The sequence below is a fragment of the uncultured Streptococcus sp. genome (genome assembly GCF_963536705.1).
GTDB lineage: Bacteria > Bacillota > Bacilli > Lactobacillales > Streptococcaceae > Streptococcus.
The window spans coordinates 1-57,671 of sequence record NZ_CAUTAP010000016.1; the positions used below are offsets into that span (position 1 = coordinate 1).

General features: G+C 41.8%; 57 protein-coding genes and 1 other annotated feature (1 of these 58 running past the window's edge). Of the genes, 15 read left to right on the forward strand and 42 right to left on the reverse strand.

What is annotated here, in order from left to right:
• Positions 1-88: 88 nt before the first annotated feature.
• The 3 genes from infC to RWX26_RS09095 form a co-directional block, all read right to left on the reverse strand.
• Positions 89-619, reverse strand: coding sequence for a translation initiation factor IF-3 (gene infC / locus RWX26_RS09085; protein WP_002895037.1), 531 nt, complete (start codon positions 617-619; stop codon positions 89-91).
• Between the two features lie 15 nt (positions 620-634).
• Positions 635-764, reverse strand: a sequence feature (ribosomal protein L20 leader region).
• Positions 765-790: 26 nt separating this feature from the next.
• Complete coding sequence (cmk, locus tag RWX26_RS09090; RefSeq protein WP_002909356.1) at positions 791-1,468, reverse strand: (d)CMP kinase; 678 nt, start codon at positions 1,466-1,468, stop codon at positions 791-793.
• Between the two features lie 9 nt (positions 1,469-1,477).
• A complete protein-coding gene (locus tag RWX26_RS09095) occupies positions 1,478-1,915 on the reverse strand; it encodes an SAG1386/EF1546 family surface-associated protein (RefSeq protein ID WP_002897255.1) in 438 nt (145 codons plus the stop codon).
• Positions 1,916-1,960: 45 nt separating this feature from the next.
• Between RWX26_RS09095 and RWX26_RS09100 the strand changes: the two genes are divergently transcribed.
• Positions 1,961-2,158: a ferredoxin gene (locus tag RWX26_RS09100; RefSeq protein WP_295345912.1), complete on the forward strand. Its 198-nt coding sequence runs from the start codon at positions 1,961-1,963 to the stop codon at positions 2,156-2,158.
• On the opposite strand, the gene RWX26_RS09105 is transcribed toward RWX26_RS09100, so the two are convergent.
• The 21 genes from RWX26_RS09105 to ftsW form a co-directional block, all read right to left on the reverse strand.
• Positions 2,155-2,643, reverse strand: a complete 489-nt coding sequence (locus RWX26_RS09105; RefSeq protein WP_002900006.1) for an EbsA family protein — start codon at positions 2,641-2,643, stop codon at positions 2,155-2,157. The genes RWX26_RS09100 and RWX26_RS09105 overlap by 4 nt on opposite strands.
• Positions 2,644-2,721: 78 nt before the next feature.
• On the reverse strand, positions 2,722-5,190 hold the full coding sequence (locus RWX26_RS09110; RefSeq protein ID WP_314581076.1) for an LTA synthase family protein: 2,469 nt from the start codon (positions 5,188-5,190) through the stop codon (positions 2,722-2,724).
• Positions 5,191-5,246: 56 nt separating this feature from the next.
• Complete coding sequence (locus tag RWX26_RS09115; protein ID WP_314581077.1) at positions 5,247-6,917, reverse strand: rhamnan synthesis F family protein; 1,671 nt, start codon at positions 6,915-6,917, stop codon at positions 5,247-5,249.
• A 16-nt stretch (positions 6,918-6,933) separates the two neighbouring features.
• The gene (locus RWX26_RS09120) at positions 6,934-8,139 is read right to left on the reverse strand and encodes an ABC transporter ATP-binding protein (protein WP_002924053.1); all 1,206 of its coding nucleotides are present in this window, start codon (positions 8,137-8,139) and stop codon (positions 6,934-6,936) included.
• Positions 8,139-8,945, reverse strand: coding sequence for an ABC transporter permease (locus RWX26_RS09125; protein WP_149565323.1), 807 nt, complete (start codon positions 8,943-8,945; stop codon positions 8,139-8,141). Before RWX26_RS09125 ends, RWX26_RS09120 begins: the two co-directional genes overlap by 1 nt.
• A gap of 5 nt (positions 8,946-8,950) precedes the next feature.
• A complete protein-coding gene (locus RWX26_RS09130; RefSeq protein WP_314581082.1) occupies positions 8,951-9,886 on the reverse strand; it encodes a glycosyltransferase family 2 protein in 936 nt (311 codons plus the stop codon).
• On the reverse strand, positions 9,883-11,031 hold the full coding sequence (gene cps2T, locus RWX26_RS09135) for a beta 1-4 rhamnosyltransferase Cps2T (RefSeq protein ID WP_314581084.1): 1,149 nt from the start codon (positions 11,029-11,031) through the stop codon (positions 9,883-9,885). Before cps2T ends, RWX26_RS09130 begins: the two co-directional genes overlap by 4 nt.
• Positions 11,032-11,144: 113 nt before the next feature.
• Positions 11,145-12,392, reverse strand: coding sequence for a glycosyltransferase family 4 protein (locus tag RWX26_RS09140; protein WP_314581087.1), 1,248 nt, complete (start codon positions 12,390-12,392; stop codon positions 11,145-11,147).
• Positions 12,393-12,395: 3 nt separating this feature from the next.
• Positions 12,396-13,703, reverse strand: coding sequence for a DUF2142 domain-containing protein (locus tag RWX26_RS09145; protein WP_314581089.1), 1,308 nt, complete (start codon positions 13,701-13,703; stop codon positions 12,396-12,398).
• Positions 13,690-16,671 carry a rhamnan synthesis F family protein gene (locus RWX26_RS09150; RefSeq protein WP_314581090.1) on the reverse strand — a complete coding sequence of 994 codons (2,982 nt, stop codon included), beginning with the start codon at positions 16,669-16,671 and terminating at the stop codon, positions 13,690-13,692. Before RWX26_RS09150 ends, RWX26_RS09145 begins: the two co-directional genes overlap by 14 nt.
• 24 nt (positions 16,672-16,695) lie before the next feature.
• Positions 16,696-17,475 carry a glycosyltransferase family 2 protein gene (locus RWX26_RS09155; protein ID WP_002917001.1) on the reverse strand — a complete coding sequence of 260 codons (780 nt, stop codon included), beginning with the start codon at positions 17,473-17,475 and terminating at the stop codon, positions 16,696-16,698.
• Positions 17,465-17,824, reverse strand: coding sequence for a DUF2304 domain-containing protein (locus RWX26_RS09160; RefSeq protein ID WP_002916999.1), 360 nt, complete (start codon positions 17,822-17,824; stop codon positions 17,465-17,467). The genes RWX26_RS09155 and RWX26_RS09160 overlap by 11 nt, the downstream gene beginning before the upstream one ends.
• Positions 17,824-18,540, reverse strand: coding sequence for a glycosyltransferase family 2 protein (locus RWX26_RS09165; protein WP_002912852.1), 717 nt, complete (start codon positions 18,538-18,540; stop codon positions 17,824-17,826). Before RWX26_RS09165 ends, RWX26_RS09160 begins: the two co-directional genes overlap by 1 nt.
• Positions 18,537-19,508, reverse strand: coding sequence for a glycosyltransferase (locus RWX26_RS09170; RefSeq protein ID WP_314581094.1), 972 nt, complete (start codon positions 19,506-19,508; stop codon positions 18,537-18,539). Before RWX26_RS09170 ends, RWX26_RS09165 begins: the two co-directional genes overlap by 4 nt.
• 26 nt (positions 19,509-19,534) lie before the next feature.
• Positions 19,535-20,482, reverse strand: a complete 948-nt coding sequence (locus tag RWX26_RS09175; protein ID WP_011837192.1) for a glycosyltransferase family 2 protein — start codon at positions 20,480-20,482, stop codon at positions 19,535-19,537.
• Between the two features lie 7 nt (positions 20,483-20,489).
• A complete protein-coding gene (locus tag RWX26_RS09180) occupies positions 20,490-21,764 on the reverse strand; it encodes a lipopolysaccharide biosynthesis protein (RefSeq protein WP_314581165.1) in 1,275 nt (424 codons plus the stop codon).
• A gap of 292 nt (positions 21,765-22,056) precedes the next feature.
• Complete coding sequence (tuf, locus tag RWX26_RS09185) at positions 22,057-23,253, reverse strand: elongation factor Tu (protein ID WP_314581098.1); 1,197 nt, start codon at positions 23,251-23,253, stop codon at positions 22,057-22,059.
• Between the two features lie 122 nt (positions 23,254-23,375).
• A complete protein-coding gene (locus RWX26_RS09190; protein WP_002904934.1) occupies positions 23,376-24,374 on the reverse strand; it encodes an anti sigma factor C-terminal domain-containing protein in 999 nt (332 codons plus the stop codon).
• Entirely contained in the window at positions 24,361-24,831 is a 471-nt protein-coding gene (locus RWX26_RS09195; RefSeq protein ID WP_002897240.1) for an RNA polymerase sigma factor, read from the reverse strand. Before RWX26_RS09195 ends, RWX26_RS09190 begins: the two co-directional genes overlap by 14 nt.
• Before the next feature lie 121 nt (positions 24,832-24,952).
• On the reverse strand, positions 24,953-27,799 hold the full coding sequence (gene ppc / locus RWX26_RS09200; protein WP_314581103.1) for a phosphoenolpyruvate carboxylase: 2,847 nt from the start codon (positions 27,797-27,799) through the stop codon (positions 24,953-24,955).
• 46 nt (positions 27,800-27,845) lie between these two features.
• Positions 27,846-29,078: a cell division peptidoglycan polymerase FtsW gene (gene ftsW / locus RWX26_RS09205; RefSeq protein ID WP_314581104.1), complete on the reverse strand. Its 1,233-nt coding sequence runs from the start codon at positions 29,076-29,078 to the stop codon at positions 27,846-27,848.
• Between the two features lie 154 nt (positions 29,079-29,232).
• On the opposite strand from ftsW, the gene RWX26_RS09210 reads away from it, so the two are divergent.
• The 6 genes from RWX26_RS09210 to lysS all read left to right on the forward strand — a co-directional run bounded on the left by RWX26_RS09210 (position 29,233) and on the right by lysS (position 34,528).
• On the forward strand, positions 29,233-29,709 hold the full coding sequence (locus tag RWX26_RS09210; protein ID WP_314581108.1) for a glutathione peroxidase: 477 nt from the start codon (positions 29,233-29,235) through the stop codon (positions 29,707-29,709).
• 203 nt (positions 29,710-29,912) lie between these two features.
• Positions 29,913-30,770 (forward strand): glycoside hydrolase family 25 protein, encoded by an 858-nt coding sequence (locus tag RWX26_RS09215; RefSeq protein WP_002894996.1) that lies wholly within the window; start codon positions 29,913-29,915, stop codon positions 30,768-30,770.
• Between the two features lie 142 nt (positions 30,771-30,912).
• Positions 30,913-31,761 carry a DUF368 domain-containing protein gene (locus RWX26_RS09220; RefSeq protein WP_314581111.1) on the forward strand — a complete coding sequence of 283 codons (849 nt, stop codon included), beginning with the start codon at positions 30,913-30,915 and terminating at the stop codon, positions 31,759-31,761.
• The gene (locus RWX26_RS09225) at positions 31,754-32,239 is read left to right on the forward strand and encodes an aminoacyl-tRNA deacylase (protein ID WP_314581113.1); all 486 of its coding nucleotides are present in this window, start codon (positions 31,754-31,756) and stop codon (positions 32,237-32,239) included. Before RWX26_RS09220 ends, RWX26_RS09225 begins: the two co-directional genes overlap by 8 nt.
• A 62-nt stretch (positions 32,240-32,301) precedes the next feature.
• On the forward strand, positions 32,302-32,937 hold the full coding sequence (locus RWX26_RS09230; RefSeq protein ID WP_314581115.1) for a histidine phosphatase family protein: 636 nt from the start codon (positions 32,302-32,304) through the stop codon (positions 32,935-32,937).
• A gap of 100 nt (positions 32,938-33,037) precedes the next feature.
• Entirely contained in the window at positions 33,038-34,528 is a 1,491-nt protein-coding gene (gene lysS, locus RWX26_RS09235; RefSeq protein WP_002914784.1) for a lysine--tRNA ligase, read from the forward strand.
• A gap of 98 nt (positions 34,529-34,626) precedes the next feature.
• Here lysS and RWX26_RS09240 read toward each other — a convergent pair whose 3' ends face one another.
• Genes RWX26_RS09240 through RWX26_RS09250 form a run of 3 tightly spaced genes read right to left on the reverse strand, consistent with a single transcriptional unit; the run spans position 34,627 to position 37,740 of the window.
• Positions 34,627-35,895 carry an ABC transporter permease gene (locus RWX26_RS09240; protein WP_314581117.1) on the reverse strand — a complete coding sequence of 423 codons (1,269 nt, stop codon included), beginning with the start codon at positions 35,893-35,895 and terminating at the stop codon, positions 34,627-34,629.
• On the reverse strand, positions 35,895-36,593 hold the full coding sequence (locus RWX26_RS09245) for an ABC transporter ATP-binding protein (protein ID WP_002906126.1): 699 nt from the start codon (positions 36,591-36,593) through the stop codon (positions 35,895-35,897). Before RWX26_RS09245 ends, RWX26_RS09240 begins: the two co-directional genes overlap by 1 nt.
• Positions 36,577-37,740, reverse strand: a complete 1,164-nt coding sequence (locus RWX26_RS09250; RefSeq protein ID WP_314581118.1) for an efflux RND transporter periplasmic adaptor subunit — start codon at positions 37,738-37,740, stop codon at positions 36,577-36,579. Before RWX26_RS09250 ends, RWX26_RS09245 begins: the two co-directional genes overlap by 17 nt.
• 209 nt (positions 37,741-37,949) lie before the next feature.
• Between RWX26_RS09250 and gorA the strand changes: the two genes are divergently transcribed.
• Positions 37,950-39,299 carry a glutathione-disulfide reductase gene (gene gorA, locus RWX26_RS09255; protein WP_314581120.1) on the forward strand — a complete coding sequence of 450 codons (1,350 nt, stop codon included), beginning with the start codon at positions 37,950-37,952 and terminating at the stop codon, positions 39,297-39,299.
• Between the two features lie 273 nt (positions 39,300-39,572).
• Here gorA and RWX26_RS09260 read toward each other — a convergent pair whose 3' ends face one another.
• On the reverse strand, positions 39,573-40,304 hold the full coding sequence (locus RWX26_RS09260; protein WP_032913620.1) for a cyclase family protein: 732 nt from the start codon (positions 40,302-40,304) through the stop codon (positions 39,573-39,575).
• 471 nt (positions 40,305-40,775) lie between these two features.
• Between RWX26_RS09260 and RWX26_RS09265 the strand changes: the two genes are divergently transcribed.
• A complete protein-coding gene (locus RWX26_RS09265; RefSeq protein ID WP_002904945.1) occupies positions 40,776-41,321 on the forward strand; it encodes a biotin transporter BioY in 546 nt (181 codons plus the stop codon).
• Positions 41,322-41,345: 24 nt separating this feature from the next.
• Here the strand turns inward: RWX26_RS09265 and RWX26_RS09270 are convergent, their stop codons facing one another.
• Positions 41,346-41,558 (reverse strand): YdbC family protein, encoded by a 213-nt coding sequence (locus RWX26_RS09270; RefSeq protein WP_002897227.1) that lies wholly within the window; start codon positions 41,556-41,558, stop codon positions 41,346-41,348.
• Positions 41,559-41,648: 90 nt separating this feature from the next.
• Here RWX26_RS09270 and RWX26_RS09275 point away from each other — a divergent pair, with 90 nt between their 5' ends.
• On the forward strand, positions 41,649-42,005 hold the full coding sequence (locus RWX26_RS09275) for a hypothetical protein (RefSeq protein WP_002897226.1): 357 nt from the start codon (positions 41,649-41,651) through the stop codon (positions 42,003-42,005).
• Between the two features lie 26 nt (positions 42,006-42,031).
• Here RWX26_RS09275 and RWX26_RS09280 read toward each other — a convergent pair whose 3' ends face one another.
• The 3 genes from RWX26_RS09280 to RWX26_RS09290 all read right to left on the reverse strand — a co-directional run bounded on the left by RWX26_RS09280 (position 42,032) and on the right by RWX26_RS09290 (position 44,870).
• Positions 42,032-42,355 (reverse strand): CHY zinc finger protein, encoded by a 324-nt coding sequence (locus RWX26_RS09280; protein WP_173308306.1) that lies wholly within the window; start codon positions 42,353-42,355, stop codon positions 42,032-42,034.
• Between the two features lie 72 nt (positions 42,356-42,427).
• A complete protein-coding gene (locus RWX26_RS09285; protein WP_314581130.1) occupies positions 42,428-43,714 on the reverse strand; it encodes a U32 family peptidase in 1,287 nt (428 codons plus the stop codon).
• A 226-nt stretch (positions 43,715-43,940) separates the two neighbouring features.
• Positions 43,941-44,870 (reverse strand): peptidase U32 family protein, encoded by a 930-nt coding sequence (locus RWX26_RS09290; protein WP_314581132.1) that lies wholly within the window; start codon positions 44,868-44,870, stop codon positions 43,941-43,943.
• 130 nt (positions 44,871-45,000) lie between these two features.
• On the opposite strand from RWX26_RS09290, the gene RWX26_RS09295 reads away from it, so the two are divergent.
• A complete protein-coding gene (locus RWX26_RS09295) occupies positions 45,001-45,303 on the forward strand; it encodes a DUF3270 family protein (RefSeq protein WP_002894977.1) in 303 nt (100 codons plus the stop codon).
• A gap of 122 nt (positions 45,304-45,425) precedes the next feature.
• Here RWX26_RS09295 and RWX26_RS09300 read toward each other — a convergent pair whose 3' ends face one another.
• The 8 genes from RWX26_RS09300 to RWX26_RS09335 all read right to left on the reverse strand — a co-directional run bounded on the left by RWX26_RS09300 (position 45,426) and on the right by RWX26_RS09335 (position 51,896).
• A complete protein-coding gene (locus RWX26_RS09300; RefSeq protein ID WP_314581135.1) occupies positions 45,426-45,908 on the reverse strand; it encodes a YtxH domain-containing protein in 483 nt (160 codons plus the stop codon).
• A 15-nt stretch (positions 45,909-45,923) separates the two neighbouring features.
• Positions 45,924-46,322: a DUF948 domain-containing protein gene (locus RWX26_RS09305; protein WP_002894975.1), complete on the reverse strand. Its 399-nt coding sequence runs from the start codon at positions 46,320-46,322 to the stop codon at positions 45,924-45,926.
• 56 nt (positions 46,323-46,378) lie between these two features.
• Positions 46,379-47,164 (reverse strand): prolipoprotein diacylglyceryl transferase, encoded by a 786-nt coding sequence (gene lgt, locus RWX26_RS09310; RefSeq protein WP_002920747.1) that lies wholly within the window; start codon positions 47,162-47,164, stop codon positions 46,379-46,381.
• On the reverse strand, positions 47,157-48,092 hold the full coding sequence (hprK, locus tag RWX26_RS09315) for an HPr(Ser) kinase/phosphatase (protein WP_002894971.1): 936 nt from the start codon (positions 48,090-48,092) through the stop codon (positions 47,157-47,159). Before hprK ends, lgt begins: the two co-directional genes overlap by 8 nt.
• Positions 48,093-48,229: 137 nt before the next feature.
• Positions 48,230-48,721 carry an NUDIX domain-containing protein gene (locus RWX26_RS09320; protein ID WP_314581141.1) on the reverse strand — a complete coding sequence of 164 codons (492 nt, stop codon included), beginning with the start codon at positions 48,719-48,721 and terminating at the stop codon, positions 48,230-48,232.
• Positions 48,722-48,926: 205 nt separating this feature from the next.
• Positions 48,927-49,202, reverse strand: a complete 276-nt coding sequence (locus RWX26_RS09325) for a PspC domain-containing protein (protein WP_032907817.1) — start codon at positions 49,200-49,202, stop codon at positions 48,927-48,929.
• A 137-nt stretch (positions 49,203-49,339) separates the two neighbouring features.
• Positions 49,340-49,777, reverse strand: coding sequence for a SprT family protein (locus RWX26_RS09330; RefSeq protein WP_314581144.1), 438 nt, complete (start codon positions 49,775-49,777; stop codon positions 49,340-49,342).
• Positions 49,764-51,896, reverse strand: coding sequence for a Tex family protein (locus RWX26_RS09335; protein WP_314581147.1), 2,133 nt, complete (start codon positions 51,894-51,896; stop codon positions 49,764-49,766). The genes RWX26_RS09330 and RWX26_RS09335 overlap by 14 nt, the downstream gene beginning before the upstream one ends.
• Positions 51,897-52,074: 178 nt before the next feature.
• On the opposite strand from RWX26_RS09335, the gene RWX26_RS09340 reads away from it, so the two are divergent.
• The 4 genes from RWX26_RS09340 (at position 52,075) to zwf (ending at position 55,564) form a co-directional block, all read left to right on the forward strand.
• Positions 52,075-52,212, forward strand: coding sequence for an SPJ_0845 family protein (locus RWX26_RS09340; protein ID WP_002894961.1), 138 nt, complete (start codon positions 52,075-52,077; stop codon positions 52,210-52,212).
• Positions 52,209-53,114 carry a permease gene (locus RWX26_RS09345; protein WP_314581150.1) on the forward strand — a complete coding sequence of 302 codons (906 nt, stop codon included), beginning with the start codon at positions 52,209-52,211 and terminating at the stop codon, positions 53,112-53,114. The genes RWX26_RS09340 and RWX26_RS09345 overlap by 4 nt, the downstream gene beginning before the upstream one ends.
• A complete protein-coding gene (locus tag RWX26_RS09350; RefSeq protein WP_314581152.1) occupies positions 53,111-53,929 on the forward strand; it encodes a TIGR03943 family putative permease subunit in 819 nt (272 codons plus the stop codon). The genes RWX26_RS09345 and RWX26_RS09350 overlap by 4 nt, the downstream gene beginning before the upstream one ends.
• 174 nt (positions 53,930-54,103) lie before the next feature.
• Positions 54,104-55,564: a glucose-6-phosphate dehydrogenase gene (zwf, locus tag RWX26_RS09355; protein ID WP_314581154.1), complete on the forward strand. Its 1,461-nt coding sequence runs from the start codon at positions 54,104-54,106 to the stop codon at positions 55,562-55,564.
• 50 nt (positions 55,565-55,614) lie between these two features.
• On the opposite strand, the gene ftsY is transcribed toward zwf, so the two are convergent.
• Complete coding sequence (gene ftsY / locus RWX26_RS09360) at positions 55,615-57,114, reverse strand: signal recognition particle-docking protein FtsY (protein ID WP_314581158.1); 1,500 nt, start codon at positions 57,112-57,114, stop codon at positions 55,615-55,617.
• A 3-nt stretch (positions 57,115-57,117) separates the two neighbouring features.
• On the reverse strand, positions 57,118-57,671 hold the 3' portion of the coding sequence (locus tag RWX26_RS09365) for a Cof-type HAD-IIB family hydrolase (RefSeq protein WP_314581161.1). It continues 265 nt past the right edge of the window; the window shows 554 of its 819 coding nt (coding positions 266-819); the start codon falls outside the window, past its right edge; it ends in the stop codon at positions 57,118-57,120.

Sequence of the window (57,671 nt, forward strand, 5' to 3'; positions counted from 1 at the left end):
AACCTGTACGTTTGAAACGTTTAGCTGATGCGCGGTGTGTTTTTTGTTTTGGCATAATGTTTTCTCCTTTTTCTATCTTTCTGACAATCTATTTTTTGTCAGGAATTGGCGCCATCTGCATGAACATCTGACGTCCATCCATCTTAGGCTTTTGCTCAATAATAGCAACATCTTGAGTCGCTTCAGCAAAATCTGCTAAAACTTTAGCCCCGATTTCTTTGTGGGTAATCATCCGGCCTTTGAAGCGGATAGATACCTTTATTTTATTTCCTTTTTCAAGGAATTTGCGTGCGTTGCGAAGTTTAGTGTCAAAGTCTCCCTTGTCAATAGTTGGGCTGAGACGAACTTCTTTCACAGTAACAACACTTTGTTTCTTGCGTTGTTCTTTTTGTTTTTTCTGGTACTCAAATTTGAACTTACCGTAGTCCATAATTTTTGCAACAGGTGGTTTAGCTTGTGGCTGAATCAGGACCAAATCGACATTTGCTTCATCCGCAAGAGACTGCGCTTCGCTCAGTGGTTTAATACCTAATTGTTCGCCGTCAAGACCGATCAAGCGAACTTCACGCACACGAATTTCATCATTGATGAATAAGTCTTGTTTTGCTATGGTTTTCACCTCTTTTTTATTTTTAGAGAAAAACAAGAGCGGACTTGCTAACGCAAGACCGCACTACATGATAGTATTTCATTTCTGAAACTTAATCCGTAGAGCCAGACAACGTTAGTCGCAAGGCGAGAAGCTCTCACTTCTGCTTTTCTCAACTCTACTATCATACCAAGTTTCATTTTATTTGTCAATGATTTTTTTCGCTTTTTCTTCGATAAATGCAACAACTTCAGAAATGCCAACACCCGTGGTATCAAAATGAATGGCATCGTCTGCCGGTCTCAATGGCGAAACCTCACGGTGACTATCCTTATAATCCCGCTCTGCAATTTCTTCTTTCAGTTTCTCCAAATCAGCTGGAATTCCTTTTGATAGATTTTCCTTATATCGGCGCTCAGCTCTTTCATCAACCGAGGCTACCAGATAAATCTTGAGCTCAGCCTGAGGCAAGACAACCGTTCCAATATCACGGCCATCCATGACAATCCCTCCCTGAGCTGCAATTTGCTGCTGCAAGGCCACCAGTTTCTCACGGACTTGAGGAATGGCAGATACCCAGGAAACATTATTGGTAACTTCATTTTCCCGAATCGGGTGAGTCACATCCACGTCGCCAACAAAGACTAGCTGCTCGCCATCTTCCGCTCGACCAAAACTGACCGAATGATTATTGAGCAAGTCTACAATTTCAGTGGCATCTGCTTCTGTCAGATGATGCCGCAGAGCCAGATAGGTTGCAGCCCGGTACATGGCTCCTGTATCTAAATAAGTATAGCCAAAATCCTTAGCAATAATCTTGGCAACGGTCGATTTTCCACTGGAAGCAGGACCGTCAATCGCAATTTGAATCTGTTTCATAGCTGGCTCCTACTCAATCTTCACAACGTCACCTGGATTGGCATACCAAGAACCAGTAGACATATGAGAAGGGTTAAGCTGTTCCAGCTTGGCAATAGAAATACCTGCACGCGCTGCAATAGCTGCCTCTCCTTCGCCAGGCTGGACAGTCAGAGTTCCTTCAGAGGATTCTGTAGTATTTGCCGCTGGCTGCTCCGCTGTAGAAGACGCTTCACTGCTGGAACTTGCTGCTGAAGTGCCGTAGAAACCTTCCATTTGAGTTTGTCTATTACTTCCTCCAGTAGACAGATAGGTCAGGAAGCACACCACCGCAACCACTAAAATACAGAAAATAATGGTTAAAATGGTCAACAAGCGGTCTGCATTCAAGGCGCTAAATTTCTTAGTTCGTTTCAACTTATCTTCTCCGTTATCGTATACATCTTCTTCCCATGGTTCTTTTTCCATGACTTCCTCCTTGAGTTTTTCTTAAAATCTTATTACAATATGGGTATGAAAGTAACACTCATTCCCGAACGGTGCATTGCCTGTGGGCTTTGTCAAACCTACTCAGATCTTTTTGACTATCATGACAATGGCATCGTCAAATTTTACCAGGACGACCAGCTCCTAGAAAAGGAAATCGCTGAGGATCCCGATGTCGTGGAAGCCATCAAAAACTGCCCAACCCGAGCTCTTTTGAAAGACTAGGATTTTTTGGACTGACTGCCATAGTAAGCTTCAAAATAGTCAATATGGGTAAAATTATCTACTAATTCTACCTCACCCTTAAAATGCTCATTAAGGGCCAGGGCATTGACAAAATATTTCTTAGGCCACTTGCGCATACAAAAACTCCGGCTGCGGTTCTGCCCTTTAAAATATAAGGTAATTGACGTCTTAGTCACTTCGACTTTTTCAATATCTGAAATCTTGACCTTTATCGGAGTAAAGGGATTGGCTGTGATAATTCGCAAGGTTCCATCATCATAAATGGTAAAATAACGATGAACTCCCATTCCCAGCAAAACCATGAATAAGAAGAAAGAAAACAGAACAAGAGTTGGCACTCGTGAGCTTTCATACATCAAAGCCAGGCCAACAAAAATCGGAATGACCGATAAAGACCAATATATTATCAGGATAGCTACATCTGGCTGCCAGTGATAGCGAACCTTACCGAAAATCTTTATCATGCTCACACCCCCATACTACTAGTTTAGCATAAATTAAGAAAAAATAGAACAGGTAGACTTGCCTATTCTATTTTTTATTTATGATTTTGCTGTCTTAAAGAAGCTATCAGACAAGTAGCCCTTGCCTCTGACCATATCATACTCAATCAGTTTCAAATCATCTGCTATTTCTTGAGCTTCTTCGTCCAATTCCTTTTTATCTACACTGGCTTTATGCAATACTTCTGTTAATAAAGCATAGTAAGGTGATACTTTGGAATTTGTCTGCTCCAGTAAGAGAGCGGAGAAATCGCTAGAATTGACTCTTGGATAATCGAGTTTAGGAGTTTCATAATTACTCCAAACGAAATAATCTGTCAGATATTGGCTTTCTGGAACTTCTTTAAAGGCTGACTGAGGATAGAGACCAGGCAGATGATCGCCATAAAAGACGACCGTTACCTTTTTATCTACCTTTGAAAGCTTCTCCAAAAACTCCTTGGTCGCCTGATCCGTATGGTAAAGCATTCTGACATAGCTGGAAAGAGATTCGTTCCCTTCCTTGCTAAAATCAGGATAGCTGGCAGACATGTAGACAGGATTGGGCTCACTCCAAGGCATGTGGTTCTGCATGGTCATGACAGAGAAAAACTGTCCCTGCTTGCCATTCAAATGCTCCAAGACTTGATTATAAGTCGTTTTATCGCTGTAATTACCACCTATATTATCCCCCTTCAGGCCTTTGGTACCATAGTGAATAAAGGTATCAAATCCCAAATCCTGGTAAATGACATTTCTGGCATAATTGCTAGGGGAGGCCAGATGGATTACTGTCCGATTCTTAGATGAATAAGCATCGCTAATGGAAGGAAATCTATTCATCCTCGGGACAATTTCAGTATAGAGAACCGAAATAGACGGAGACAGATTATAAAAAGGCAAACCAGTCAGGGTCTGAAATTCCATGTTGGCCGTTCCTCCACCATAGCCGTCTGACTTCATCAGTCCACTGGTGGTGCGAGTTTTAACTTCCTGAATATAAGGAATTGGATTCTCAGACATAGTAACGCCATCAACCCGAGCAGGGTCAGAAAAACTTTCACTCAGGAGATAAATTACCGTTTGATCTTCGATTTTATTCTGGCGTTCTTTGTTAATAGCTTCCGCAAGATTCTTATACTTTTTTTCTATCTCTTGAATCTTTTCCTTAGAATAGCCACGCGGCTCAATCATGGTTGTATCCGACATCTGTGAAAACCAGACAAAAGAAAGGGAGCGGAGCTGTGAATTGACAGTATTTCCCATCCAAGTCAGGTCATGGAAATTATTTAAGACCGAAATAACTGGGATATTCTCTACTATTTTGCCATTCTTTTTGGTAGCAAATATATCCATGACTCCCAAGAAAAAGACTAGGGGTAGGACTAGCAAGAGAAGTTGGTATTTAAGAACGGTAATGAGCTTGCCTGGCAAGATTTTCTTACGCAAATACCAGTAGAGAGTACCTAAAGCAACTAGTCCCAAGATAGCATAAAATCCGTAATTGCCTCCGAGAAAGTCAAAGAGAGTCTTGGGATTTCTCAGCCAGACCATATCACTAGGCAAAATTGGCTCTTGGCGATACTGAAATTTCAGACTACTGGCTATGGTAGCAACCACTACTAGCGCTGTTATCAGCATGGTTGGCAGGAGAAAATGATTGAAAATCAGGTAAAGAGCCATAAAAATCATGAAAAAAACGATGATTTGAAAGAGACTGGCTCCAGTGAAAAGATACTGATCCAAAACAATCACATCTCCTCGGATACTATTTTGGATTGTATAGTTAAAGACAAGGGCAAACACTGCACTCAACACAAAAGCAACAGAAACACTGGCTTTATTCTGAGCGAGATCGCGCAATCCCTTAACAGCTAGAAAGCTGGGGAGAGAAAGCAGGATAAAGATAAGTGCGATAAGGCAGAGGAGAGTTAGCATAAAATTCTGCGTTATATCCAACTTGCCTTCCTCAAGGAAATTCACTAAATAGCTTTGGTGATGCAGCAATTCCGGCATCTTATCGTCCATCAAAGCAAGAAATAGGAAGAGCTGGGATAGAAAAAGATTTTCCAGTACCTCTCTATTTTTCTTATTAACCTGCAAGAACTTATCTGGGAAGCGTTTTTTAAGCTTTGGAAAATGGATAAAAATATACGCAAATAAGAAAATCAAAAGCAAGCCAGGCAGGGAGTTAAACTGCCAAAAATGATTGCTGAAAACCCGTTCTGCTTTGAACTCAAAATCATTGACGTGCTGCGTTACTGTCAGTAAGTAAGAAAATCCTGTATAGAGAGCGTAAATAATAGCTGACCATAGGAAGAATCTTTTGCTGAAGAGCTGAGACAAAAGCTTACCCAAGCCAAACAAAAGAGGGAGCAACATCAGAAAGGCCAACCACAAGGCTGGATAATTCCGCAAATCTTCGCCTTCCTCCAATAGTAAAACTGTTGTAACAGCGACGGTATCTAGAAGTAAAAAACTAATTAGCAGGTATGAGAACTGCTTATAGTGGTTGAGTAAAAATTTCATTTTTCTTTCTGGTAAATAGTTAAATTCTCTAGCGAGATTTTTGTGAATTAAGAATCTCACTTTTTCTTTAAAAGATTGGACAAACGATTTCTAATCTTTTGAGATAAATTTTTCTGACTTAATTTTTCTTTTTGCTCGGTCAACTCTGCTTTTTTCCTCTGCCAGTCCAGTAAAGAGGGTAGAGAAGATAAGGGCATAATCTTGAAATCATAATGATTGTCCCAAGCTAGATAAACCAATAAATGCTCTAAAATATCAGACAATTCCTGCTCAGAGGATAGCAAACTTTCTAAGCTCTTCATCTGGAACAAACTAGCCAAAGCAGAGTATTTAAACCATACAAAGCCACCATAGACTCTCGTTAGAGAAGGGGGAGTCATAAAGTCAAAAGACTTATGCAAACCAGCTTCCTGCCAGACGGCAGCCAGCCTTGGACGCGGCGGTTCTGTCTCAAACAAGCCGTCTCTGACTAGGCGCGGCAAATCTGGAATAACCAGTCCTACAGCAAAATCCTGCTCCAACGCTTCTATGCTTGCATCTGCATAATCAACCATCATATTTATCAAATCAGAGCGCATGGTCTGGTCAAAAACTGCCTGATTCTCCACCAATCGATGAGTAGATAGATGGCCGATATAAGCATAGTCTTGCAGAATTTCCTTCTGGTCTAGCATGGCAAGCCAGGCATGCGATGCCTGACTTAGGACAAGCTGAACTTTATCGCCCAGATGTGCCAGCGCTGTCTGCAGCTGTTTCAGCATTTCTGGCTGCGCTACAGTCACTAAATACTGATACTGAGATGACAGAGAGAATAGCTTGTCCTGATAGTGCTGAAAAATAGGAAAATCCGTTACATGAATATGCAGGAGGACAGGCTGATCAGCCCGATAGTTCGAAGTTGCCTGAGACAAATACTTGTCCTGTAGCAAACAAGGAAGGTCAGGACCAAAATGATAGAAAAGGTGTTCCCTAATAAGCGAAGTTGGATAGGATGAGTTGTTTTCAAGTTCTTCCAGCAAATACCTAGCTAAAAAAGGATTACCCACGAGAGCCTTCACCTTTAGAAAAGGAACCTTTGCTTCCAAAATCCTAAGTGGCTTATAGTATGAAAAGTCTGGATGAACCAATTCTCCTGCTTCTTCCTGACGGGTATCAAGGAGAGATTGATATCTGAATCCTGCCTCTACAAAACGTTTGGTAAACTGGGTCTCGTAATGGTCTATCACATCTTGAATGTCAGTAAAATCTTCTACCTGCGACCAAAATTCTCGGAAAGCCTTGTCTTTAAGAACTGACTGCTTAAAGGTAATAAAGTAGCTCTGCAGGTGTTCTTCAAAGTACCTGGTCTTGCGAAAATTAGTCATTCCCCAAAAATCGACTTGCGGATCCTCTTCAAAGCGCTGATAAATCGGCGCTAAATCCCATAGAGGACCAAAGCAAGTGTCGTTCATGAGAGTCAGAGAGTCTGAGTTCTGCAAAGTGTCAAAACCCAGCCAGTTCATGCCATCACGCCAAGCTGCAAAATCGAAGCCTCGATTAGCCCGCTCAAGCAAGTCAGAAATTCCCAAGTCTTCTCTCAGCCGGCATTTGTCCTCATTGCTCAAAGGACTATTTGAAATAAAAATAATCTTAGAAAAAAGCGGCTTTAGCTGCTCCAATTGATAGAAGACATGACCGCTTATATGATTGCATTTATTGAAATGAACATAGAGTAATATTCGTTCCATGAAACTACCTTATTCTTTATGATTGAGAAATCTTCCAACTGCCATTACGCTGGATTAAGCCAGTGGCAGAATCCTTAGCAGAGACATCGTCATCCTTAATATCCTGACGATTGACTAAGATAACTGGGTTGTTCTGAGAGTCTGCAAAGGCTAGAATTTGTTCTTCCTGATCCCGCACTGAAACCTGCAGTTTTAACTTAGCGTTATTTATCTGTGTCACATGGCACTTGTAAGTCAAGCGCTTCTGTCCAGCTCCCTCTGTAGGCTGATCCATGGAATTATCATTGTAAAGCCAGATAGTTCGATCGATATCTGTCAGAGAAAAGGAAACATAAGTCGGGAGGTCTTGATTAACCCGATAAGAAATTTCAAATTCAATCTCTTGTTCAGGTGAAATCTGAGGCGAATGCAAGAGCTTAACCTTCAAATCAGAGACTGCTGCATTCTCAACCTGGAATCCTTCGTTCATGGCTTTTGTTTCAGTCGCATTGTCCAGACTGTACTGGTTGGCCACATCATCTGGATTGCCAATAGCCTTGACCAAGCCATTTTCAATCAAGACAGCCTTATTACAATATTTTTTAACAGCTCCCATGTCATGGGTCACCAGAATGGTCGTCTTACCTGATTCCTTACGATCTTTAAAGTAGTCATTACACTTACGCTGAAAGGCTTCGTCCCCGACAGCCAAGACCTCGTCCAAAATCAGAATATCACCCTGAGCCTTGATGGCCACTGAAAAGGCCAGACGCACTTGCATACCGCTGGAATAATTCTTAAGTTTTTGGTTCATAAACTCGCCCAGCTCAGCAAACTCCACGATATCATCGTACATGGCGTCTACTTCTTCTGTTGAGAATCCCAGCATGGCACCGTTCATATAGACATTTTCGCGGCCAGTTAGTTCTGGATTGAAACCAACACCCAGCTCAATAAAGGAAACCAATTTACCATCAATAGTTACCTTGCCCTTCTCCGGAATATAAATCTCAGAGATAATTTTAAGGAGGGTGGACTTACCAGAGCCATTGCGGCCGACAATCCCGTAGAAGTCACCTTTTTCGACCTCAAAGGAAATATCTTTCAAAACATGCTGTTCTTTGTAGCCTTTAATCCCCTTAAAACGATTGACCAGACTGGTTCTCAAACTCTGAGTAGCCTCAGTAGGCAATCGAAAGAATTTACTTACATGGTCGACTTTTACTGCAATATTATTTGACATTATAAAATCTCCGCAAATCTCTTAGCATTTTTATTAAAGAAGAACAAACCTAGAGCCAATATCACAAAAGGAATCATATAAGGAATAAGGGCGATTAGTTTGTTGTTCACAATATCCCAGCCTCTGACATTGACAGGAGAAACGATGAAATGGCGCATATCCTGCAGCATCTGAGCAATCGGATTGAGCATCATAATTTTAGCTACAAAGAATTGCTTCCGCTGCAAAAGAAAGGTCAGAGAGTAGATAATAGGGCTGGCGTACATTCCTGCTTGAAGAGCCACTTCCCAAATCGGTCCAATATCCCGATACTTCACAAACAAGGAAGACAGCATGAGGGCACAGCCCATTGCCAAAACCAATACCTCCAGAAAAAGAGGAATAATCACTAGCGTATGCAAGCCGAATTCCACCTGATTAATCAGGGCGAAAAGGAAAACAACAACTAGATTAATCAGAAAATTGATTGCCGCTCCAAGAACCGATGAAATGACGATGGTATGCTTGGGAAAGTTTAATTTACGAAGCAAATCCCCCCGAGAAACGATGGAAAGCATGCCCATGTTAGTAGCTTCGGTAAAGAAAGACCAGAAAACCATCCCCAGCAAAAGCCCTACTGTATAGTGAGGTGTCCCGTCATCAAAGCGCAAAAAGCGGACAAAGACCAGATACATGATAGTAAACATCATCAATGGCTTCAAAATCGACCAGAGATAGCCGACCAAGGACCCTTGATAACGCAACTTAAAATCCGTCTTGATTAATTCTTTCAAAAGAATTCGATTTTTTTTACTAAAAAAATCCATGAATATTACTCCTTATAAGCAAACTTTGTGAGAATGAGGCTCGTAAAAACAAGGGTATGAAAAGTGCGGTTTTTACGATAGCCATACTGACGAATCCTGCGCCAGCGCTCCTTGAAAGGCACCTCCATAATGGTCACAAAGTTCTCAATTAACTCTCTATTTTCAGCAGTCAGCGGCAGGACTAGCAAATTTCTGGCCTGAGTCTGACTGTCTTTTATCAATTTCCAATATTTGGCAAAAAGAACATGGGGACGAACCCAGTTTTTTACGCGTTTTCTGAGCGTTCGAGCTCCTAGCACATTATTCGAATGCTGGCGATAGAGCTCACCCGGCTTGTCAATATAGACTAGATTGCCAAAGGCCGCAGCCAGCAAGCCCAGATACCAATCGTGCATGAGCAGTTCATGCTCTTCCTTCCCTGTCCAGAGTTGGGCCAAGGCGCGATTTATCATAGAAACTCCACCCGTTACCGTATTCTCCGTCAACTCTTGGACTAGTTCTGTATTAGCGTGATCTGACTGAGTGCGAATCATACTTTCATGAACAACCTGTAGCTCTTGATCTACGACCTTCAAGTCAGTATACACCAGCAAGGGCTGACTGCTATCATACTTGTCTGCCTCAGCCAATTGCATGGCAATCTTGTCTGGCAGCCAAACGTCATCTTGGTCGCTAAAGAGATAGAAATCCGAATCTTGGTATTGAAGCAGGCTATGAAAACTCTGAATGACACCTAGATTTTGTGGATTTTCCCGATTGATAAAGGCAATGCGGTCATCCTTGCAGCAAAAGTCTTCGATGACAGCCCGCGTCCCATCCGTAGAGCCATCATCACGAATCAGCAGCTGCCAGTCCCTATATGTCTGCTCTTGAATACTCTTAATCTGCTCGGCCAGAAACTGCTCCCCATTATAGGTGGACAGAAGAATGGTCACTTTCATGATAAAAATAAATCCTCGTATTCACCCACAATTTTTTCCCAGGTGTAGTTTTCTTTCATATTTTCTTTAGCGGCTTGACCTAGCTCCGTAAAATCTGTTTGAGTATCTACTCGGTCAATCAGCTGGCCCAGCTGGCCAGGTTCTTTTTGCCAGTACAGAGCCGTTTCTTTTGCTACCTTATGGTTAAAGTCCACATCCAGCACCAGATTGGCATCTGTCTGAGCCAGTGCTTCCAAGAGTCCCGGATTAGTCCCGCCAACCTCATGGCCATGTATGTACGCAAAAGCATGGTTACGGATATATTTGAGTAGATTCTGATCATAGACCGTCCCAGCAAATTTAATGCGAGAATCATGGTCAAAGCCTGTTTTCTGCTTGAGTTCTTCAAAATAGGGATTGCCCTCATGATTGCAGATAATCAGCAAGTCACGTTTGGTTCTGGATTTCATGAATTCTTGAATGATGGTTTCATAGTTGTTTTCAGGAACGAAGCGTCCGACAATGAGGTAATAAGCTTTTTCCTTACTGGCCCACTTTTCAAAGAAGACCCTGACCTTGCCTTCGTTTTCCGTCAGATTGGACAGATAAAGGTCGGTTCCATAAGCGATACAGGTCGTTTTAGACCAAGGATAAGCTTTTTGAATATAGCTTTCGATGCCTAGATTGTCCGCGATAACCAAGTCTGCGTGCTTGGTCATAACCTTCTCAGAATACTTGAGATAGGTTTGAACTGGCTTAGACCACTTGGCCCGCTTCCACTCCAACCCGTCAGGATTGATAAAGAATTTACCGCCTGCCCGATGGATACGACGAGCAAAGGGAAAGATAAAAGCACCAATCGTATTTCCAAGAATGTAAAAAATTGGCTGCTCAATCTGCTCTTTCTTAGCAAACTTGAGGGCATAGGAGACAGCCATCATATCATAGGCAATTACTCGGGCTGGGCCAAGCTTAGGTGGATTTACTGTAAAACAGTCTACCCCCTTGTAATCAAAATGATGAAAAGCTTCATCATCTGATAAGCAAGCCACATGATATTGGATTTGAGAAGAGATTTGATGCTCTGTCAATTTCTCGACAAAGGTTTCAAATCCTCCATATTTGGCAGGAAGTCCCCGACTCCCGATGATGAAGACATGTTTCATGATTTCCCTCAATTCAAGATTTTACAATCCATTCTATTATACCACTTTCTAGTGTGTTTGTATAATACAAAAAGGACAGGTAGAGCCGCGGCTGAACTTGTCCTTTTCTTTCTTTAACCTCTTCTACCAGAAAGCAGCTTATTTTTCACTTTGCGTAAGAAAGAGCTGGCTGGTTGAGAGGGTAAATTTGTATCCAATAAGTACTTGACGTGACGCAAGGAATTAGCCTGATACATTTCAGTGTTTTCAATCTTATCCAATAAGGTTTGGTAAACACTCTGAACTGTGTAGCGCTCTTGAATCTTGCCTAGATTGGCCACCGACTGGTCTTTTAATCCCTCAAAGTTTGCCAAAGCAAGGTTTATCTTATCAGCCAACCCCTCGATATTACCAGATGAATACAGCTGGCCTTCTTCAAAGATTTCATAGGCGGATAGATGACCAGGATTGTCCGATAAAATGGTCGGAAGGCCATTCATAATCGCTTCAATATAGACTAAACCAAAGGTTTCCATTGCAGACGGAAATACCGCAAGATCTGCTTCCGTCACCTCTGCCCAAGGATTGTCCTTGTGTCCCAGGAAGCTAATATTTTTTACCTGATGTTCAGAGATATAAGTATCGCATCTTTTTTTGTACTCCTCATCCCAGGCTCCGATCAGAACTAAGGGCGGTTTTGGCTGAGATAACTGGTTATAGGCTTTTATCAATTCTAATTGATTTTTCCGCTCTGTCAAACGTCCGACTGACACAATACGCCTTTCGGCTCCATCCCTTTCTCCTGTATCAGTAGGATGAATTTTCGTAAAAGGGGCAAAAGACAAGACTTTTCTGTCTGGCAGCAGCTCCTGTAACTGTCTCTGCAAGGCACCTCTAACTGCAAATATTTCCTGTGAATAATCACTGATAAAATCTAGCTTTTCCTTATAGTAGCCAAACTCTCCGTCAGGAAATTCATGAATCAGCCAGAAATGCGGAACATCCTCGCAGGCCGCTGCCACTGCACCTTGAAACATATTGACCGTATTGGTAATAACCAAATCAATCTTTCGCTCCGTTAGTATCTTTCTGAGCGCTGAGGTATTATCCTGATATGACCGAGCTCTAGTCTCAGGACTATCTGGCAGGCCACCAGGCGCATCCTCCCACCACCATTTAACTGACGGCAAGGCTATAGTCTCAATAGCCAAGGCAGCCAAGCTGGATATATAGTCCTGCTGAACGGCTACATGATAATCCGGAATCGCATTGATAACCTGATGGCCCGTCTGGACCAAGTACTCCATCAAATTGACAATAGAGATTTCAGCTCCATTATCCAACGTTCCAGTCGGCGAAATGAATAATATCTTTTTTTTCATAGCTTATCCTAATACATTCCAATAAAAAGGCACCATCAAGTAGAGGGAAACCAAGAAGTTAGCTACCAGAGTCCCAACCATCATTCGATTCACTACCCTGTCTTTAATGTCCAAGGTCCCTAGATTAGCAACAGTTGGTAGCAGTAAGATCAAGAAGGGGGTAAAATAACGCCCCTGAGCACCAACTGATATCATAGCACCTTTTCCGAGGACAATGGGCGTCCACTGCAGATACATAATTGATACAACAGCAATCACTTGAACCAGAAACAGATAACGCGACATGACTGTATAGCCCTTGGTCATAAAATCTTTCTGCGACTGCAAAAAGATAAGCGCCAAGACTGCCACATCGATAAAAATCAACCAAAGCGGCAGCTGGATAGTAAAATTTCCCAAAAAGCCAAACATACCGATTGTCAAAATCGTATTCAAGTCGCCATTAACACTTTGCTTAAAGAGCGTATTCAGCAAGACTTGACCATAGTGCAAGAGCCCTCCCTGATTGCGAAAAGCCAAATGCAGGGCAAGAAAGAAAGCTGAAAAGCCAAGTACATAGAAGATAGGGCGATAACGAGCTACAAAAGCTTTGGTTGCAACAAAAGGCTTGTTCAGAACCGCAAGGAATCCTTCAAACTCAAAATCAACAAAAGGCAGCAAGCCTAATAAAAGGACATTATTCGGTTTGGTGACAAAGAGGCCTATAGAAATCACCAAAAGCTCCAGTACATTTCTATCAGTAAATCTCTTATGGTAGGCAATATTGGTCAAAAAGCCAATCGCCAACATAATTTCCAGGTAGTTCATCACATCGTAAGACAGAGAAGCAGCCTGCTGGACCATAATAGGCAAAAGAGATAGGAAAAGTAGAGCTTTTTTGCCATATTTGAAGTATTTAATCAGCAAATAAACCCCGATGATATATGCCAAGGCATTAAAGAGCCGCCCCATCACCACGATGAAGCCTACTGACGGATAAAGCAAGCTTCCCAAGGTCATACCTAGCAGCTGAGGCAGGAAAGAGATAGCCTTGAGATTAAAGCCAAAGCTAAACTCTTCTTGCGCCAGATCTATCTTCTCTGAGAACAGCTGCTTGTACTCTGCCGGCGAAACATTCGGTGTGGAGGGGATTTTGTCCATCCATTTATATGTTCGACTGGTCGATTTATGGAAGATTTCCCATGTCATACGAGCGTGATTGGTCTCATCAGGCACTCGATTAATCGGCTGTGCAATCATAAAAGTCAAGACAAAGATACTTGCCAGCAGCAAGAAAATATTCTCAACTTTTACTTCTTTATTTCTTTTCAAAATAAGTCACCATTTCATCTTTTTTATCTAAACTGCAATTTTCTAATACAAAAGCGTAGGCATTCTCCGCCAGTTCTCTGCGTAAATCCGCAGAAAGAATCAGGCTTTCCAGCTTTTCTTTCCATTCACCATCTTTAGCCAAAAGTCCAGTCTGACCGTCAATCATCATATCAGAAAAAGCACCGATATGACTGGCAATCGTTGGCACCTTGACTAGAGCTGCTTCTATCCACTTGATTTCTGACTTAGCCCGATTAAAGACTGAGTCAACCAGCGGAGCTAGATTAATATCAACCTGACTAATCAGCTGAGGTAAGGCCTTCCAGTCCACATACTCATGGACGATAATACGCTGCGAATATTGTTTCATATCCTGCGGGATATCCAAGTGCCCTACAATATGAAGCTCAACGGTTGGGTAGTTGTCAAGAACTTCTTTGATAGACGGCTTGATGAGCTCAAAATTTTCATTGTGGCTGATAGAGCCAGAGAAATAGCCGATTTTGATTCTGTCGTCTGTACCAAAGTCTTCCTTCAAGAACTGCGAGCTAACCACAATCAATTCGCTGGACGCCAGATTACGATTCAGCAGGACGGAGTCCTTGTATTTGAGCAATTCCTCTTTTAGCTGATTCGTAGAGGTAATCGCCCCATCACAAGCCGCCAGCATTTTCCCGTAATTCTTCACTCCAGCATCGTAATTGCCCTTTTCCTTCTCAGACAAGCCTTGGGTATAGCTCAGCTGATCCGTATAAAGGGTATCAAATACCAAATCATCAATATCAAAATAAACTGGCTTATGCTCCTCCCGAGCCAAATCGCATAAAAGCTGGAGCTGAGCAGACCAAGGAGCGCGGTAGATAATGATGTGGCTGGCATACTGGGCCTGAGCCAGACTAAACTCAGACGCATTGACCACTTTCACAGCAAAACCATTCTTTCTAAGCTGCTCTGCCTTATTGAGCACACGGTAGCGTGTACACTGCGGAATGATGTTCTCTACACCGTCAATGATGAGAACATATTGATCACGAGGCACATCTTTAAATTTCTTAACTATATTTTCAAGAATCTCCACTGGATAATCTGTCTTCTCCCGAACATAGTCCAACAAATCAGGAACTTCCGATTCTCTTTCCAAACCTTGCCATAAAAACTGCTGATCATCATAATTCTTCAAAGAAGTATACTTAATCAGTGGACTGCCCGCCTTTAACATCCTTAATGGATGAATATACATAGCCGAATCCTGATTTTCGTGAACCAAGGCATCGTAACGATAGCCCAAGTCAGCAAAGTACTTGGTAAAAGTCGTTTCATGCTTTCCGATTGCTTCTTCTCGTGAATCCGTGTCAGTCAGCACTTGCCAATAGTCGTAGAATTCTTCGGACTGAAGCAGCAAAGGCTCAATCACCAAAAAATAAGACTGTAGGTGATTGGGAATGTAACCATAGCGGTTAAATCCAGTGATATCTTCCTGAGTCTCACCATAGGAAATTCCCCAAAAGTCAAGTTTTCTACCAGCCATGGTTTGAAAGACTGCTGCTAAATCACTCATAGGACCGATATTAGTGTCATTGACGAGCATCAGCTGAGAGCAATGCTGCAGCGTTTCCTTTCCTAAGGAAAGAATGCCTTCACGAAAAGCTGCCGTATCATAGCCGCTATTATCCCGCACCAAGACTTGGCCATACTGTCCTAAAGTTTCTAAATCTTCTGCAACCAGTCCGCCGTTAACAACGATGAGAGTCTTATCAGCCAAAGCTGCTAACTTTTCTAAAAAGATAAGTTTGTACTTCTGCAAGCGTGGCTCGGATTCAAAAATGACATAGACTAGGACTTTTTCGCCGCTTGAAACTGAAGCTAAAGCTTTTTCTCGTTGAGAGTTCCGCAGCCATTGATAATAATAAACCTTAGGAGACTTAACTTGGCGTTTCAAACGAACCAGCTGTTGCTTAATCCGACTTAAAGCAGCTTTGATACTGCGAGGATTTTTGACTAATCGAGCCAGACGTTTCAATGGAGTAATCACACCATTCCCCAGCCGATAGGAAATAGATCGGCGAATTCGAAACTGCTCCTGAATAGCCTCATCACGCTGTTCCTTTATCGTTCTCAGTCTGGATTTCAAGGAATCTAGATTTTTATGTAACTGCCGCTGATCCTCCTGCAGTTCAAGAACATAGTCGTTCACTCTATCCATATGCTGAATCAGTTCATCCAAACGACCTTCCAGTGTAAATATGTTCTGGCCCAGAGCTTGGTAAATATCATCTGGTATCTGTCTCACATACTTACGCAGGATTTTCAGATACATTTCGTAATGATATCTCGTAGAATCCCGTTTAGAGATTGATTCCTTATCAAAGACCCGGTAATTCAGCTTTGTTTTTGCATCATAAACTGGTTTTGCACCTTGATTGATAATTAAGTTTAAAAGAAAATCATAGTCTTCCAGTTTTTCACGATTCAGATCTTCATCATAATAAATACCATCAGCAACCGAACGACGAATGAGAGAACAGTTGGAAATAAAATTTTCCGTTAAGAAAGCTAGCTTGTCAAATGGCCGTGATTTAAGGTAAACTTCCTTTTTATCAGGATCATACAAATCACCATAGACAATATCTGCCTCCTCTTGCACCATGCTTGTATAGAAGCTCTCAATATAGTCTGAATCCAGAAAATCGTCACTATCCACAAAAATAAAATAAGTGCCTTGAATTTGCTGCAAAGCCTTGTTTCTTGTCTTGACAACCCCCATATTTTCATGGCTTTCAAACCGCGTCGAAAAAGGGGAATCCACCAAGACAGACTCTATGATTTCAGCAGAATGGTCAGAGGAGCCATCATCCAATACCAGTAACTCAATATTTCGATAGGTCTGCTCAAAAATACTGCGCAAACACTGTTCAATGTAATCTTGATGGTTGTAACAAGTTACAACAACAGATATTAAATCTTTCATATACTTTCCTTGTAAATAACTCTATTAGTTTGAGTTAGCATCTTGACTCTTCATGTATGCTTTATTTATCAGATTTGCCACCCACTTTGGCCAGAAAAGCTGATACATGAACAAATCTTCTTTAGTCCGAGTGTTATCTGAAATGGTCTTGGTTGTTTCAGACTCTCCATGAATCCGGTGGCACATAAGCTTCTCAGAAATATAAGCAAAGCGACCCTTATAGGCGCTAATCTTGTACCAAGCATACCAATCCAGACTCACGCGCATTTCCTCATCAAATCGAAAATCCCTTAATGTCTCTAAGTTGTAAGTCACCGCCGGACAGGAAATGGGATTGCCAAAAGCTAGAACCCGATTTCTCCAAAAACGACTGGATGGCATCAGATTTAAAGTTTTAAGCATGAGAGTCTTGATTTTCAGATTGGTATTAGCCGGAATTTTAACTCCATTTTTCTCTTCAAAATAGTCTGTATAGGCAATGAGAATGTCTTTAGACTGCTCTATCTTCTGCATCACTGCTTCTAGATAAGTTGGCTCATAGTAGTCATCCTGATGAGCAATGGTAGCATAAGAAGTCTCAACAAAGGAAAGGGCATTGTTCCAGTCCTTACCGATACCGCCTCCTTCTTTCGTATAAAAAGGAATACCGTACTTCTGGCACAGCTGCTTGATTGAATCCAACGGTGTTGAGCTATAGCAGATAATCTTTGATGGCAAGGTTTGAGCTTGCAAAGACAGGATACAAGCTTCTAAAAATTCACTTTCGCCATAGGCGCAAATCACCCAGGTATGGTTATTTTTCATCTTTTTCACTCTCTAACTTGGACATTCTTTGCTTCATGATAGACAATTCTTGCACCAACTGCTTGATTTGTTCCTTTTGCTTGGAAATGGAAATAGTATGCAAAAAAACAATAATCAGTAGGAAAAAGATGGCCAAGGACATGACAAAGTTTGAGGTCAGCTCAAAGCCCAACAATTTGGCAATCGAAACTGGGATCCAATCAAAAATAGAAATAACAATCAATACAAAGCCAATAATAATCCACATAAAGGCTTGCTCAAACAAAATATTGTTTTGATTGATATTCCGAAAGACAAAATACAGGAATAGAACTGAAGCCACTAGCATAACAATAGACAAAATGGACATTATTCACTCTCTTTCATAAAAGCAGCAATCAAGATCGAAGAGCAAACTTCAATCATATAACGGATGGACTTAATCGGAGTGATCGAAGAGACTCCTCCTGCACGTTCAAACATATTGGCTGGTGCTTCCACCACTTTATATTTCCGCTTCAAGATATGGACGATTGATTCTGGCTCAGGATACTTGATAGGATAGCGTGCAGCGAATTGTCTAATAATGTCTCGATTAGCCAATCGATAGCCCGATGTGGTATCCAGAATCCTTTTGCCTGTTGTTAATTTAATAAAAGCTGAAATAATGGTAATGCCAAAACGCCGCATAAAAGTCGTCTGAAACTCCGAAGACTTGTCACCGATAAAACGAGAACCAACAACCAAATCCGCCTGCTGACGGCGAATAGGCTCCAGCAAAGCATCCAGCGACTCAATATCATGCTGACCATCTCCATCAAACTGTACGGCCACATCATAATTCTTCTCAAGAGCATACTTATAGCCCGTCTGGACAGCCCCGCCAATCCCTAAATTCATAACTAAATGAATAGCATTCAGATGATGGCTGTCCAAAATCTCCTTAGTTCTGTCAACTGACCCATCATTGATAACTACGTAGTCTAAGTCAAAATCAACTTTCTTCCGATATTCTATAATGCTCATAACCGTATTTAAAATACTTTCTTCCTCATTATAAGCAGGAATTATCATTAAAACTTTCAATTATCTTTCTTCCCTTTACAATAAATTTTAGCAAATAATGGAACTAACCTTAACTTCTCCAAGCTCAAAAAAACAATAAGTGAAATTTTAGTCTGAAACCTTTCGCCCTGAACCTTCTTAGACAACGGAGAGATAGTACTGATGAGTTTATTCTCTTTTAACCATTCCTTAATCCTAATATACTGATGAATAAACTCCTGATCTGATGAGGATTTACCAGAAAAAAGCAAATACCAAACATAATATCTTTTCAAATAATATACTACTAGCTCAGATGGCTTACCCAGCTCTAATATTTTTGAAAAAAGAACTAAAATATCAATTTCAGGAGAAAAACCTCTCTGAGAAGTGTTAGAAATACTCTGATTATTATAATACCAATTATATCCTTTATAGTCTAACAACCCTATTTTATCTGTTGTCTTATAGGCAGCTAGGTTAAAAATGATATCTTCTCCTATACCATAGTCAAAAAATTCTAGATTGTTCGTTTTCAAGAACTCCGTGCGGTAAACTTTGGCCCAAGGAGCCATTATAATATACTTGGACCACTCTGACTGCTGTATATCTTGACTAAAGATAATCTGGTTATCCTGATTGACACGTTTGTACCCACCAATAACCAAGTCTAGATTTTTCTCATGTATAGCCAGATAAAAAGTTTCAATGTAATCACTATCAACAAAATCATCATTATCCATGAACATAATATATTCTCCCTCAGCTAGAAGAATCCCCTTATTTCTAGTTACTGCAACTCCTTCATTTTGTTTGTCAATTACTCTTACAAAACTATACTTCAATTCATATTCTTTTAAAATATTTAAAGAGTTATCTTTCGAACCATCGTTCAGAAGAATAATTTCAAAATTCTTAAATGATTGATTCAAAAGAGAATCTACACAGCGTTTAATCCCGTCTTGTGCATTATAAACTGGAATAATAACTGAAATAGCTGGTTTAGACATATTTTTCCTTTCATAACTAATCCACTCTATTTATAAAACTTCAATAAAACAGGAAATAGTTTTATTGAAAATTTCATCCCCAATAAATTGGCTAATAGACCTGTTAATTTAAATGCTCGGTTCTCTATATCTTTTGCATACTTTAGCAAATACTTATACTGATAAAGCAACTCTTTAATTTTAAAATTATCAATGTATTGATTTACATAAGGTAATATAGAGATATAAGAGATTGCAAAATAGATATTTAAGGCTTTTTGAATTTCAACTGAATAGTTTTTCAAGTCAGAAAGTCCCGTCCTGATTCCTTCAAGAGTATCTTGAACATTTTTTTCTTTCACGACATTAGTCAAACTTCCTTTGCGGTTCTGTCGATACATGTATTGAGTACTATTAAGAATTGAAAATTTCTTTGTCATTTTTAAGATCCGAGAACAATATAAACTATCCTCAGATACCATTCCCTCCGGAAATTTCAGGCCGTTTTGAAATAATTTTTTCGATACACACTTATTCCAATTTGGACCATTAAATATTCCAAAGCAAGTAGCTTTTAAAATATTTTCCTCAAACATAGATATAGGGAAATCTAAAATTCTATCATCATAAAAATAACCGTAGCCAAAAATGATAACATCATAAATGCATTCTGTAGTTATTTCGTCAAGTTGATTCAAAAAGTGTTGATCACTCCAAAAGTCATCACCATCTAAAAACAATAAGTACTCTCCCCGGGCAGACTCAATACCTGTATTTCTTGCTTTTGAAGCTCCACCATTTGTTTGATTTAACACCCTAACTTTATTGGTATTCTCCACAGACAATTTATCAGCGACTATTGCAGTAGCGTCAGTTGACCCATCATTTATGATTAAAATTTCATAATCTTTAAATTCTTGAATTAGGACACTCTTAACACATTTTTCTAAATAATCCGCTACATTATAGGCAGGTATAATAATTGAAAATTTCATAAGTTCCTTATTTTTTCCTTCTCAAAAAAGTATATGGATTCGTCATAAAATAAATAATTAGCGAGACACTCAACCAAGCAATCATAGAAATAAGGAAAGACAAAGAGGCTCCAAAAATTCCGTATTGGGATACTAGTGGTTCAGCTGTAAGAATGGATACAAGATACCCAGCTAAGAATGAAATGACTAAATAATGATGTTTTCTAAAAACAGTTAAAATATTATCACATACTGTAGAAAACGTACTAGCAATACCACCTAACAAAAGAATGATGAAACTAATTTGATATTGATCCAACCTTGTCCCATAAACGATATTTAAAATAGGTATGGCAGCAATCGCGCCACCAAGACAAATCAAAACACTTGTTCCCCATAAAATTTTAAACAAGTTATTTTTATACGTAATAAAATAAGAAATTTTATTCTCTTCCTTGAAAATTGCTAGTTGTGTAACCATAGGGCGTAAAAAAACAATCATTAGATTCATTGCAAAAATTGGAGTGAATAAAATACTAAAGTCTCTCTGTACTCCCGCTTCAATCAATCCCCTATTAAAAATATCGTTTAATGCATACTTAGGTTGGTTATAGATTGAAACTAATAAAAAAGCATTTATAAATAAAGGTAAGCAGTCCTTTAAAATACTATAAATATCTTTTAGCTTTACTGTAGAGATATTAATACGATGAAAAAACTTAGATTTTGGAAAATCAAAAAAAAGAACTACTATGAAAGAGGTGAGTGTTTGAAAAACAATAGATAAAAGAAGATTTTTAGAAAATAATAACAGAACAGCGAATGTTATTGTTGAAATTATATTTCTAAAAAATAATGATTGACCAGCTATATCTAATCGTTCTTTTTGCTGAAACAAACCTTGAAATACATCAGACAGCGCTTCACTAACTCTGAAAAAAGATACCCAAAATATAATCCAAAAATTTTCATGAGTAGAAGAATTTAAAATTAAATAACCTAACAAAATTAATATCATTAAAATATTAGTTAGAAATCTAGTAGTCAAATATGCATCAAAAGAATATTTTTCTTTAATATCTGTTGCTTGAAAATCTCGAACTTGAAACCCCGCAACAATAACTAGCAAATTCGCAATTGCATAAGAAAAACTATATAAGTCAGCTGACTCACTAGATAAAGTACGAGTAACTATAAATAATAAAATAACAGATACAGCTGCTGAAGACAGGCTACCAAGAATATTCCAAAAGAAAATCTTTTGTGGCGATACCACTTTCAATATAATCAAACTCTCTTTCACTATAAATAAAACTTTATCCAATTATACCATAAATTCCTTTAAAAAAAGTAACCTTAGGGTACTAGATACTTATTTCTTCCCCAACATAATTAAAAAGGGAAAAACTTCTATCAAGCTTATATCTATACTTCTTCTCTTTCCGTTTCCTAAATCATCTTAAAGGTGGTTCTGCAAAATCAAGCTATCTATTCTGGAGATTACCGACTACCTTTTATTCTTCTGTATACTAAAAAACCCCGTTTTCACGGGGTTTAGTGTCTGACTTTAATTGTTATCTGGGAACGGAATCGAATTAAGCTTCGATTTCTGTAACCATACCTGAACCAACGGTACGTCCACCTTCACGGATAGAGAAAGTAGTACCTTGTTCAACGGCGATTGGGTGGATCAACTCAACGTCGATTGTTACGTTATCACCAGGCATTACCATTTCAGTACCTGCTGGAAGTTCGATTGAACCTGTAACGTCAGTTGTACGGAAGTAGAACTGTGGACGGTAGTTGTTGAAGAATGGAGTGTGACGTCCACCTTCTTCTTTAGTAAGGATGTAAACTTCACCTTTGAATTTAGTGTGTGGGTTGATTGAACCTGGTTTAGCGATAACTTGTCCACGTTCGATTTCATCACGTTGGATACCACGAAGAAGCACACCTACGTTATCCCCTGCAAGACCTTCGTCAAGTTGTTTACGGAACATTTCAACACCAGTAACAACTGCTTTTGAAGTTTCTTCTTTGATACCAACGATTTCGATTTCGTCGTTGACACGAACAGTACCACGGTCGATACGTCCTGAAGCAACTGTACCACGTCCAGTGATTGAGAATACGTCTTCGACTGGAAGAAGCAATGGTTTGTCAGTATCGCGTTCTGGTTCTGGGATGTACTCATCAACAGTGTCCATCAATTCCATGATGATGTCTTCATATTTAGAGTCACCTTCAAGAGCTTTAAGAGCTGAACCTTGGATAACTGGAAGATCATCACCTGGGAAATCGTATTCTGAAAGAAGGTCACGGATTTCCATTTCAACCAATTCAAGCAATTCTTCATCGTCAACCAAGTCAACTTTGTTCATGAAGACGATAAGGTGTTTAACACCAACCTGACGTGAAAGAAGGATGTGCTCACGAGTTTGTGGCATTGGTCCGTCAGTTGAAGCTACTACAAGGATAGCTCCGTCCATTTGAGCGGCACCAGTGATCATGTTTTTAACGTAGTCCGCGTGTCCTGGAGCGTCGATGTGAGCGTAGTGACGTTTTTCAGTTTCGTACTCAACGTGCGCAGTGTTGATAGTGATACCGCGTTCGCGTTCTTCTGGAGCAGCATCGATAGACGCATAGTCTTTAGGTTGGTTAACTGCTGAAGGCAAGCGACGTGCCAAAACAGTTGTGATAGCTGCAGTTAGGGTAGTTTTACCGTGGTCAACGTGTCCGATAGTACCAATGTTAACGTGTGGTTTACTACGATCGTATTTTTCTTTTGCCATTTGAGTAAAAGCCTCCAATAAAATATATTTTATAGATAGACAGTAGGCAATACAGTCTAACTTTCCTTACTATTTTATCAAATTTAAATGAAAATGCAAGTCTTTTAGCATTTTTTTGTGAATTATTCCTTGTCTAATTTGTAGTAAGGTTGATTGGAAACGGAAGCACCAATACTCGAAGCAGCAATCCATTCTTTCCCTTCTAATTGGCTGAAATTCTCAGCTTTCCCAGTCAGAATAATACCAGAAAAGGTCAATTGATCCCGATTTTCTGCTTCACGAATATCTAGCTGACCAAATTTCTTGAGATAGGCCTCAACATCATTGTACATATTGTACTTGTTGACAGTTGGGAAAAGGTTTTTATCGGCCTTTTTCAAATAGTCTAAGAAAGTCTGTTGCTCTTGCTTAGCCTCTTCGCTCTCTTTTTTGCCGTCCGACGGATAGGGATTAAGCAGCGTACTATTAGCTCCGTAAGTCGTCTGAGGATCGGTGCGCAATGCCATACCATTTTCACCATCTTCTGACTGACTGCCAATCCAGTACCAGTTAATCTTGAGGTTGCTCGGTATCATCTGCTGGATTTCCTTATAAGTGTAAGGTTTATCAAAAGTCAGAGCTATTTCTACCAATTGATTCGGCATTTCTTTGACAGATACAAGTTCCTGAGGTGCTGGATCTGAAGACTTCGTCTGTTTGGCATTGACATTGTAAAAGACCGGATATTTCTGCCGAAGCTCTCGCGTATAGGTCCCTGAGGTAGAGGAATAAGTCGCCTCTGACGTCGGATTTTTATAAGAACCTGTTAGTGAATAGTTCCCCTCATAGGCTGGATAATCCACCATCACTCCATCAAGGTCTTTAAAACGATCAGAACGTAATGTTCCCGAAAGATAAGAGGTCGGATTGTAGTATAGACTGTCATAGTCAACATTAGGATAGGCGATTTCGGACATAACTTCATACTGTTTCTGCAAGTCTCGTCCGTTACCAGAGGCTAATTCTGCCAGCCCCTTTCCTAGAAGACCTAAGAAAACTAAAGATACAAAGGAACTAATGACGACTGTCTTCCAGAGTCTCTTTCTCCTACTTTTCTTTGCAATAATTTTAAATGTTTCCATTTCGATATCCTTTCTTTTCCAGCTCCTTTCGGAGTTTAGCACGACTGCGCATCAGCTGAATCTTGACCTTGCTCACTGAGTAAGACATAATTTGGGCAATCTCCTTGACCGTGAAATTTTGAAAATAATAGAGTTCTAAAAGCGTGGCTTCCTTGAGCGGCAGAGCTTCTATCATACTTCTTAGCAGCTCATAATCTTCATTTTCAAAGGGATTGACAAGATCTTTTCCAAAAAATTCTTTTCGCAAAATCTCCAAATAATGCTTATCTCTCCTATATCTGTCGATATAGCGCCGGATGGAAACTCGATACATCCAAGCTCGCATCTTTTCCGCCGGAATAATAACTTCTGTTTCCAACATCTTGACAAAAACGTCCTGAACTACATCTTCTGCTTCCACTTTAGAAGCCCCTGACTTCTGCAGATAGGAGACAATCTCGCGAGCAAAGCCTATCAAGATTGTTTCATATTCATCTAGTTTGATAAGCTCACCCCCTCCTTCACTAGTATAACGAATTAAGTAGCCCTTTGGTTACAAAAATAGAAAAAACCGGAACAATTCCGATTTTCTCTTTGTATTAGCCAGAGTTTCGCAGACCAGTCGCAATACCGTTGATGGTGATGTGAATCAGCTTTTCTTGATCTGGTGTAAGCTGACCGTTGCGCTGACGCTTGATTAGCTCTAACTGGATATAGTTCAAAACATTAAAGTAAGGCATACGATAGTGCAAGCTATCTCTCAGATATGTGTTTTCTGCTAGGAGCTCATCATGACCTTCAATCTCTAGAATGACATCCTTAGTTAGCTGCCACTCATCCAAGATAATATTGAAAATATCTCGCACATTCTGATCTTCACAAAGCTGCGCATACTCAAAAGCGATATTCATATTTGACTTAGACAGAACCATGTCTACATTTGATAAGAGTGACTTGAAGAACGGCCATCTCTTATACATAAATTGCAGAAAGGCTAAGTTATTTTCTGGGTCTTCATCAATGAATTCCTTGAAACTCGACCCGACACCATACCAGCCTGGGAACATAACCCGACTTTGAGACCATGAGAAGACCCATGGAATCGCCCTGAGGCCACCGATTTCAGTGATGGTTTTACGGGCAGCTGGACGAGAACCGATATTAAAGCTAGAGATAGCCTTGATAGGGCTGGATTCAAAGAAATAATCGTAAAAACGCTCGTCACCAAAGACCAAATCACGGTAAATCTGATAACTGCGATTGACTACTTGGTCCATGATTCGCTCATATTTATCAGAAGTATGGCTATCGCTCTTCTTATGAGTTACCATGCGGTTAATGGCAGCAGACACCAGCATTTCCAAGTTATAGTAGGCTGCGTCTTTGTTTCCATATTTATTTCCAATAACTTCGCCTTGCTCAGTCAGACGGATCCGGTCATTGATACTGCGGAGTGGCTGAGATGTGATTGCTTCATAGGTTGGGCCGCCACCGCGTCCCACCGTACCACCCCGGCCATGGAAGAAGGTGATTTTCACGCCAAATTGATCACCGATGGCTGTCAGTTGCTGCTGAGCCTTGTAGAGAGTCCAGCAAGAAGATAGGTAGCCACCGTCCTTATTACTGTCTGAATAGCCCAGCATGATTTCCTGGTAATTATCCTTAGAGGCAATCCACTTCTGCGCAATTGGCAGAGATAGGTATTTCTCCATAGTATCGCAGGAATTGTCCAAATCCTCAATGGTTTCAAAGAGCGGAACAATCTGGACACGAGCCCCATTTTCATCAATCAGCCCCACTTCCTTAAGCATAATAGCCAACTCAAGTAAATCTGATACACTGGTCGAGTGAGAAATAATATTTTGCTTAATCACTTCTTCACCAATGGCATCTTTTAGCTGACGAGCTGTTTTGAAAATTTCCAGTTCTTTTTGCAGAAGTTCGGATTTAGTCTCATGGGTAGCTGATAGGATTCGAGGATCTTCTAGCAGCTGTTTGAGGAGGACCTGACATTTTTCTTCTTCCGACAGATTGCTATAATCCTGAACAATATTAGCCGAAGCCAAGAGCTCAGCCACACAGGCCTCATGAACGCTGGAATCCTGACGCATATCAATGCTGGCCAAGAAGAAGCCGAAAATATCAACCGCTTGGAGAAGTTCAGTCAAGTCCCCACTTACCAAGGCTTCACCATGATGTTCGATAAGAGAATCATAAATGACCTGCAAGTCTTCCTTGAATTCCTGAGCTGTTTTGTAAGAAGGTGTCTCTTCTTTCTTCAGCTCGGTCAGGGTCTCGCTGATACGAGACCGGATATAATTAGGGATGATTTCTCTTCCTTTATTGCTGACAGAAAGATTGGCCTTCGCAGACAATTTTTCCTCAGCTCGGTCAGTCAATCGCTGATCGTCACTTGAAAAGTTGCCTTCTTTAAGGTAAAGCAAGGTTTGAATCAGCTTGGACTGGATATAGTGGAAAGCTCGGCGGTAAGGCTCATTTTCCCGATAAACAGACTTGTCTGTAGACAGAGCTGCCATTTCTGCTACTGCCTGACTGGTTTCTGAGAGGTTGGTCGATAGCGAGAAGGTGCGATAGAGTGTATAAACCTTGTCAATGTAATAGTTGAGAATGACTTCACTCTGGAGGGTAGCTGATAGTTTGAGGGTTTCTGCGGTTACAAAAGGATTGCCATCTCGGTCTCCACCAATCCACATTCCCATGGTAATAGGCTTAGGATTATCCAGCTTGATCCCCCGCTCTTCCGCCAAGCGTCTGTATTCGACCATAAAGTTAGTGATCGCTTGTAGGAAAGAGCTGTTGTAGTACTCCATGACATTGGTAATCTCATTGGTCACTTTCAGCTTTTTCTCACGGATCATATCCGTCTGCATCATGAGCTCAATATAGCGACGGAGATTTCCTAGCCACTTCTTCTCATTGACCAGACCCGCTTTAACATCACGATGCTGGCGCAGCAAACTATGGATATGATTGGTTAAGTCCAGAATAGTCTTGCGCTGAACTTGCGTCGGGTGAGCAGTCAGTACTGGCACAACATTCAGATTTTCCAAGATTTCCTGAGCATTTTCCCGCGTTGAAATCAGGTCAATGGTTGTTGATAGCTTTCCAAGATAATCCTGATCGATATTGTTCTGATGGTTGATTTCATAAGCTAGGTCCACGTCTTCTGAGATATTAATCAAAAGCGGCAAAATAGAGAAATAACGAGAAATATAAACCATTTCATCTGTCGTTAGTTCTTCTACAATCGCTTTTAACTCATGATATTTGGAGTTAACAGCCAGCTCTTCCATGAGGGAGATTTTTTCAAAGGTCTCAGGGCTGAGAAGATTCCGAGTAATGTCGGCAAGCAAGTCTGTCAAAATGGCGACTTCTTCTCGAATCACTTCTTTATTGCTGTAGCTTTCTAATTTGTTAAATGACATAATCTGCACCTTTCATTTTTACAACAACTGTTCACACTAACTGCGATTAAGCTTCCTCAGACTGGTCTTGCGCCTCCGCTTCCATCTGTTCATAGAGGGCATCACGGCGCTCGTTGGCATCAATATTGAGTACCAAGGCGATGGCTACTGACAAGACCAGAAGACTGTTCCCTCCTTGCGATAGGAAGGGGAAGGTTACTCCTGTAGAAGGAATGAGACCTGAAATTCCACCGATATTGATGAAGGTTTGCATGAGTATCATACCGCCGATTCCCAAAGCCATCATGGAGTTAAATGGATTCTTGGCCCGAATCCCTACCAAGATAATTCTCAAAATTAGGAAAAAGAGCAAGGCCAGAATCAGACTGGCACCAAAGAAACCAAACTCTTCTATCACGATAGAAAATACAAAGTCCGTATGAGCTTCCGGCAAATAGCCGCGCTTCTCAATAGAGTTCCCCAAGCCTAGACCAAACCAGCCGCCATTACTCATAGCATAGTAGGAATTAGCCAATTGATGTCCCGAGCCAGACAGATCCTTGAAGGGATTGAAGAAAGCGCTGAAACGCTTGGCCACATATCCAAAGACTGGAATCTTGGCCACGCGCTCAACCCCAATCAACCAAATGCTGGCCAGAACCAAGCCGGAAACACTAACAATGGCTCCCAGCATCGTAGAAAACCATCGATAGCCAATCCCGCTGACAGCTATCATTATCACGACGGTCAAAAATAGTATAGTCGCATTTCCAAGGTCTGGCATAATAGCTACAATCCCAATCAGAATAGCCACCATGGTCCGCCAGTCGTTAAAGGCTTTAGGAAACCAATGGTTGTGAGTCAGGGCTTGATAGTCATAGACCTTTATCTCCTCCTGCCTATTTGTGAAGCGAAAAGCTAGATACCAGACCAGAATAATCTTCAAATACTCCGCAGGCTGAATACTGAAAGCTCCAAGCTTGAGCCAACCATGGGCGCCGTTAATAGTCCCAGTTATAAAACGAGATAAAAGCAAGAGGATAATCTCAGCAAAGATAACTATAGTCAGGATACTTCCTTTTTTTAAGAAACCCAGGCGGATTCTATATAGGAGCGCAATTATAAAGAGACTTATTATCCAAAAAATCCCCTGATTCATGACCATTCCAAAACCATTTCCTCCGGCCTGAATCGAGGTAGGACTCGTCGTTGAATAGACCACAATCAATCCCAAAACAGATAAAATCAAATAAGGAATCAAGATAGAATAATTCAACAAGTGCTTCTTGTCAATTTTCATATTTCACCATTAAACTTCTAAAAATTCAATTCTCATTATACCACCTTTTGGATTGAAAAAAAAGCACTAGCGCAAAGACAGGGACAATCATGGCTTGCTTTGCCTTATTTATATAAAAATGTGATAAGATAGGAAGCAAACAAAGGAGGAGAACATGACAGACATTTATGATATCAAAATCCAAAAACAAGACGGAAGTCTGCAAAAAATGAGTGATTATAAAGAAAAGATTCTGCTGATTGTCAATACAGCGACCGGCTGCGGCTTCACTCCTCAGTATCAAGAACTGCAGGAACTCTACGAGCGCTATCAGAAAGATGGATTTGAAATCCTGGATTTCCCCTGCAATCAGTTTGGCCAGCAGGCACCTGGAGACGCTGCAGAAATCAACAGCTTTTGCAGCCTTAACTACGGAACAACCTTTCCTCGATTTGCTAAGATTGATGTCAATGGTCCTCATACTGCTCCACTCTTTGACTGGCTCAAAAAAGAAAAAAGCGGTCTTCTGGGCGAAAACATAAAGTGGAATTTCACAAAGTTTCTGGTTAGCCGAGACGGAACAGTCATCAAACGCTTCTCTCCACAAACCTCTCCCAAAAAGATAGAAGAGCTCATTCAAAAGCTATTATAAAAGGTAAGAAAAAGCAAAACGATTTAGCCAACGGTAACTCATCTTCGCCTGCCTAAACTCTTTCAAAAACAAGGCATTTTGAACTTTCAAAACGTCTTGTTTTTGCTTTATAATATTTCAATTATATTACATTTTATTCATTTTCCAGCAATTCTGGGGATATTTTTTGCTTTTTTATTTGTTTTAAGTTAAAATAAACCAGTATGAGGAAGAGGATTAAACCGCTTGCAATCCTAATTTTCTTTGCTTCTTTTATCGCTTTTATTTTGATAAGCAAGCAAATTACTGACTCTCAGGAAAAGCAAGCACAGGCAAAAATTTCACAAACTAAACAAACTCCAAGTTCCTCAAAAAAAGAGGAAACATCTGACGATTCGTCCTTGGATGAAGAGTTTATCTCCAGACCAATCATTGACATTTCTGGCTGGCAGCTGCCAAGTGAGATTAATTACGACTTACTCGCCCAGAATGTTTCAGGAGTAATTGTCCGTGTTCATAGTGGAGCGCAGGCAAAAAAAGAAAACGCAGCAACTCATCTGAATGGTCTGGACAAATCTTATGAAAGACACATCAAAGAATTTCAAAAGCGCAACATCCCTGTCGCTGTCTATGCCTATGTGGCCGCCAATAGCAAAAAGGAAATGGAAAAAGAAGCTGAAAGTTTCTACAAGGCTTCTGCCAAGTACCATCCAACCTATTATTGGCTAGACGTCGAAGAAAAGACCATGTCTGACATGAATGCGGGAGTTGAAGCTTTCCGAGCCAAGCTAGAGTCACTTGGTGTTAAAAATATTGGCATCTATATTGGAACTTATTTTATGGAGGAGCATAGCATCTCTACCGATAAGTTCACAGCAATTTGGATTCCGACTTATGGTAATGACGACGGCTACTACAATGCCGCACCAAATACTGAGCAAGATTACGACTTGCATCAGTACACATCACAAGGTCAGCTGACTGGCTTCTCCCATTATCTTGATTTGAACCAGCTGTCAACCTTGAAAGACCAAACAGCTACTTATCAAAAGCTATTTACAGTTCCTAAAGAAAGCCAATAGCTCAGAGCGACAGCTCAAGTCTCAAAGACTGCTGTCGTTTTTTATTGTCACAAAATAGGAAATTTCCGGCCGTTTCCTCTTAATAAAGCCTATATTTTATGATATAATGATTTGATAAATGAAATTAGAAAAGGAAAATACAATGATTTCTTGGTCGAATAGAATTTTCAAAGGAATGGTCATTGCACTTGGCTTTATTTTGCCGGGAGTTTCAGGCGGTGTTTTAGCAGCTATCTTAGGTATTTACGAGCGCCTGATTCATTTTTTAGCACATTTAAAAGAAAACTTCGTCGAAAACGTTCTCTATTTCATACCAGTTGGAATCGGAATGATTTTAGGAATTGCCGCCTTCTCCTATCCTGTCAATCTGCTGCTGGACAACTACAAAGTGATTGTCCTTTGGGGATTTGCCGGAGCTATCATCGGGACTGTTCCTAGCCTTATTAAAGAGTCTGTCGCTAAAAGTGAGCGTGATCGAGTTGATATTCTCGTTTTCTGGGTCAGCCTCATCCTTTCAGGAATCTTTCTTTATTCCTTAAATGGCATGGTCGGCACCTTGCCAGCTAACTTTCTCTCTTTTATCTTAGCAGGAGCTTTGATTGCACTGGGCATTTTAATTCCTGGACTCAGTCCGTCCAACCTTCTCCTGATTTTAGGCCTCTATGCCCCTATGCTGAATGGCTTCCGCAAACTGGATCTCTTGGGCACCTTTCTTCCTATCGGAATAGGAGGAGCCTTGGCACTGATTCTCTTCTCTAAGCTGATGGATCATATTTTGAAAAACTACTACTCTCGTGTCTATCACTTTATCATTGGCATTGTCCTTTCCAGTACACTTCTCATTGTAGTGCCACAAGCAGGAAACAGTGAAAGCATCAGCTATCATGGAGTTTCTGTATTGACACTTGTCCTTGCAGCATTTTTCTTCGGTCTGGGAACCTGGCTGGGACTCTGGATGTCACAATTAGAAGAGAGATATACTAATGGCTAAAAAAACAAAAATCAAAAAAACATTGGTCGAGCAAATTTTAAGCAAGGCCAAGATTGAACATAGAGGCCTGCAGCTAAATGCCTTAGCAGAACAGACAGCCGATGGTTTGGATCGTTCGCAGATTTATAAAACCTTAGCCTTGACAGGAGACAAGACTGGTACACTGATTGGTATCCTGCCAATCACAGAGCATCTATCTGAAAAGAAAATGGCCAAGATTTCTGGTAATAAAAAGGTCAGTATGATTCCTCAGAAAGACTTGGAAAAGACAACGGGCTATGTCCACGGAGCCAACAATCCTGTCGGTATCCGTCAAAAGCACAACTTTCCAATCTATATCGACCAGTCAGCTCTAGAGAGAGATAGCATCATCGTGTCTGCTGGCGAAGTCGGCCGCAGTATCGAAATCAAGGCTCAAGATTTAGCAGATTTTGTTCAAGCTGACTTTGCGGACCTTAAGGAAAATCCTGGCTCATAATTCTTCAACACTGCACCTAATATTCTCAATAAACTCTAACAAGAAAGAAACAATCAACCACTATGAAATTATACTTTGTCCGACACGGAAGAACGGAATGGAATCAAGAAGGCCGCTTTCAGGGAGCTAGCGGTGATTCGCCACTGCTGCCAGCCGCCGTTGAAGAACTGCATACCCTTGGAAAACATCTGGCTCAGACACAATTTGGCAAAATTTACAGCAGCGACCTCCCACGCGCCATTCGATCTGCTGAGATTATCCAAGAAGAAAGCCAGTTTCCGACTGAAATCGTATCAGTACCTGAACTGCGAGAATGGCAGTTGGGAAAACTGGAAGGCGCAAAAATCTCTACCATAGAAGCCATCTATCCTCACCAGATGACAGCCTTCCGCCACAACCTCTCTCAATTTAATCATACCTTTTTTGACGCTGAGTCAGTCTACCATACAACCCACCGGACCATTTCCTTTATCAAGACCTTAAAGGACAAGGACTATGAACAAGTGCTCATTGTCGGGCACGGTGCTAACTTAACCGCCAGTATTCAGACCATGCTGGGCTACGACACACCTCTTTTGCGCAAGAATGGCGGTCTGACCAATGCCAGCATCACCATCCTTGAAACAGAAGACTTTGAGAATTTTGAGCTGATTACTTGGAATAATACGGATTACTTAGTTGAAAAGGCAGAAAATTAAAGCTGGATTTCTAGCTTTTTTTCTTACTTTATAGCCAAATATAGATGAATTTCCCTATCTTTTGTGATAAAATAGGTAGGAAAACTTTTGGAGGAAAAACATGACTACTGAACATATCGAGGAATTAAACGACCAGCAGATTATCCGCCGTGAAAAAATGGCTGCGCTGGCTGAGCAGGGAATTGACCCTTTTGGCAAACGCTTTGAGCGGACTGCTAACTCTGCTCAACTGAAAGAAAAATACAACGATAAAGATAAAGAAGAATTAAACGAACTCAACGAAACAGCTATTATCGCTGGCCGTCTCATGACCAAGCGCGGTAAAGGAAAGGTTGGCTTTGCCCACATCCAAGACCGTGAAGGCCAAATACAGATTTATGTGCGTAAAGATGCGGTTGGTGAAGAAAATTATGAAATCTTCAAAAAGGCTGACTTAGGAGATTTCCTCGGTATTGAAGGTGAGATTATGCGGACGGATATGGGTGAGCTTTCTATCAAGGCGACCCACCTTACTCATTTGTCTAAGGCTCTGCGTCCCCTGCCTGAAAAATTCCACGGTTTGACAGATGTCGAAACCATCTACCGCAAGCGTTATTTGGACTTGATTTCCAACCGCGAAAGCTTTGAACGCTTTGTCACTCGTTCAAAAATCATCTCAGAAATCCGCCGTTACTTGGATGGACAAGGCTTCCTTGAAGTTGAAACTCCTGTTCTCCACAACGAAGCTGGCGGTGCTGCTGCCCGTCCATTTATCACCCACCACAATGCCCAAAACATTGATATGGTGCTGCGGATTGCAACCGAGCTTCACCTTAAACGTCTCATCGTTGGTGGTATGGAGCGAGTTTATGAGATTGGCCGTATCTTTCGTAACGAAGGAATGGACGCAACTCACAATCCAGAGTTCACTTCCATTGAGGTTTACCAAGCCTATGCAGATTTTCAAGATATCATGGACTTGACTGAAGGCATTATCCAACATGCTGCTGTCTCTGTCAATGGCGATGGACCAGTCAACTACCAAGGAACTGAAATCAAGATCAACGAACCATTTAAACGCGTTCACATGGTAGATGCCATCAAGGAAATTACTGGTGTTGATTTCTGGCAAGATATGAGTTTTGAAGAAGCTGCTGCCTTGGCCAAGGAAAAGAAAGTTCCGCTTGAGAAGCACTTCACCGAAGTCGGCCATGTTATCAACGCCTTCTTTGAAGAATTTGTTGAAGAAACCTTGATTCAGCCAACCTTTGTCTACGGTCATCCCGTTGCAGTATCACCTCTGGCTAAGAAAAATCCAGAAGACCCTCGCTTCACAGACCGTTTCGAGCTCTTCATCATGACCAAAGAATATGCCAATGCCTTCACCGAGTTGAACGATCCAATCGATCAATTATCTCGTTTTGAAGCACAGGCCAAAGCTAAAGAACTGGGTGATGACGAAGCAACAGGCATTGACTATGACTTTGTCGAAGCTCTGGAATACGGTATGCCACCAACTGGAGGTCTGGGAATCGGTATCGACCGTTTGGTTATGTTGCTGACCGATGTGACCACTATTCGCGATGTCCTGCTCTTCCCTACGATGAAATAATCTGTATTTTATACGATGTCAAAAAACAGATCCTGCTGGAATTCCAGCAGGATTTTTTACATCACAAAAAAGTCTGGTTTCCCAGACTTTTGACTATATTATTCATATCTCAGTGCTTCAATTGGATCCAGTTTAGAGGCTTTATTGGCCGGCAGGATTCCGAAGAGAACACCGATGGTTGCTGAGAAGAGAAGACTGACGATGCTGACTGGTAGGGATACCGTTACTGGTGTTCCTTCCAGCATTTGACTCATGGCCGAGCCTAGTACAGACGCAAGTCCTGCAGCTAGAACCAGTCCAATCAACCCACCAATCAGTGTCAAAATCATAGACTCAATCAAAAATTGCATCAGTATGTTGCCACGTGTTGCTCCCAGAGCCTTCCGCAGACCGATTTCACGAGTCCGCTCAGTGACCGATACCAGCATGATGTTCATGACACCGATACCACCAACAAAGAGTGAGATTCCGGCGATGGCACCGATAACTCCTGTCATAGCACCATAAATATTTTGCACTTCCTGATAGAGGGCACTATCATCTGTCACTTGATATTCTCCCTGTTGGAGACCAGCAATTTCTGTTAATTTCTTGGCAACCTTAGGACCAAGTTCTGGAACCAAGCTAGTATCATTCACCCGAAGAACAATCTCTGAAATTTCATCGACTCCAAAGTTTGCAGCTATGAGAGTATTAGTTGTAATGGCATTACCACCATAGACCTGCATGGAGCCAGATGCAGCAGCAGTTTCAGGATCTCTATAAACCCCAATCACCCGATAGTTACTGGCACCCACTGTCACAATTTTATTGATTGCCTCTTCAGCGGAAGAAAAGAGGTTCGCAGCCAGACCTTCGTCTAGCAGCACAACACTGGCAAAGCCTTGATAGTCTTGCTGTCTCAGAGCACGACCAGCAATGATTTTGTATTTTTTTACCTGAATATAGGTCATGTTTGCACCGACAAAATTGACGCGCTCAGCCTTCTTATTTTCGTAGCTAAAGGTTTCCATAGCTGAGTTGGTCACATAGTAGCCGTCCACTCCCTTGATATGGGTCAATTCCTTAACCCAGGCTTCCTGGGCCTTGGGTGGTTCCACCACTTCTTCGCTTTCATCTTCCACATTTACAGAATAGAGATCAGCCGTTTGTGTGTAGGAGCCGTCCTTGCTCTTTTTAGGAGAAAAGACGAGACGCATGTTTTTCTGACTTTTGGTAAAACTCTCATTGACCCGTCGGGTAATGGAATCTCCTAGGGCCATGATAACCACAACCGAAGCCACTCCGATAATAATCCCAATCATGGTCAGGAAAGACCGCATCTTGTGTCCAAGAATGGAGCTAATGGCAAATTTCCAGTTTTGCATTAGACTAGTCCTCCTTCCTTAGCGCTATCAGATGAGATGACACCGTCACGAATGACAATCTGCCGTTTGGCATAGGCAGCAATCTCAGGCTCGTGGGTTACCATGATAATGGTTTTCCCTTCTCGATTGAGCTCAGTTAAGAGCTCCATAATCTGCTCACCAGTCTTGGTATCCAGGGCACCAGTCGGTTCGTCAGCCAGAATCAGCGAAGGATTATTGACCAAAGCACGAGCAATAGCAACCCGCTGCTTCTGTCCTCCAGAGAGCTCTGAAGGCAGATGGTGCATCCGCGTGTCCAGCTCCACCTTGGTCAGAAACTGCTCGGCCAAGGACTTACGTTTAGATTGACCGACACCTGCATAGATCAAGGGCAGTTCCACATTTTGCAAGGCATTAAGCTTAGACAAGAGAAAGAACTGCTGAAAGACAAAGCCGATTTGCTTGTTACGAACCTTGGCCAGCTTCTTATCACCTAGCTTAGCTACTTCTTCGCTTCCTAGATGGTATTCACCAGTGGTCGGACGATCCAGCATCCCAATGATATTCATCAGAGTAGACTTACCAGATCCAGACGGTCCCATGATGGCAACAAACTCACCCTCTTCAACCTCCAGACTGATGTCTTTTAATACCTGCAGTTCCTGGTCTCCATTGCGATAGCTCTTATTAATATTTTTTAACTCAATTAGCTTCTTCATAAGATTTCACCTCTTGACCGTCTTTCAAGCTATCTGTCGGATTGATGATAACTTTACTATCCTTTGTCAAACCAGATGAGATTTCTTGATTTTCAGCATCAGCATTTCCGAGCGTTACTTCTGTCTTCTTGGCAACTCCTTTTTCCAGGACCCAAACATAGTTCTTGTCTCCGTCCATTACCACACTGCTGACTGGCACAATGAGTCCCTGAGTATTGTTTTTAACTTCGATATTGACAGAGAAGCCTTGCTTGAGCTCACCAATCTCGCTGGTAATGTCAATTGTAAATGGATATTTGGAACCTGAAGCTGTTCCGCTACCACCTGTTCCAGACGGTTGAGCTGCTGCCTGCTGGCCGTCTTTCGGATAGTTGGAAATGTAGCTGATTTTACCAGTCCATTTTTTATCTGGGTAAACTTTTGATGTAATGGTCACTTCTTGACCGACAGACAAGTTAGCCAGATTGTATTCGGATAATTCACCCTTAATCTGCAGATTTCCATTGCTGACAATGTGAACCAAGGTTTGAGTGGCACCAGTTGTTGATTTTGAAACATCACGGTTAACTTCTACGACCGTACCATCTGCAGTGCTTGACACTGTCAAGGCATTGAGAGTAGCTTGCGCTTTATTCATATTATCAACTGCATCAGCCCGAGCATCGCGCAGATCAGCTGCCTGAGACTCCACAGAACGCTGAGCCTGAGCTTCAGACGCCCCATCTGCTTCTTCGTCACCAGTTGTATTTACAGTCACACCATTGGTTTGCAAGTCATGCAATTGACGATCAGCTTTGCTAACCGCCCGAGCAGCTGCATCATAAGCTGCCTGAGCCTCTGCACTTTTATAAGTTACCAACGCTTGACCGGCAGTCACTTGGTCGCCTACATTGACCAGTACATTTTCCAAGTCACCCTTGGTGCTGTCATAGTAGATGTACTGCTCATTGCTGGCTGTGACATTTCCTGTCAGCAAGACTGAAGAAGCCACTGAGCCTTCCTTGGCTTTCTGAACCAGCGGAGTCGTGTCGACAGGCATCTCAGAAGGATTCCCTCCATTTAGAAACATGAAGAGAATTGCTCCTGCAACAACTGCAATCGTAGCTCCAATAATGCTAAATAATTGCCATTTCTTTAACTTTTTCATCTCTTTTCCTCCTCTTGATGAAAACGATTTTCTTTTGTTATATTATATCACAAGGCTATCATAATTCTTCTAAAAAAATTTACAGTTTTTCACAAATGGTTGCTATTTTATCTCAGATAGTAACTCCACTCAAATCCGTAGCAGATTTTTGCATTCACCTGCTAAAAAAGGTACAATTACCTCATATAATAGAAGGAGATTCTAACAAAATGAAAGAATTTGATATGATTGCTATTGGCGGTGGCAGCGGGGGAATTGCTACCATGAATCGGGCTGGCGAATACGGTGCCAAGGTTGCCGTTATTGAAGAAAAGAAACTGGGTGGCACCTGTGTCAATGTCGGCTGTGTCCCAAAGAAGATTATGTGGTACGGAGCTCAAATCGCTGAAGCTATCCATCATTATGGACCAGACTACGGATTTACCTCTGATAATCAAGCTTTTGATTTTGCTACCCTTCGGAAAAATCGCGAAGCTTATATTGACCGAGCACGTTCGTCCTACGATGGTAGCTTCAAGCGGAATGGTGTCGAGCTGATTGAAGGCCGTGCCCGCTTTGTAGATGCAAACACTGTCCAAGTCAACGGTGAGCTTATTCGCGCCAAGCACATTGTCATCGCGACGGGTGCTCATGCTGCTATTCCAAATATCCCTGGCGCAGGCTACGGAGAGAATTCCGACGATGTCTTCGCTTGGGAAGAATTACCTGAATCTGTTGCCATTGTCGGAGCAGGCTATATAGCAGTTGAGCTAGCCGGCGTGCTCCATGCTCTGGGAGTTAAAACAGACCTTTTTGTCCGTAAGGATCGACCACTGCGCAACTTTGACAGCTATCTGATTGACGGACTGCTCCAAGAAATGGAAAACTCTGGACTCCAGCTTCATACCCATAAGATTCCACAAAAGCTGGAAAAACTGCCTGATGGTCAGCTCAAGCTCTACTTTGAAGATGGCAGCAGTCACACAGCCCAGCATGTTATCTGGGCAATCGGTCGTAAGCCAAATGTTCAAGACCTCAATCTAGAAGCAGCTGGCGTCACTCTCAATGAACGTGGCTTCATCGCTGTAGATGAGTATCAAAACACTGTGGTTCCTGGCATCTATGCTCTAGGCGATGTAACAGGTGAAAAAGAATTAACTCCTGTTGCTATCAAGGCTGGACGGATCCTGTCTGAGCGTCTTTTCAATGGTAAAACAAATGCTAAAATGGACTACTCAACTATTCCAACTGTTGTCTTCTCCCATCCTGCTATTGGGACAGTCGGCCTGACTGAGGTAGAGGCTATCAAGACTTACGGAGCAGAAAATATTCACGTTTACACATCTAGCTTCACATCCATGTATTCAGCTGTCACCCAGCATCGCCAACAGGCCAAGTTCAAGCTCATCACTGCCGGTGAGGATGAAAAGGTCGTTGGCCTGCACGGCATTGGCTACGGAGTAGACGAGATGATTCAAGGTTTCGCTGTTGCTATCAAGATGGGCGCTACCAAGGCTGACTTTGATGCTACAGTTGCTATTCACCCGACAGGTTCCGAAGAATTCGTGACCATGCGATAAAAAATTCAAAATCAGAAGAGGTTTGGTATTCCAGCCTCTTTTTGACTTCTGCTACCATTTTATAATAAAGATGATGACCATTCCATAACCTAATCTTTCATTTTACAGACGAATCTTACATTCTTGTAAGATTGCAATTTAAGCTGTTTCAGCTTCATTTGACTTTCCTTTGAAATATCCATCAAGAAATTCCAAAGATTATAAAAAGCGATCTTTTTATTAGTTATTATATGCGACAAGGAGCCTGAAATGAAATCTCAGACTCCTTTTTCTTTATGGTAAAATAGCTACAGCCCTAACTGGTGAACCGCTGGCTTGATGCCAGTTGGGAAAGCTAATTGAGATGAGAGCACCCTTAGCTGGCAGCTGATCCAGATTGGTCATAACTTCTAGCTGATAAATGTCCTGCTCCAAAAGATAGTATTCATTGAGCAGCCCATGCTCCGCTGTAGGAATACCCGCATCTGTATCAAAAGTTTCGTGACCTACCGCCTTGACATCACGCTCATGGATAAGGAACTCTAGAGCGTCCCGTCCCCACCCAGGAGTATGCTGAATCTCCTGATCATCCAGATTGCGCATAGCTGATTGACTTGGCCAACGCTTGGACCAGTCTGAGCGAAAAGCAACAAATGTTCCTGGCTCAATCTGCCCGTGCTCCGCTTCAAAATCTAAAATATCCTGCTTGCCCAGAATAAAGTCTGGATTCTCTGCTACTTCCTTAGACTTATCAATAACCACCAAGGGCAGGAAAAGATCTTTTAGCTCAATCTCTTCCAACCAGCGACCACCCTCCACAAAGTGAATCGGAGCATCAATATGAGTCCCGTACTGGCCAACTACAGAAAACTGCTGAACATGAAAACCGTCTTTCAAAGTGAAAATATCCTTCTTCTCCAAGGCAGGCAGAGCTGGAAAATGCGGACTGTCTTCCCTAATCTGATGGGACAAGTTAACCCATTTTTTCTCCTGTAGTTCCTGATAAATTTTTAATAAATCTGTCATAGCCTTCTCCAATCTAGTCAGTCTTGCTTTAGGAAGATGTTGATTACGCACCCACACCTCTAGCAAAAACTCTTATTTACTTTTGCATTATTATATCAATCAAAGTGTGCTGCTGCAATTCTTTATAGCACTTTTAGATAATCCTTTTTTATTGATAAGAATATAGTTTGAAGCTATAGCTAATTTTTCTAATGAAGCCTATTCAAACATTGAAAATTTTGATATGATAGTACAAAGCAATCCAGAAATGAGGAAAACTGATGAGTAAAACAAAAAAACTTCTTGCGGCCTTGGGCATCCTTTTCTTTAATATTTTTGGTCTTATCGCCTTCTTCGTCTTGCTCATCAGAAGCAAGAAACGAAAATAAGAATCTGTCTGTATAATTGTCTCGTCCGATAAAGAAGGACTTGACTTTTTTTTATTTAGCTTTTAAAATAGTTATCATAAAATCGAAAAGAGGTTTACTATTTATGAACAAGAACAAAGCTTTTCTTCTTGCCCTCCCAGCTATCGGAGCTGCCTTCCTAGCTGTCCTGTCCCAATTAACTATTTCCATCGGCCCCGTTCCCATCACTCTGCAGACTTTTGCTGTCGGTTTGATTGCAACGATTTTCAAACCTCGCGAAGCTGTTTTGTCAGTCTTTATTTATCTGCTGCTGGGAGCTATTGGCCTACCGGTCTTTGCTGGAGGAAGTGGTGGATTTCAAGCTCTCTTTGGCCCAAGCGCCGGCTATCTCTGGTTCTACTTACTCTTTGCCTTTGTGACATCCAGTCTGACCCATAAGGACAGTCCTTTCTATATGATTTTTATAGCCAATGTATTGGGTGACGCTCTCGTCTTTGTCGGCGGTATCCTAGGACTACATTTCTTGGGGGGACTCGATTTCTCTAAGTCAGTCGCGGTTGGCCTTACTCCTTTTATCCTGCCAGACTTGCTAAAAATGGTTGTCATCACCATTATCAGCATTCCTATTTTTAAAAGTCTGAAATTTCATCCCTACTTTTCAGAGAAATAGAAAAAACTGATAGAGCTTTCTCTATCAGTTTTTAAATGCATCCACGAGAACCTGGAATTCTTCATTGGAAAGTGTAATTCCCTTGCCCATCTTGCTGTGGTCTGGACTCCAAGTCCGAATATCATACTTAGCTGGTGCTCCGTTAAAGCTAACGCGGTTGAGTTCCTTGGTCCAGCCCTTATCATTTTCAGACAGGACCAGAAGTTTTTCTTCGATTTCGAATGTAAATTCAGCCATATTTCACCTCTTGTTTTATTTTCCAACTAATAATTCGTAAAAGAATTTACAATTTAGGGAATTTTGTTATATAATATATTGTAACAAGTTATGGAGATTTTAGCTATGAAAAAATATCTCGAAATGATTTTACAAAGAGCCAACGAATTTATCAGTGGCAAAAAGAATGAACAAGGACCAGAGGACAGCGGCCGCATCCTGCGTACCATCGAGCTAGCTCTGCGAAAACAATCTGGTGTCCACGTTATCTTTCTAGATAAAAGCTTCACTGGTGACATTGTTAAATACGATCGCGAGCGCCAGCAGCTGATTATCAAAAATTTCAAGAAAAGTATGACCACTATTATCCGCGTGCAGGACATCAAGCGAATCAGTCTCGTACCCAATAATATCCGTGAAGCCCAAAAGAAAGACATTCGCATCACCAACCGTCGTTTCAAAAGATAACTCTTCCATCCAGCTGGATGGAAGAGTTATTTGTTTGTCTGAAAATAAATCGATCGATGCTTCTTGCAGCCTGGATTAAAAGGATGAGTACAGATAGGACAAGCATCCTCACAGCCAAGATACTGGGAAATAGTCAACTCGGTCCTGCAATGGCCACAAAGAACTACTCGATCTTCTGAGCGACTCACAGGATAGGCCAGAAAAGCATGGTCTTCGTAGCGATTATGACAGAGAAAGCAAGGATAGTATTTCTGACAATTAAAACATTTAAGGGCTATGATATCTCTCTCACTGTGATAATGCTGGCAGCGAGTCTCCTCATCAAGAATATCTCCGTAAACCTGAATCATGCTATTTCCTCTCTGAAAATCTCTATTCATAAAGATGGCTTTTAGATTAAAAAGCCACCTATGAATATAAGATTAAGCTCGGACGGTCACGCTAGTGCCATCTTCCTTGTAAAGATTAATCAAGCCTTCCTTTCGAGCCCGCACCATATCGCCAGCCTCTACGGGCTGCTCCAAGTGAATGGTCAGAAGCTCCATCGGATTAGGAGCCCGATCAATTTTGTTACCATCAGCATCACGAAGGTCTGTGACAAAGGTTTCAAAATGACGGAAGCCCGGTCCATAAAACTCAACCTGATCTCCTTCATGGATAACATTTCGCTGACGGATAGTCGCTGTCTGACTGTCTGCGTCATAGGCTACTACTTCAGCTACAAATTTGTATTCTGGAATCTTGCGTCGCGCTCCGAAAAGCTGCTCATTCTCTGTTGGAGTATGATAGTAAAATCCTGTGGCCAATTCTCGTTGAGCAACCTTCCACATCTCATCGACCAAGTCCCGCTTGATAGCTTCAAACTTTTCAGGACTTTCTAAGTAGGCATTCACAGCTGCTTTATAGCAGTTAGTCACAGTAGAGACGTAATGAATGGACTTCATCCGTCCCTCAATCTTCAAGCTATCCACTCCATTTTCAATCATGTCTGGTATGCGGTCAATCATGGACATATCAACTGCGGACATAGAAAATTCTTCTGGAACTTCACCCTTCAAGCTCTTACGTTCTTGTCCAAAAGGCATATCGTAGAGGTCATATTTCCAACGGCAGGATTGCGAGCAGCCTCCACGATTGGCATCGCGCATACTCATGTGGTTGGATAATGTACAGCGGCCGGAGTAGGAAATACACATCGCTCCATGAACAAAGGCTTCTATTTCAACATCAGTCCGTCGGCGAATTTCAGCTAGCTCAGCCATTGACACTTCGCGAGCTAGGACAACTCGAGTCAGTCCTAAATTTTTCCAAAACTCAAGCGTTTCATAGTTGGTCGCACTAGCCTGAGTCGATAGGTGGATTTCTAGACCAGGTGCTTCTGATGCCGCAATAGCAATCAAAGCTGGATCAGAAACAATGACAGCCGCAATCCCGATATCCCGCAAACGGCGGAACCACTCACCAGCTCCCTCTTCATTCCCCTCGTGCATGACCATATTGGCCGCGACATAGACCTTGGCACCATAACTAGCCGCAAACTGAACCCCTTCTTCCATCTGTTCAAAGGTAAAGTTCCCAGCCCGGCTGCGCAGACCATAGGCTTGTCCGCCAATAAAAACAGCATCTGCTCCATATCGAACAGCTACTTTTAGCTTCTCCAAAGTACCAGCAGGTGATAACACCTCTGGTCGTTTCAACTTTCTTGCCATCATTTTCTCCTATTTGCAATATAAAAGTGTTGATGTCTAATCCTTATTATTTTATAGTAATTTACCCCTAAAAGCAAGGTTCTTTGAATTATTTTCACAATTCTAATTTTTAGATTATTCGAATTAATTCAAAAAAATAGTTTAAAACATCTATTTTTTAGTTCTACTTTATCAATGTTTTTTGTTCTCAAAAAAGAACTCCTAAAAAGAGTTCTCGTTTCTAATTTTATTTTACCATATCAGGGTCATAGTCATAAAATCCGGTATCGAGAAAACGATTTTTCGGATGCAGTTTATGAATCGCCTCATCCAGCACAAAGGCTTGATCTGAGCTAAACTTGCCTGTTTCAATCAAATCTCTCGCCTCAACAAAAATCTTAGCAATCTCAACAAAGTTGTGACCAGGTGTGTAGAGCCCTTCCAACTTCCAGTGGCAGAATCCATGGTCAACCAACTCTATCAGCTTGGTCATCAAATCCAAGTCATTATTGGCAAAAATATGAGTACCATGATTGTCCTCAAAAATCGAATAATGGCTCTGCGGATCGCTTGGTTCTGCCAGAAAGAGATCCCGTTCTCTCGTCTTCTCATCATCGATATGAGTAAAATTATAGTAATTCTGCAAGAGAGGACGCTTGGAGTGATGGATGACACTAGCTCCGTAAACCAAGACTTCAGCAGGAATTTCCAGAATCTCTGGCATCTTAAAAAGCTCTGCAGAAGGAATCTCACGCGCCAAGACAGCTTCTGAAACTCCAGCGTTCTTTGCCCAAAAGTTAATCTGACGGCTGCTGGTAACCATGGTTGAGGCGTCGTAAATGGTTTTTAATTTGTAGCCATCTCGCTGCAGCACATAGAAAACACCAGCGTCCCCAACGGTAATATAATCTGCCCCAATTTCCTGGAGAAAATCAAGATAGGGCTTGATATTATCCATCATTTCCTGATGCATGAGCGCGTTCACCGCAACGGTCAACTCTTTTCCTGCTTGGTGAACTAAGTCAGAAATTCGAGTTAATTCGTCTAAACTAAAATTATGAGGCAAACGAAGGCCATAATTTTTCTCACCGACATAAATTCGATCGACATTTGCCTCTAAAAGTTCCTCAACTTGTTCTATACTTTCAGCTGTTGCTGTAATAATTATCTTTTTCATACAACCATTATAGCAAAAAAATATAAAGGAGTGGTTTTTCATTCGAATTTATTCGTTTTGTAATCCTTTTGTAATATTTAAAACTGCAAAAAAATGGTAGAATTAGAGGGTACTGTAAGGAGAGAGAATTATGCACGTAAGAAAATACCAACAATATGATGACCCAACTGACTACTACTATCAAGAAATTGAATCTGAACAAACACCGCTCTATCAAGAATACCTACCTGAAGCAGAAACATCACCAAGATTAAGTGAACTCTTTTTCTTCTTAAATATTGCTGTTTTCTGTGTCTTGACAGTTTTGTTTAGCTTTGTATTTTTGAGTTTGAAAATGAATACATTTATGTCCTTCACTTTGGCCATTGCTTCTAGCTTGATTAGCATCCAATCTTATCGCCTGTTCGCAAAGAAACGCCAAACTAGCAAATAAACCAACCTTGTGATTCTATGATTTTAAAATATAAGAAAAAACCGAAGATGTTTTCTATCCTCGGTTCTTTTTTTCGTTCTTGCAAACAAAGAAGACTAGCAAAATTTCTAGTCTTCTTTGTTTTATTTTTCTTCTTGACTGTCTGTTTCGGCTGCCTTTTCTTTTTGTCCTTCTGCCGCTTCTGCTCCGAAGTCAATGATGATTTCTTCTGAAGGTTCCTCTTCTTCCTCTTCGAAGATCACAGGCTCTTCCTCTGTAAAGCTGCTTTCTTCTTTATCAAATTTTTCTTTGATTTCGTTAAACTTATCTTGTGAGTAGTCAACGACTGATTTTGTCGTTTCTTTGACAGATTCGATGACAGTTTCAGTTGTAATCTCGCCTTTCTCAACCTTTTCCTTGGTTTGTTGAATTGCGCTGACAGCTTGATTTGAAAAGTCTTTAGCAGACTGAACGACAGCTTCGTGAATATCATCAGGATTTTCTTGGTATTCCTTAACAAAGTCCCGAACCTTATCTGTCGTTTCCTTTCCTTTCTTACTGGTCAGAAAATAGGCAGCAGCTGCACCTGTAACGGCGCCCAATAATAGTGATGAAAATTTTCCCATAATAGACCTTCTTTCTTATTTTTTAAATAATTTTGAAGCAAAACGCAAAGCAGATAAACCAGCTGTTGTCTTGACAGATCCCTTGCCAACAGACACAGCTTTTTTACTCAGCGTGCGCGCCTGAACGTTTAAATCTGAAACGGACTCAGACAGGTCCGCCACAGCTGTAAACAAAGGATCAATAGTTGCGACTTTTTGATTGATGTCGTCAGTTAAGACATTGACCTTGGCCAGTAAATCATTGGTTTGGTGAAGGGTCACGTTGACATCAGAAGTCAAGACTTTGATGGTATTTTCTGTTTCATCTAGCATCTTACCAGCTTTCTCGCCCAGATTTTTGACAGTAATCGTCAAGTAAATCACGAAGATAATGAGGGCAACTGCCAGTAAAGCATAAGCAATTTCAATTATCATATTTCTCTCCTTTCATCGCAGACATCTCTTATAAAAGTCAGCGGATCTATTATTTCTTATTCTTGGTAATAAGGGGCTTTCTTTTTTCTTTGGTAAATGATGATGCCGATTCCGACAAAAATAAGAATCAGCGACAGCCATTGGGAAACACGCAGGCCAGCAAACATGAGGCTGTCCGTCCGCATCCCCTCAATAATCATCCGGCCAAATCCATACCAAATTAGATAGAAGGCGGCGATTTCTCCCTGCCTCAGCAACTTAGGCCGACGGCGGAGAACAATAATCAAGATAAAACCAATCAGGTTCCATACAGATTCATAGAGGAAGGTTGGCTGTCTGTAGCTGCCTTCGATATACATATTTTCCCGAATAAAGCTAGGCAGATAGTTCAAACTCTTAACTGCCGCACCATAGGCCTCATGGTTGGCAAAATTTCCCCAGCGACCAATACTCTGGGCAATCATCACACTTGGTGCTGCAATATCCAGAAAATCAACTGGATGAATCAACCTTCTCCGACAGAAAAAGTAGAGAACTATAGCACCAGCTATCAGCCCACCGTAAATGGCAATACCTGCTATTCCGCCATTCCAAAAATCAATGATTTTTATCAGATTCTTACCGTAATAATCCCATTCAAAGGCCACGTAATAAAGCCGGGCACCCACGATGGCTACGGGAAAAGCCACTAGGATAAAATCCAAAATATCATCAGGAATAATCTTCCGACGCGGAGCTTCTTTCATGGCAAGATAAACGGCTAAAACTAAGCCCGTGACAATACAGATGGCATACCAGCGAATACTGATAGGCCCTAGTTGGATAGCTACTGGATCAATCATGTTTCACCTCATTCCGGCTAATTAAATCGGTGAGGCGCTCTTCAAAGATCTTAGTAGCATCATAGCCCATTTGCTTAGCTCGATAGTTCATCGCTGCAGCCTCAATCACGACAGAGATATTGCGACCAGTCTTTACAGGAATCCGAATACGTGGAATTCTGACACCGGCAACCTCCAGCTCCTCTGTATCATTACCTAGACGGTCAAAAGTCTTTTGAGTATCGTAATTCTCCAAATAGACAGCTATCTGAACTTGAGAAGAATCTTTCACAGCACTGGCTCCGTATAAGCTCATGACATCGATAATACCAACACCACGAATTTCTAATAGATGTCGCAAGATTTCAGCCGGCTCTCCCCAAAGGGTCACTTCATCCTTAGCATAGATATCCACTCGATCGTCCGCAACCAAACGATGGCCACGCTTAACCAATTCAAGCCCTGTCTCACTTTTACCAATTCCACTGTCCCCTTGGATGAGAACCCCCATGCCATAGATATCCATCAGAACCCCATGAACACTGGTTCTCTCAGCTAGCCGGGAATCAAGATAACTGGAAATTTCTCCAGACAAGCGGCTAGTAGAGGCTTTGCTTCTAAGAATAGCAACCTGCTTCTCATCAGCCGCATCAATCATTTCTTTAGGAATCTCTAAATTTCGAGCAATGATAACCACCGGCGTCTCAGGCTGGAACATTTTCAGCAGTACTTGATGGCGATTATGAGAGCTCATCTTCATCAGATAAGACCACTCTTTCATCCCAATCAGCTGTATCCGCTCGGGTGTATAAAAATCAAAATATCCAGTCATTTCAAGTCCAGGCCGAGAAATATCTGAAGTTTTAATTTCTTTCTCCAGTAAAACTTTATCTCCGTACTCCTGAGACAGACGAGACATTTTTAAGAGGTCTTTGACCTTTACTGACATTGTCTTCTCCCTTCAAATTTGTCTGCTTCTATTATAGCAAATTTTTACCTCAAAAGAATCTTTAAGATTGATTTTAGGTCGAAAAAATATTTTGATTTAAATCAACTTTTAGTAAAAATAAAAAAACAGCTGAGACATCAATCGATCAGGCTGCCGAGAATTTTCTTTTGGTTCTTAAAACAAGGATGGTTTTCTACAAAATCTGGGACCTCTTTCAGAGGCAACCAGACATGGGCATCTGTTTCGCCTTCCTGATAGCGGACTTGACTCTTATCGCCAGACACAACCACCTCATAGTAGTCGAAATGGCACTGATCTTTGACAGAGCACACCTGCTCCAAAAGTCTGATGCTGTCAGGAACTAGGCCTGTTTCTTCTTTTAATTCACGTAGTGCAGCAGTCTGACTATCCTCTCCAGCCAACACACTCCCTCCTGCTCCGAACTCATAGTAGCCAGGATAGAGACTTTTATTTGCTGACCGCCGCATAAAGAGAATATCACCATCCTGATGGCGAACCAAGACATTAACACAGAGATGAAACTGTCCTTCAGGAATTTTTTCTCCTCGAACCAGGAGATGAGGGAGTTGATTTCGATTTAAGTCATAGGCATTCCAAACTTCTGTCATATTTCCTCCTTGAATAAATTGCTAATATTTTGGTGATGTTTTTAAGTGTCAGTTTACCTGGTTTTCTATCCTGCTTCTTTTTTAGATTTTATCTAAAAGAAGCAAGCAGAAAATAAATCACGGCATAGAAATGTCTTACTAAAACATTCCCTACTTCAAGTAAAAAATCGGGAGCGAATCCCGAAATTTTCTATTTTATTAAGAATTACCAAAACCAGCCGTCTTTATCGTCTTCGATAGCTTCTGCTTCTTTTCGTTTGCGCGGGCCGGTTCCATACATTTCTTCTTCTATGTCTTCTTTATAGGGCATAACCATAGCTAGCAGGATATAGATGAGAATTCCCAAGCCGAAATTGACCACAGTAAAGATAATAAAGAGGAAGCGCACCAAGCTCAGATCAAAATCAAATTTATCACATAGACCGGACAAGACACCGGAAATCAGTCGATTCTTTTTCAACTTATAGAATTTCACGTTCATGATAGAGACCTCAATGATCATATTTACTTTATTCTACCATATTTCATGAGAAAACAATCGGGCCAAAGGCTGATTATGCCTTAGAAAGTTCATTCTTTAAAAAAGAGAGTTCATTAAAGAACTCTCTTGCTAATCTATCAAGCTTTCTCTGACAAACGGAGCTTGCCCATACAGCGACCGCAACGGTATTTTTGAAGATTGACTCTGCGTCTACGACGGATAAGTGCTCCGCAGCTCAGGCATTCATAGACGAGAAAAGATTGCGAATCTGACAATGAGGGGGCGTAGCGCAGACCATCAACTCGCTTGAGCAGGTCTTTAAAATCTCGATCCCCATGGCGGTATCCTTTGCCCTGATAATAGAGGTGATAGTGAGCTAACTCATGGCGCACAATTTTTCGAAAGGTCGCCAGCCCAAAAGTTTCATAGATTTTTGGGTTGAAATCCAGATGACCATCTTTAGGAAAGAAGCGTCCCCCTGTAGTGCGGAGACGCTTATTCCAATAAGCTTGGTGGCGGAATTCCCAGCCAAAATCTTCAGCTGAGACCCGCTTGACATAGTTAGTTAGATTCATTTGGTGCTATCAGAGAGAGGTTAACCTTCTCCCGTTCCACATCCAATTTATCCACCCAGACAGTGACCAAGTCACCAACAGATAGGACCTGACTAGGATGCTTGATATAGTCTGTGCTCAGCTTGGAGATATGGATAAGACCGTCTTCGTGGATACCGATATCCACAAAGGCTCCGAAATCAACGACATTGCGGACGACACCTTCCAGTTTTTGACCGATACGCAGATCCTTGATATCCAAGACATCTTGCCGCAGAACTGGGGCGTCAAAGGAATCACGCAAATCCCGGCCAGGCTTGAGCAAATCAGCAATAATATCTTTGAGGGTTTCTTCTCCCAATCCTAGCTCTGCAGCCAAACTAGCAGTCTGAACAGCCTTTAATTTGACTTGGGCAGCTTCATCCAAACTGCTGATTTCCAGACGCTTAAAGAGCTCCTCCACTGCCTTATAAGACTCTGGGTGAACGCCTGTATTGTCTAGCAGGTTATCACTTTCAGGAATACGCAGGAAGCCGGCCGCCTGTTCAAAAGCCTTTGCGCCTAGACGCGGCACTTTCTTGATGGCCTCGCGAGACCGAATCAAGCCTTCCGTTTCCCGGTATTTGACAATATTTTCTGAAATAGTCTTATTGAGACCAGCTACATGGGCAAGCAGGGCAGGACTTGCTGTGTTGATATTGACCCCGACTTGGTTAACCACTGTATCAACGACAAAGTCCAGACTTTCAGACAGTTTTTTCTGGCTGACATCATGCTGGTACTGACCAACCCCGATAGACTTAGGATCAATCTTAACCAGCTCAGCCAAAGGATCCTGCAATCGGCGGGCAATGGAAATAGCTGAACGCTTTTCAACCGTCAAATCTGGAAACTCATGACGAGCCAGTTCACTAGCAGAGTATACAGATGCTCCGCTTTCATTGACGATGACATAGCTGACATTCGGATGAGATTTCAAAACTTCCGCTACAAAGGCTTCGCTTTCTCGGCTAGCCGTTCCATTTCCAATGGCGATGATTTCCACGCCAAACTGCTCAATCAGCTCCGATAACTCTTTCTTAGATGCTTCAATCTGAGCTGACTTTGCTGGTGGAACGGGATAGATGACATGGGTCGTCAGCATCTTGCCTGTCGCATCAACAACAGCCAGCTTAGCCCCTGTTCGAAAGGCTGGGTCAAAGCCCAGTACTACGCGACCTTTGAGAGGGGCAATCAGGAGAAGATGACGGAGGTTATCTGAGAAGAGCTGAATCGCTCCATCCTCAGCAGCCTCAGTCAGCTCGGTCCGAATACGGCGCTCCATAGCTGGAATGATTTTCTTTTTGACCGCTTGCTGAACAGCTTCGATAATATAGGCATTTTTCACCTTGAAACGTACTTCAAAGAAGCGTAGGATTTTCTCAAGATTGTGCTCAAAACCAACCTTGAGAACACCTAGCTTCTCACCACGATTAAGAGCAAGGGTCCGGTAGCCTTGCATGGTCGCTACTTTTTCAGAAAAATCATAATAAATCTGGAAGACCTGCTTTTCATCCAAATCACCGTCTTTGAGACTGGATATGATAGAAGAATTGGTCTGCATCTCATGGTAGGTCCAAGCCCGCAGCTTGGTATCTTCGGAAATCGCCTCAGTCAGAATATCCACTGCTCCAGCTAGAGCAGCTTCTGATGTTGGAAAGGCTTCACTAGTCAGTTTCTCAGCTTCTTCCTGCAGATTAGCCGCATCCTGTAGGATTAGGCGGGCCAAAGGAAAGAGACCTGCTTCACGCGCAATAGTTGCCTTGGTACGGCGCTTCTCCTTATAAGGCAGATAAAGTTCTTCCACATCAGCCAGCTTTTCAGCAGCCTCAATCTCAGAGCGCAACGCATCCGTTAGTTTTCCCTGCTCCTCAATTTTAGCTAAGACCGTCACTTTACGCTCTGCCAAAGCAGTCATGCTCTTATCTAAGTCAATGATCACCTTAATCTTGACCTCGTCCAGATTTCCTGTCATTTCCTTACGGTAACGAGCAATAAAAGGAATCGTATTTCCCTCAGCGGTCAGATCTAGGACCTGTGATACTTGGCTTTCTTTAAGACCCAATTTCTGGGCAATTTTTTCAATATTTATATTTTCCATAACAATCCTATTATATCACAAGTGCTTTGAAAGATAGGCAGTTTTAGAACTATTTAGTACTATTTGTACAAAAAAATTTAGGGTAAATTAACGACAAAGGGTCTCTTATGTCTCAAAATTTCATTTTTTGATAATTGGTAGTATAATAGAATTATTATTTTAGAAATGAGGTGCCTTTATGGCTGTGAAATTTACTAGATCAGATGATTTGGACAAAATGTTTGAGGAGTTTGCGACCCTGCCCAAAATTGAAAAGGTAGAGTTCCCTGAGGAAGACAAGAAAAAATCTAAAAACGAGAAGGATAAGAAAGAATGAGCTTCTTCTCTCAGCTACCGGCCAGTGTACTGCAAGCTGGTGCCATCTTTCTCTCTATTATCATTGAAGCCCTGCCTTTTGTTTTGATTGGAAGCATTATTTCTGGCTTTATCGAGGTGTATGTCACGCCAGACAAGGTTTATCGTTTCCTACCCAAGAACAAATGGGCTCGGATTTTCTTTGGAAGCTTGGTTGGTTTTGTCTTCCCATCTTGCGAGTGCGGAATTGTTCCCATTATAAATCGGTTTTTGGAAAAGAAAGTTCCCAGTTACACGGCTGTGCCCTTTCTGGTAACGGCTCCGATCATCAACCCCATTGTGCTCTTTGCGACTTACTCAGCCTTTGGTAATTCCTTCCGAATGGCTCTGCTTCGTGCTTTAGGTTCTATGGTCGTGGCTATTCTTTTAGGGATTTTTCTGGGCTTCTTTGCAGATAGCAATATCCAAAAAGAAAATCGCAAGGCTGTTCATGAGCATAATTTTTCACATCTCAGCAAGGGACAAAAGTTTTTTCAGGTCTTTGTGCAGGCCATTGATGAATTTTTCGATACAGGTCGCTATCTGGTCTTTGGCTGTCTCTTCGCCAGCCTGGTCCAAGTCTATGTGCCAACCAGAATCCTGACCTCCATCAGCTCAACACCAGCTGTTGCTATTCTTCTGCTCATGCTGCTATCCTTCCTGCTCTCACTTTGCAGCGAAGCTGATGCTTTCATCGGGAGCTCCTTGATTGCTAGCTTCGGCTTATCGCCAGTCTTAGCTTTCTTGGTCATTGGGCCTATGCTAGATGTCAAGAATCTGCTGATGATGAAAAACTACTTTAAGACGCGCTTTATCTGGCAATTTATCAGCCTGGTTACCTTCATCGTCTTTCTTTACTCTTGGCTTGTGGGGGTGGTGCTATGATTCGATTTCTAATCTTAGTCGGCTACTTTGAGATCACCATGTATCTGCAGCTGACGGGCAAGCTTAATCAATATATCAATCTCCATTACTCCTATCTGGCCTACTTGTCTATGATTCTATCTTTTATCTTGGCAGTTGTGCAGCTCATCATCTGGATGAAGAAGATGGAGATTCACAGTCATTTAAACACTCGCTGGGCCAAGTTTGGCAGCGTGCTGCTCCTTGTCATTCCGCTTTTTGTGGGAATTTTCTTTCCAACTGTAACCTTGGATTCGACAACAGTTTCGGCTAAAGGATTTCATTTCCCGCTGGCTGAGGGAACTTCAATTGCTATTCAGCAGGACGAAGGCACAACCAGCCAATACCTAAAGCCGGATACCAGCACCTACTTTACCAAAGGGGCTTACGAAAAAGAAATGCGGGCAGCTGCTAAGAAATATGTTAAGCAAGATACCATTCAGGTCACAACTGAGAACTACATGGAGGTCATGGAGGTCATCTATGATTATCCCGATGAGTTTGTTGGCAAGACACTGGAATTCACCGGCTTCGTCTACAATGACCCCAGCGACCAGAAGAGTCAATTTCTCTTTCGCTTTGGTATTATCCATTGTATCGCCGACTCAGGTGTCTATGGCCTCTTGACGACTGGAAATACCCAGCATTTCGAGAATAATACCTGGATTCATGCCAAGGGGAAAATTACCATGCATTACCATAAAAGTCTGGGGCAAAGCCTGCCAACTCTAGAAGTTGAAAGCTTTGATAAGGTAGAAAAACCGGACAACCCTTACGTTTATCGGGTATTTGAATAAAGAAAACGAGGCTGGCACAATCGTGTCTTAGCCTCATTTTTTGTATTTGAATATGTTTCAAGCAGCGGTCAATTTCTTTCTATTTGTCTCCCTTTTCAGAAACCGAATTTCTGAATACAATCTTTAGAAAAATTGTGATAAAATAGAGACATCATTTAGAAAATAGGTATCAGGATGTCTTCAAAAGTTATTGTAACAATTTTCGGAGCCAGCGGTGACTTGGCCAAAAGAAAACTCTATCCATCCCTCTTCAGGCTCTATAAGTCTGGCAATCTTTCCAAGCATTTTGCAGTTATTGGAACAGCCCGCCGGCCTTGGAGCAAGGAGTATTTTGAGTCTGTCGTTGTCGAAGCAATCGCTGATTTAGCTGACAGCCCAGAGCAAGCCCAAGAGTTTGCCAGTCACTTCTACTATCAAAGTCATGATGTGCAGGATACCGAGCACTACATTGAGCTGCGCAAGCTTCAAAACCGACTCAATGAGCAGTACCAAGCCGAGCACAATAAGCTCTTCTTCCTGTCCATGGCTCCGCAATTTTTCGGAACCATTGCCAAACACCTTAAGTCTGAAAACATCGTAGATGGCAAAGGATTTGAACGTCTGATTGTTGAAAAACCTTTCGGAACAGACTTGGCAACTGCCAGCCAACTTAACGAAGAACTCTTGGCTGCCTTTGATGAAGAGCAGATTTTCCGTATTGACCATTACCTAGGCAAGGAAATGATTCAGAGCATCTTCGCTATTCGCTTTGCCAATCTTCTCTTTGAAAATATCTGGAATCGTGACTACATTGACAATGTCCAGATTACCTTTGCAGAAAAGCTTGGTGTCGAAGAACGTGGCGGTTATTATGACCAGTCCGGTGCTCTACGGGATATGGTGCAGAATCATACCTTACAGCTCCTGTCACTCTTAGCTATGGACAAACCGAAAAGCTTCAGCAAAGACGACATTCGGGCAGAGAAAGTCAAAGTTTTTGAGCGCTTGGCAAAGCCGAACAAAGAAGACCTAAAACGCTTCTTTATCCGCGGTCAGTATAAGTCAGGCACGGTCAAAGGCAAGAAATACATCTCCTACCGGAGCGAGCCTAATGTCAATCCTGACTCCATGACCGAAACCTTTGCTTCAGGAGCTTTCTTCGTAAATAGCGAGCGTTTCCGTGATGTTCCATTTTTCTTCCGAACTGGTAAACGTCTCACTGAAAAAGGCACACTTGTTAATATTGTCTTCAAGCAGATGGAGTCTATCTTTGGTGAGGAATTAGCACCAAATGTTCTGACCATTCATATCCAGCCGACTGAGGGCTTCTCTCTCAGCATGAATGGCAAAGAGGTTGGCGAGCGCTTCAGCTTAGCGCCTCTCTCTCTGGACTATCGAACAGACGCAACAGCCAGCGGTGCTTCCCCTGATCCTTACGAAAAATTAATCTTTGACGTCCTTAACAATGACTCAACCAACTTCAGCCACTGGGATGAAGTCCGCTCCAGCTGGGAGCTGATCGATCGGATTGAAGAGCTCTGGCATAGCAATGAAGTGCCTCTTCATGAGTATCCTGTCGGTTCTATGGGACCAGATGCTTCTTTTGAACTCCTTAGAGAATTTGGAGCTGACTGGCAGTGGTCTCCAAACAAATAAAATTTAAAAATTGTTCATAAAAAAACCAGTACTCATACTGGTTTTTTGTTTTATACCAAGCCTTCAAGCAGGCCTTTCATAAAGTTCTCCGAGTTAAACTCACCGATATCATCAATCTTTTCTCCAAAGCCAATCAGCTTCACTGGGATATCCAATTCCTGACGAATGGCTAGCACAACCCCACCTCGAGCTGTTCCATCAATCTTCGTCAGTACAATTCCTGTGACTGGAGTAATTTTAGAAAATTCCTTGGCCTGAACCAGAGCATTCTGACCGGTTGAAGCATCGAGAGCTAGGAAAGTTTCATGTGGCGCTTCTGGATCCACCCGCTTAATAATACGGCCAATTTTCTCCAGTTCCGCCATGAGATTGTCCTTATTTTGCAGGCGGCCAGCCGTGTCAATCATAAGAACATCAACCTGCTCTGCCTGAGCACGCTCCATTCCGTCATATACCACGCTGGCAGGGTCACTCTTTTCAGGCCCCGTCACTACAGGAACATCTACGCGCCGACCCCATTCAGCCAGCTGAGCTACTGCTCCAGCTCGGAATGTATCTGCTGCTACCAACATGACTTTCTTGCCTTGTTGTTTGTACTTATAGGCTAGTTTACCGATAGAGGTCGTTTTACCGACTCCGTTGACCCCAACAAAGAGCATGACAGTTAGACCGGTTTGGAAATTGATTTTTTCATTAAAGCGGCCATCTTTCTCATAAATGTCCACCAATTTTTCAATAATCAGCTGGCGCAGAGCAGCTGGTTTTTTAGCATTTTCCAGACGGGCTTCATAGCGTAGTTCCTCAGTCAGACTGGAAGCTACCTGCACCCCTACATCACTAGTGATGAGCAACTCTTCCAAGTCTTCAAAGAACTCTTCATCTACTGAGCGGAAATTGGCAAAGAAGGCATTGAGTCGTGCTCCAAATCCTGTCCGAGTCTTCTTTAGGCTGCGGTCATATTTTTCCTGAGTGGATTCCTCTTGAGGAAGTTCTGCAGGTTCTTCTGTAGCTGCTGCTTCTGATTCTGTTAGTGACTCCTCAGCTGTTTCTGGCTCGAACTCATTATTTGAATCAGTTGCCACCTCGTCATAAGAAACTGCTTCATGCTCGGTATGAGATGATGCTCCATCCGAAAGATCCGTTTGTTCAATAAGTTCTTCTACTATTTCATCAACATTTTCAGACTGGTGCTCTTCTAGAGTTTCTTCAGTCTGACTTGCTCCTTGAGCCACTTCTTGATTTTCTGCAATAATTTCTCTTTCATGCTCTGGCTCCTTGCTTTCTTCTTGGATAGTTTGAGATGCAAGCTCTTCTGTTACTAACTGCTCTTCAACATCAGCCAAACCATCTTTTGTATCCGAAATTTGATCATCAACTTGCTGCTCGTCCTGATAGGACTGAACAGCTTCCGCTTCAAGATTTTCTCCTGCTTCTGGAACAGGTGCTGTTTCTTCTTCAATCTCGCCAATATTTTCCAATGCTTCCTTGACAACTTCTTCAATTGGCGGTTCTTGTTTTTTTCGGCCGAAAAGGCGGTCAAATAATCCCATCGGCTAATCCTCCTTTAGTACATATTCTTCAATAGCCCAAGCCACTGCATCCTCATCATTGGTCATAGGTGTCACCACATTGGCTGCTTCTTTGACGATGGTTACTGCATTTTGCATGGCCACTCCTAAACCAGCCCACTCAATCATAGACAGATCATTGGCTTCATCACCACAGGCCATGACTTGACTTCTCTCAATACCTAAATGGGCAATCAGTTTCTCCAAACCATTAGCCTTATGGACATTTTTAGGGGACCACTCCAGCAGCATTTCTCTAGATTTAAAAATCTCATAGCGCTCAAATAATTCCGGTGAAATTTGCTCAATAGCCGCATCCAGTGGTTCTTGAGCATAAGCAGTGACACATTTGTTATAAGTCTGCTGGCTGGACAAATCACTAAAATCAATAGACTCAAAGGTCAGAGCTGGATTGAACTGAGCATAAAGCGAGTCTTGATTGGACTGAATCTGGTAGACCAGCCCTTCGCAGATAGCATCAAGAGGGATATGGAGCTTGTCTGTCTCCTCGTAAATCCGGGCTACATCATCATAAGAAA

Bases quoted from the DNA above. Each gene is read 5' to 3' on its own strand.
- cmk (WP_002909356.1), bottom strand. From the start codon at position 1,468: ATGAAACAGATTCAAATTGCGATTGACGGTCCTGCTTCCAGTGGAAAA.
- RWX26_RS09095 (WP_002897255.1), bottom strand. From the start codon at position 1,915: ATGGAAAAAGAACCATGGGAAGAAGATGTATACGATAACGGAGAAGAT.
- RWX26_RS09100 (WP_295345912.1), top strand. From the start codon at position 1,961: ATGAAAGTAACACTCATTCCCGAACGGTGCATTGCCTGTGGGCTTTGT.
- RWX26_RS09105 (WP_002900006.1), bottom strand. From the start codon at position 2,643: ATGATAAAGATTTTCGGTAAGGTTCGCTATCACTGGCAGCCAGATGTA.
- RWX26_RS09110 (WP_314581076.1), bottom strand. From the start codon at position 5,190: ATGAAATTTTTACTCAACCACTATAAGCAGTTCTCATACCTGCTAATT.
- RWX26_RS09115 (WP_314581077.1), bottom strand. From the start codon at position 6,917: ATGGAACGAATATTACTCTATGTTCATTTCAATAAATGCAATCATATA.
- RWX26_RS09120 (WP_002924053.1), bottom strand. From the start codon at position 8,139: ATGTCAAATAATATTGCAGTAAAAGTCGACCATGTAAGTAAATTCTTT.
- RWX26_RS09125 (WP_149565323.1), bottom strand. From the start codon at position 8,945: ATGGATTTTTTTAGTAAAAAAAATCGAATTCTTTTGAAAGAATTAATC.
- RWX26_RS09130 (WP_314581082.1), bottom strand. From the start codon at position 9,886: ATGAAAGTGACCATTCTTCTGTCCACCTATAATGGGGAGCAGTTTCTG.
- cps2T (WP_314581084.1), bottom strand. From the start codon at position 11,031: ATGAAACATGTCTTCATCATCGGGAGTCGGGGACTTCCTGCCAAATAT.
- RWX26_RS09140 (WP_314581087.1), bottom strand. From the start codon at position 12,392: ATGAAAAAAAAGATATTATTCATTTCGCCGACTGGAACGTTGGATAAT.
- RWX26_RS09150 (WP_314581090.1), bottom strand. From the start codon at position 16,671: ATGAAAGATTTAATATCTGTTGTTGTAACTTGTTACAACCATCAAGAT.
- RWX26_RS09155 (WP_002917001.1), bottom strand. From the start codon at position 17,475: ATGAAAAATAACCATACCTGGGTGATTTGCGCCTATGGCGAAAGTGAA.
- RWX26_RS09160 (WP_002916999.1), bottom strand. From the start codon at position 17,824: ATGTCCATTTTGTCTATTGTTATGCTAGTGGCTTCAGTTCTATTCCTG.
- RWX26_RS09170 (WP_314581094.1), bottom strand. From the start codon at position 19,508: ATGTCTAAACCAGCTATTTCAGTTATTATTCCAGTTTATAATGCACAA.
- RWX26_RS09175 (WP_011837192.1), bottom strand. From the start codon at position 20,482: ATGAAATTTTCAATTATTATACCTGCCTATAATGTAGCGGATTATTTA.
- tuf (WP_314581098.1), bottom strand. From the start codon at position 23,253: ATGGCAAAAGAAAAATACGATCGTAGTAAACCACACGTTAACATTGGT.
- RWX26_RS09190 (WP_002904934.1), bottom strand. From the start codon at position 24,374: ATGGAAACATTTAAAATTATTGCAAAGAAAAGTAGGAGAAAGAGACTC.
- ppc (WP_314581103.1), bottom strand. From the start codon at position 27,799: ATGTCATTTAACAAATTAGAAAGCTACAGCAATAAAGAAGTGATTCGA.
- ftsW (WP_314581104.1), bottom strand. From the start codon at position 29,078: ATGAAAATTGACAAGAAGCACTTGTTGAATTATTCTATCTTGATTCCT.
- RWX26_RS09210 (WP_314581108.1), top strand. From the start codon at position 29,233: ATGACAGACATTTATGATATCAAAATCCAAAAACAAGACGGAAGTCTG.
- RWX26_RS09215 (WP_002894996.1), top strand. From the start codon at position 29,913: ATGAGGAAGAGGATTAAACCGCTTGCAATCCTAATTTTCTTTGCTTCT.
- RWX26_RS09220 (WP_314581111.1), top strand. From the start codon at position 30,913: ATGATTTCTTGGTCGAATAGAATTTTCAAAGGAATGGTCATTGCACTT.
- RWX26_RS09225 (WP_314581113.1), top strand. From the start codon at position 31,754: ATGGCTAAAAAAACAAAAATCAAAAAAACATTGGTCGAGCAAATTTTA.
- RWX26_RS09230 (WP_314581115.1), top strand. From the start codon at position 32,302: ATGAAATTATACTTTGTCCGACACGGAAGAACGGAATGGAATCAAGAA.
- lysS (WP_002914784.1), top strand. From the start codon at position 33,038: ATGACTACTGAACATATCGAGGAATTAAACGACCAGCAGATTATCCGC.
- RWX26_RS09240 (WP_314581117.1), bottom strand. From the start codon at position 35,895: ATGCAAAACTGGAAATTTGCCATTAGCTCCATTCTTGGACACAAGATG.
- RWX26_RS09245 (WP_002906126.1), bottom strand. From the start codon at position 36,593: ATGAAGAAGCTAATTGAGTTAAAAAATATTAATAAGAGCTATCGCAAT.
- RWX26_RS09250 (WP_314581118.1), bottom strand. From the start codon at position 37,740: ATGAAAAAGTTAAAGAAATGGCAATTATTTAGCATTATTGGAGCTACG.
- gorA (WP_314581120.1), top strand. From the start codon at position 37,950: ATGAAAGAATTTGATATGATTGCTATTGGCGGTGGCAGCGGGGGAATT.
- RWX26_RS09260 (WP_032913620.1), bottom strand. From the start codon at position 40,304: ATGACAGATTTATTAAAAATTTATCAGGAACTACAGGAGAAAAAATGG.
- RWX26_RS09265 (WP_002904945.1), top strand. From the start codon at position 40,776: ATGAACAAGAACAAAGCTTTTCTTCTTGCCCTCCCAGCTATCGGAGCT.
- RWX26_RS09270 (WP_002897227.1), bottom strand. From the start codon at position 41,558: ATGGCTGAATTTACATTCGAAATCGAAGAAAAACTTCTGGTCCTGTCT.
- RWX26_RS09275 (WP_002897226.1), top strand. From the start codon at position 41,649: ATGGAGATTTTAGCTATGAAAAAATATCTCGAAATGATTTTACAAAGA.
- RWX26_RS09280 (WP_173308306.1), bottom strand. From the start codon at position 42,355: ATGATTCAGGTTTACGGAGATATTCTTGATGAGGAGACTCGCTGCCAG.
- RWX26_RS09285 (WP_314581130.1), bottom strand. From the start codon at position 43,714: ATGGCAAGAAAGTTGAAACGACCAGAGGTGTTATCACCTGCTGGTACT.
- RWX26_RS09290 (WP_314581132.1), bottom strand. From the start codon at position 44,870: ATGAAAAAGATAATTATTACAGCAACAGCTGAAAGTATAGAACAAGTT.
- RWX26_RS09295 (WP_002894977.1), top strand. From the start codon at position 45,001: ATGCACGTAAGAAAATACCAACAATATGATGACCCAACTGACTACTAC.
- RWX26_RS09300 (WP_314581135.1), bottom strand. From the start codon at position 45,908: ATGGGAAAATTTTCATCACTATTATTGGGCGCCGTTACAGGTGCAGCT.
- RWX26_RS09305 (WP_002894975.1), bottom strand. From the start codon at position 46,322: ATGATAATTGAAATTGCTTATGCTTTACTGGCAGTTGCCCTCATTATC.
- lgt (WP_002920747.1), bottom strand. From the start codon at position 47,164: ATGATTGATCCAGTAGCTATCCAACTAGGGCCTATCAGTATTCGCTGG.
- hprK (WP_002894971.1), bottom strand. From the start codon at position 48,092: ATGTCAGTAAAGGTCAAAGACCTCTTAAAAATGTCTCGTCTGTCTCAG.
- RWX26_RS09320 (WP_314581141.1), bottom strand. From the start codon at position 48,721: ATGACAGAAGTTTGGAATGCCTATGACTTAAATCGAAATCAACTCCCT.
- RWX26_RS09325 (WP_032907817.1), bottom strand. From the start codon at position 49,202: ATGAACGTGAAATTCTATAAGTTGAAAAAGAATCGACTGATTTCCGGT.
- RWX26_RS09330 (WP_314581144.1), bottom strand. From the start codon at position 49,777: ATGAATCTAACTAACTATGTCAAGCGGGTCTCAGCTGAAGATTTTGGC.
- RWX26_RS09335 (WP_314581147.1), bottom strand. From the start codon at position 51,896: ATGGAAAATATAAATATTGAAAAAATTGCCCAGAAATTGGGTCTTAAA.
- RWX26_RS09340 (WP_002894961.1), top strand. From the start codon at position 52,075: ATGGCTGTGAAATTTACTAGATCAGATGATTTGGACAAAATGTTTGAG.
- RWX26_RS09345 (WP_314581150.1), top strand. From the start codon at position 52,209: ATGAGCTTCTTCTCTCAGCTACCGGCCAGTGTACTGCAAGCTGGTGCC.
- RWX26_RS09350 (WP_314581152.1), top strand. From the start codon at position 53,111: ATGATTCGATTTCTAATCTTAGTCGGCTACTTTGAGATCACCATGTAT.
- zwf (WP_314581154.1), top strand. From the start codon at position 54,104: ATGTCTTCAAAAGTTATTGTAACAATTTTCGGAGCCAGCGGTGACTTG.
- ftsY (WP_314581158.1), bottom strand. From the start codon at position 57,114: ATGGGATTATTTGACCGCCTTTTCGGCCGAAAAAAACAAGAACCGCCA.